Origin of the sequence: Dyella agri, from assembly GCF_044904705.1 — a bacterium.
In the GTDB taxonomy this organism is placed as follows: Bacteria; Pseudomonadota; Gammaproteobacteria; order Xanthomonadales; family Rhodanobacteraceae; genus Rhodanobacter_A; species Rhodanobacter_A agri.
On sequence record NZ_JADIKL010000007.1, the window covers coordinates 56858 to 114528 of the forward strand.

The 57671-nt window shown below is 66.2% G+C and carries 51 protein-coding genes (2 of these 51 running past the window's edge); 37 read left to right on the forward strand and 14 right to left on the reverse strand.

The genetic code is table 11. The annotated features are described in order from the left end of the window. Window positions 1-230, reverse strand: the 5' end (the start) of a protein-coding gene (locus ISP14_RS13040; RefSeq protein ID WP_404540631.1) for an MBL fold metallo-hydrolase. Its footprint begins 703 nt before the window's first position; the window shows 230 of its 933 coding nt (coding positions 1-230); it begins with the start codon at window positions 228-230; the stop codon falls past the left edge of the window. A gap of 189 nt (window positions 231-419) precedes the next feature. Between ISP14_RS13040 and ISP14_RS13045 the strand changes: the two genes are divergently transcribed. Then, window positions 420-1319: a sulfotransferase family protein gene (locus ISP14_RS13045; protein ID WP_404540634.1), complete on the forward strand. Its 900-nt coding sequence runs from the start codon at window positions 420-422 to the stop codon at window positions 1317-1319. 21 nt (window positions 1320-1340) lie between these two features. Here ISP14_RS13045 and ISP14_RS13050 read toward each other — a convergent pair whose 3' ends face one another. The 3 genes from ISP14_RS13050 to ISP14_RS13060 form a co-directional block, all read right to left on the reverse strand. Beyond that, a complete protein-coding gene (locus tag ISP14_RS13050; protein WP_404540635.1) occupies window positions 1341-2807 on the reverse strand; it encodes a DHA2 family efflux MFS transporter permease subunit in 1467 nt (488 codons plus the stop codon). Then, a complete protein-coding gene (locus ISP14_RS13055; RefSeq protein WP_404540639.1) occupies window positions 2804-3592 on the reverse strand; it encodes a DUF899 domain-containing protein in 789 nt (262 codons plus the stop codon). Before ISP14_RS13055 ends, ISP14_RS13050 begins: the two co-directional genes overlap by 4 nt. 106 nt (window positions 3593-3698) lie before the next feature. Beyond that, a complete protein-coding gene (locus tag ISP14_RS13060) occupies window positions 3699-4400 on the reverse strand; it encodes a pirin family protein (protein ID WP_404540643.1) in 702 nt (233 codons plus the stop codon). A 170-nt stretch (window positions 4401-4570) separates the two neighbouring features. On the opposite strand from ISP14_RS13060, the gene ISP14_RS13065 reads away from it, so the two are divergent. After that, window positions 4571-4834 (forward strand): DksA/TraR family C4-type zinc finger protein, encoded by a 264-nt coding sequence (locus ISP14_RS13065; RefSeq protein WP_404540646.1) that lies wholly within the window; start codon window positions 4571-4573, stop codon window positions 4832-4834. A 161-nt stretch (window positions 4835-4995) separates the two neighbouring features. Further along, window positions 4996-6135, forward strand: coding sequence for a hypothetical protein (locus ISP14_RS13070; protein ID WP_404540648.1), 1140 nt, complete (start codon window positions 4996-4998; stop codon window positions 6133-6135). A 142-nt stretch (window positions 6136-6277) separates the two neighbouring features. Here the strand turns inward: ISP14_RS13070 and ISP14_RS13075 are convergent, their stop codons facing one another. From ISP14_RS13075 to ISP14_RS13085, 3 genes are all read right to left on the reverse strand, one after another. After that, window positions 6278-7483: an acetyl-CoA C-acyltransferase gene (locus ISP14_RS13075; protein WP_404540650.1), complete on the reverse strand. Its 1206-nt coding sequence runs from the start codon at window positions 7481-7483 to the stop codon at window positions 6278-6280. A gap of 55 nt (window positions 7484-7538) precedes the next feature. Then, on the reverse strand, window positions 7539-9926 hold the full coding sequence (locus ISP14_RS13080; RefSeq protein ID WP_404540653.1) for a 3-hydroxyacyl-CoA dehydrogenase/enoyl-CoA hydratase family protein: 2388 nt from the start codon (window positions 9924-9926) through the stop codon (window positions 7539-7541). A gap of 87 nt (window positions 9927-10013) precedes the next feature. Next, window positions 10014-10682 carry a TetR/AcrR family transcriptional regulator gene (locus ISP14_RS13085; RefSeq protein WP_404540656.1) on the reverse strand — a complete coding sequence of 223 codons (669 nt, stop codon included), beginning with the start codon at window positions 10680-10682 and terminating at the stop codon, window positions 10014-10016. Window positions 10683-10856: 174 nt separating this feature from the next. On the opposite strand from ISP14_RS13085, the gene ndk reads away from it, so the two are divergent. The 8 genes from ndk (at window position 10857) to moeB (ending at window position 18900) form a co-directional block, all read left to right on the forward strand. After that, the gene (gene ndk, locus ISP14_RS13090) at window positions 10857-11282 is read left to right on the forward strand and encodes a nucleoside-diphosphate kinase (protein ID WP_192165606.1); all 426 of its coding nucleotides are present in this window, start codon (window positions 10857-10859) and stop codon (window positions 11280-11282) included. 6 nt (window positions 11283-11288) lie between these two features. After that, a complete protein-coding gene (gene rlmN, locus ISP14_RS13095) occupies window positions 11289-12440 on the forward strand; it encodes a 23S rRNA (adenine(2503)-C(2))-methyltransferase RlmN (protein ID WP_404540660.1) in 1152 nt (383 codons plus the stop codon). Between the two features lie 10 nt (window positions 12441-12450). Continuing rightward, window positions 12451-13221, forward strand: a complete 771-nt coding sequence (gene pilW / locus ISP14_RS13100) for a type IV pilus biogenesis/stability protein PilW (RefSeq protein WP_404540662.1) — start codon at window positions 12451-12453, stop codon at window positions 13219-13221. A gap of 5 nt (window positions 13222-13226) precedes the next feature. Beyond that, entirely contained in the window at window positions 13227-14222 is a 996-nt protein-coding gene (locus ISP14_RS13105) for a helix-turn-helix domain-containing protein (RefSeq protein WP_404540665.1), read from the forward strand. Window positions 14223-14376: 154 nt separating this feature from the next. Next, on the forward strand, window positions 14377-15027 hold the full coding sequence (locus tag ISP14_RS13110) for a YfgM family protein (protein WP_404540668.1): 651 nt from the start codon (window positions 14377-14379) through the stop codon (window positions 15025-15027). Then, window positions 15024-16238 (forward strand): outer membrane protein assembly factor BamB, encoded by a 1215-nt coding sequence (bamB, locus tag ISP14_RS13115; RefSeq protein WP_404540671.1) that lies wholly within the window; start codon window positions 15024-15026, stop codon window positions 16236-16238. Before ISP14_RS13110 ends, bamB begins: the two co-directional genes overlap by 4 nt. Window positions 16239-16260: 22 nt before the next feature. Further along, window positions 16261-17661 carry a ribosome biogenesis GTPase Der gene (gene der, locus ISP14_RS13120; RefSeq protein ID WP_404540674.1) on the forward strand — a complete coding sequence of 467 codons (1401 nt, stop codon included), beginning with the start codon at window positions 16261-16263 and terminating at the stop codon, window positions 17659-17661. Between the two features lie 69 nt (window positions 17662-17730). Continuing rightward, a complete protein-coding gene (gene moeB / locus ISP14_RS13125) occupies window positions 17731-18900 on the forward strand; it encodes a molybdopterin-synthase adenylyltransferase MoeB (protein ID WP_404540677.1) in 1170 nt (389 codons plus the stop codon). Here moeB and ISP14_RS13130 read toward each other — a convergent pair. Continuing rightward, window positions 18861-19463: a GNAT family N-acetyltransferase gene (locus tag ISP14_RS13130; protein ID WP_404540680.1), complete on the reverse strand. Its 603-nt coding sequence runs from the start codon at window positions 19461-19463 to the stop codon at window positions 18861-18863. The two genes, moeB and ISP14_RS13130, sit on opposite strands and share 40 nt — an antisense overlap. Window positions 19464-19528: 65 nt before the next feature. Between ISP14_RS13130 and folD the strand changes: the two genes are divergently transcribed. The 17 genes from folD (at window position 19529) to ISP14_RS13215 (ending at window position 34184) form a co-directional block, all read left to right on the forward strand. Then, the gene (gene folD, locus ISP14_RS13135; RefSeq protein ID WP_404540683.1) at window positions 19529-20386 is read left to right on the forward strand and encodes a bifunctional methylenetetrahydrofolate dehydrogenase/methenyltetrahydrofolate cyclohydrolase FolD; all 858 of its coding nucleotides are present in this window, start codon (window positions 19529-19531) and stop codon (window positions 20384-20386) included. Between the two features lie 71 nt (window positions 20387-20457). Continuing rightward, window positions 20458-21918, forward strand: coding sequence for an IMP dehydrogenase (gene guaB / locus ISP14_RS13140; protein WP_404540686.1), 1461 nt, complete (start codon window positions 20458-20460; stop codon window positions 21916-21918). A 118-nt stretch (window positions 21919-22036) separates the two neighbouring features. Then, entirely contained in the window at window positions 22037-23614 is a 1578-nt protein-coding gene (guaA, locus tag ISP14_RS13145) for a glutamine-hydrolyzing GMP synthase (RefSeq protein WP_404540689.1), read from the forward strand. A 220-nt stretch (window positions 23615-23834) separates the two neighbouring features. Continuing rightward, complete coding sequence (locus ISP14_RS13150; protein WP_404540692.1) at window positions 23835-24827, forward strand: tyrosine-type recombinase/integrase; 993 nt, start codon at window positions 23835-23837, stop codon at window positions 24825-24827. Window positions 24828-24830: 3 nt separating this feature from the next. Further along, the gene (locus tag ISP14_RS13155) at window positions 24831-25334 is read left to right on the forward strand and encodes a tyrosine-type recombinase/integrase (protein ID WP_404540695.1); all 504 of its coding nucleotides are present in this window, start codon (window positions 24831-24833) and stop codon (window positions 25332-25334) included. Between the two features lie 14 nt (window positions 25335-25348). After that, window positions 25349-25732 carry a hypothetical protein gene (locus ISP14_RS13160; protein WP_404540698.1) on the forward strand — a complete coding sequence of 128 codons (384 nt, stop codon included), beginning with the start codon at window positions 25349-25351 and terminating at the stop codon, window positions 25730-25732. Window positions 25733-25801: 69 nt separating this feature from the next. Next, window positions 25802-26065, forward strand: coding sequence for a helix-turn-helix transcriptional regulator (locus tag ISP14_RS13165; protein WP_404540701.1), 264 nt, complete (start codon window positions 25802-25804; stop codon window positions 26063-26065). Window positions 26066-26262: 197 nt separating this feature from the next. Then, window positions 26263-28650: an AAA family ATPase gene (locus tag ISP14_RS13170; protein ID WP_404540704.1), complete on the forward strand. Its 2388-nt coding sequence runs from the start codon at window positions 26263-26265 to the stop codon at window positions 28648-28650. Window positions 28651-28897: 247 nt separating this feature from the next. Further along, the gene (locus ISP14_RS13175; protein WP_404540707.1) at window positions 28898-29284 is read left to right on the forward strand and encodes a hypothetical protein; all 387 of its coding nucleotides are present in this window, start codon (window positions 28898-28900) and stop codon (window positions 29282-29284) included. Next, window positions 29284-29943, forward strand: coding sequence for a hypothetical protein (locus tag ISP14_RS13180; RefSeq protein ID WP_404540708.1), 660 nt, complete (start codon window positions 29284-29286; stop codon window positions 29941-29943). The genes ISP14_RS13175 and ISP14_RS13180 overlap by 1 nt, the downstream gene beginning before the upstream one ends. 131 nt (window positions 29944-30074) lie before the next feature. Then, window positions 30075-30737 (forward strand): hypothetical protein, encoded by a 663-nt coding sequence (locus tag ISP14_RS13185; RefSeq protein WP_404540710.1) that lies wholly within the window; start codon window positions 30075-30077, stop codon window positions 30735-30737. 248 nt (window positions 30738-30985) lie between these two features. Further along, window positions 30986-31519, forward strand: a complete 534-nt coding sequence (locus ISP14_RS13190; protein ID WP_404540711.1) for a hypothetical protein — start codon at window positions 30986-30988, stop codon at window positions 31517-31519. Window positions 31520-31532: 13 nt separating this feature from the next. Continuing rightward, window positions 31533-31700, forward strand: a complete 168-nt coding sequence (locus tag ISP14_RS13195) for a hypothetical protein (RefSeq protein ID WP_404540713.1) — start codon at window positions 31533-31535, stop codon at window positions 31698-31700. A gap of 12 nt (window positions 31701-31712) precedes the next feature. Next, entirely contained in the window at window positions 31713-31883 is a 171-nt protein-coding gene (locus ISP14_RS13200; RefSeq protein WP_404540715.1) for a hypothetical protein, read from the forward strand. Beyond that, on the forward strand, window positions 31880-32143 hold the full coding sequence (locus ISP14_RS13205; RefSeq protein ID WP_404540716.1) for a hypothetical protein: 264 nt from the start codon (window positions 31880-31882) through the stop codon (window positions 32141-32143). The genes ISP14_RS13200 and ISP14_RS13205 overlap by 4 nt, the downstream gene beginning before the upstream one ends. After that, window positions 32140-32637: a hypothetical protein gene (locus tag ISP14_RS13210; protein WP_404540717.1), complete on the forward strand. Its 498-nt coding sequence runs from the start codon at window positions 32140-32142 to the stop codon at window positions 32635-32637. The genes ISP14_RS13205 and ISP14_RS13210 overlap by 4 nt, the downstream gene beginning before the upstream one ends. Further along, on the forward strand, window positions 32634-34184 hold the full coding sequence (locus tag ISP14_RS13215) for a hypothetical protein (protein ID WP_404540718.1): 1551 nt from the start codon (window positions 32634-32636) through the stop codon (window positions 34182-34184). Before ISP14_RS13210 ends, ISP14_RS13215 begins: the two co-directional genes overlap by 4 nt. A gap of 139 nt (window positions 34185-34323) precedes the next feature. Here ISP14_RS13215 and ISP14_RS13220 read toward each other — a convergent pair whose 3' ends face one another. Then, a complete protein-coding gene (locus ISP14_RS13220; RefSeq protein WP_404540720.1) occupies window positions 34324-35316 on the reverse strand; it encodes a hypothetical protein in 993 nt (330 codons plus the stop codon). Window positions 35317-35752: 436 nt separating this feature from the next. Between ISP14_RS13220 and tadA the strand changes: the two genes are divergently transcribed. Then, on the forward strand, window positions 35753-36232 hold the full coding sequence (gene tadA / locus ISP14_RS13225; RefSeq protein WP_404540722.1) for a tRNA adenosine(34) deaminase TadA: 480 nt from the start codon (window positions 35753-35755) through the stop codon (window positions 36230-36232). Window positions 36233-36725: 493 nt separating this feature from the next. Then, complete coding sequence (locus tag ISP14_RS13230) at window positions 36726-37247, forward strand: DUF3291 domain-containing protein (RefSeq protein ID WP_404540724.1); 522 nt, start codon at window positions 36726-36728, stop codon at window positions 37245-37247. 127 nt (window positions 37248-37374) lie between these two features. Here ISP14_RS13230 and ISP14_RS13235 read toward each other — a convergent pair whose 3' ends face one another. From ISP14_RS13235 to ISP14_RS13245, 3 genes are read right to left on the reverse strand one after another with little or no spacing between them, the layout of a single operon-like run. Beyond that, window positions 37375-40482, reverse strand: a complete 3108-nt coding sequence (locus ISP14_RS13235; RefSeq protein ID WP_404540726.1) for an efflux RND transporter permease subunit — start codon at window positions 40480-40482, stop codon at window positions 37375-37377. Between the two features lie 8 nt (window positions 40483-40490). Next, window positions 40491-41657: an efflux RND transporter periplasmic adaptor subunit gene (locus tag ISP14_RS13240; protein ID WP_404540728.1), complete on the reverse strand. Its 1167-nt coding sequence runs from the start codon at window positions 41655-41657 to the stop codon at window positions 40491-40493. A gap of 2 nt (window positions 41658-41659) precedes the next feature. Then, a complete protein-coding gene (locus ISP14_RS13245; protein WP_449757834.1) occupies window positions 41660-43120 on the reverse strand; it encodes an efflux transporter outer membrane subunit in 1461 nt (486 codons plus the stop codon). 495 nt (window positions 43121-43615) lie between these two features. Here ISP14_RS13245 and ISP14_RS13250 point away from each other — a divergent pair, with 495 nt between their 5' ends. From ISP14_RS13250 to ISP14_RS13280, 7 genes are all read left to right on the forward strand, one after another. Next, window positions 43616-44077: an RNA polymerase sigma factor gene (locus tag ISP14_RS13250; protein WP_404540734.1), complete on the forward strand. Its 462-nt coding sequence runs from the start codon at window positions 43616-43618 to the stop codon at window positions 44075-44077. Beyond that, window positions 44074-45051 (forward strand): FecR family protein, encoded by a 978-nt coding sequence (locus tag ISP14_RS13255; protein ID WP_404540736.1) that lies wholly within the window; start codon window positions 44074-44076, stop codon window positions 45049-45051. Before ISP14_RS13250 ends, ISP14_RS13255 begins: the two co-directional genes overlap by 4 nt. Window positions 45052-45395: 344 nt before the next feature. Next, window positions 45396-48470 (forward strand): TonB-dependent receptor domain-containing protein, encoded by a 3075-nt coding sequence (locus ISP14_RS13260; RefSeq protein ID WP_404540738.1) that lies wholly within the window; start codon window positions 45396-45398, stop codon window positions 48468-48470. Window positions 48471-48500: 30 nt separating this feature from the next. Further along, window positions 48501-49976, forward strand: a complete 1476-nt coding sequence (locus ISP14_RS13265; protein WP_404540740.1) for a thioredoxin family protein — start codon at window positions 48501-48503, stop codon at window positions 49974-49976. A 107-nt stretch (window positions 49977-50083) separates the two neighbouring features. Then, on the forward strand, window positions 50084-52915 hold the full coding sequence (locus ISP14_RS13270; protein ID WP_404540742.1) for a M16 family metallopeptidase: 2832 nt from the start codon (window positions 50084-50086) through the stop codon (window positions 52913-52915). Between the two features lie 62 nt (window positions 52916-52977). After that, a complete protein-coding gene (locus tag ISP14_RS13275; protein WP_404540743.1) occupies window positions 52978-54663 on the forward strand; it encodes a redoxin family protein in 1686 nt (561 codons plus the stop codon). Next, a complete protein-coding gene (locus tag ISP14_RS13280; RefSeq protein WP_404540744.1) occupies window positions 54660-56423 on the forward strand; it encodes a protein-disulfide reductase DsbD family protein in 1764 nt (587 codons plus the stop codon). The genes ISP14_RS13275 and ISP14_RS13280 overlap by 4 nt, the downstream gene beginning before the upstream one ends. 33 nt (window positions 56424-56456) lie before the next feature. On the opposite strand, the gene ISP14_RS13285 is transcribed toward ISP14_RS13280, so the two are convergent. Further along, on the reverse strand, window positions 56457-57308 hold the full coding sequence (locus ISP14_RS13285; RefSeq protein WP_404540745.1) for a sulfotransferase family protein: 852 nt from the start codon (window positions 57306-57308) through the stop codon (window positions 56457-56459). 60 nt (window positions 57309-57368) lie between these two features. Beyond that, window positions 57369-57671, reverse strand: the final stretch of a protein-coding gene (locus ISP14_RS13290) for a LacI family DNA-binding transcriptional regulator (RefSeq protein WP_404540746.1). It continues 705 nt past the right edge of the window; only the last 303 of its 1008 coding nucleotides appear in the window; its start codon lies off the right edge, out of view; it ends in the stop codon at window positions 57369-57371.

Genomic DNA, 57671 nt, shown 5'->3' on the forward strand with positions numbered 1-57671 from the left:
AGCTCGCCCGCGCCGCCGGCGTGGTCCAGGTGCACATGGGTGAGGATCAGCCAGTCCACCTCCGCCGGCGTGAGGCCGGCATCGTCCAGCGCGGCCAGCATGCGTGGCACCGCATGGTTGGTGCCACAGTCGACGAAGGCACCACGACCGCGTTCCACGATGAGGTAGGCGGCGTCGAAGCGCGGCCGCACGAAGCCGGTGTCGATGGTGTGGATGCCTTGTGCCGTCATGCCCGCTTCCGTCGCAGTGAATGGTGCAGCGTAGCAAAAGCCCCCGTCGCGCTCCGTTGAACCTTGGTCGAACCGAGTCGTTTTCACGCGCTTGGCCTGGAGTCCGGCGAAGGTGTCAACCGCGCGTAAGTTCGTACGTTAGCGTTGAACCAGATCGTGCGACATCAGCACCAGCACAGGGCTCACCCCATGCAACGCATCTTCATCGTCGGCTGCCCGCGTTCCGGTACCACACTCGTGCAGGCGATGCTGGCGCGCCACCCGACCGTGCTGACCTTGCCGGAGACCGCGTTCTTCGAGCACCTGTGCGGGGACCTCAAGTGGCGCTGGGGCGATCGCGACGCCAGGCCGCAGCGGCGGCGCCTGCGGCAACGGCTGGGATTCGCGCACAAGCGGACGTATGAGGCGCTGGACAAGCTGCAGCGTCGCCTGTCGTGCGAGACCGCGCACCTGCCGAGGCCGCTGCGCACCGAAAGCTGCGTGCGCCGCTTCGTCGACCTGCTCGACGCGAGTGCGCAGGCCGAGGGACGTACGGCCTGGATCGAAAAAACGCCGTACCACCTGCTGTACATCCCGGAGATCGAACACCACGTGCCGGATGCGCGCTTCGTGCATGTGATCCGCCCGGGGGAGGATGTGCTGGCCTCGATCGCGGACGCCAACCTGCGCTACGAGAACAACAACGCCTTCGGCGGCGGCACCGTGCAATGGTCGCGGCGCTGGAACCGCGCCGCACAGATCCATCGCGAGCATGCACGGCAACCGCATCATCACTTCGTCTTCCTCGACGACCTGACCCGCGACATGCATCGCGAGTGGCGCCGCCTGTGCAGCTTCCTGCATCTCGATGGCGCAGCCGAGCTCGATGCCAGCTGCGATCAGTCGATCGCCGACCTGAGCAGCGAGCCGTGGAAGCGCGAAGCGCTCAGCGGCCAACCCAGCCAGACGCGGCGCAAGGTCGAAGGCTTGTTCGGGCCGAAGATGCGGGAGTGGCTGCACCAGCAGTTGACGCCCTACGAGGAGTTGCGCCGCAGTTGCCAGGGCGACGGACAGCGCACCGAGCGCAAGGTGCGCTACCTGTCGCGCTGAAGCGCATCCCGCCAGCGCGGCTCAGGGTTCTTCCGCGGCCTGGGATGGGGGCGCTTCATGCGATGAAGCCGGGTGCGGGCGGGGGCGCAACAGGCCGCCACCCAGCAGTGCCGCGGCCGCGGCGAACAGCGCGCCGACCAGGAAGGCCGACTGGTAGCCGCCCACCAGCGCATCGGCCTGGGCGACGCCCGCCGCCAGCAGATGCCCGCTGCGTGCCGCGGCAAGACTGGCCAGCACAGCCAGGCCTAGCGCGCCACCCATCATGAAAGCAGTGTTGACGATGCCCGAGGCCAGTCCGGATTCTTCCGGAGACACGTCGCCCATCGCCGCCAGCAACACCGGATTGAACGCGATGCCGGCGCCCAGGCCGAGCAGCAACATGCCAGGCAACACATCCAGCGCGAAATGGCCGCCCGCCGGCGCGCGCGCGAACAGAGCGAGCCCCAGCGCCGCCAGCAGCAGGCCCGCCGCCAATGGCAGGCGGATGCCAAAACGCATCACCATCTTCGCCGACAAGCCCAGCGAGAAGGCGGCCATGATCAGGTTGGCCGGCAGGAAGGCCAGCCCCACTTGCAACGGGCCGTAGCCAAGCACCAGCTGCAGGTACAGCGCGGAGAGAAAGAACCAGGCAAACATCGCCGCCGCCCACAGCACGCCGGTGATGTTGGCCACGGCGAGGTTGCGCAGGCGGAACAGACCCAGCGGCATCAATGGCGCGCGCACCCGCGCCTCGATGGCCAGGAAGGCAGCGAACAACACCACCGCTACGCCGAGCAGGCCCAGCGTGCGTAGCGACAGCCAGCCCGCCGCATTGCCGTTCACCACGGCATACACCGCCAGCAGCAGCGCGGTGGTGATGCTGACCGCCCCGGCCACATCCAGATGCCGGTGCGCCAACGCCACGCGCAGCGTCGGCAACAGGCGCAGCGAGAGCAGCAATACTGCTGCGCCGATCGGCAGGTTGATCAGGAACACCCAGTGCCAGCTCAGTGCACCGGTCAACGCACCGCCGAGCAACGCGCCGAGGCTGCCGCCGCCAGAGCAGACGAAACCGTACACGCCCATCGCCTTGGCGCGGTCGCCGGGTGTAGTGAACAGGTTCATGATCAGCGACAGCGCCACCGCGGTGACTACCGCACCACCCAGGCCTTGCACACCGCGTGCGACTACCAGCATCGCCTGCGTGGCGGACAGTCCGCAGGCCAGCGAGGCCAGCGTGAACAGGGCGATGCCGAGCAGGAACAGCCGTCGATGGCCATACAGGTCACCCAACCGGCCGCCCAGCAGCAGGAAGCCGCCGAAGGTGAGCATGTAGGCGTTCACTACCCAGGCCAGGTCGGCCTCGGTGAAATGCAGATCGGTGCGGATCGACGGCAGCGCCACGTTCACCACGGTGGTGTCCAGCACGATCATCAGCACGCCAAGGCACAGCACGGCGAGCGCCAGCCAACGGCGGTCGTGCGGCGTGGTGGAAGCGGTTGCGTTCAAGGGGTATCTCCGCAGCAGGAATGGACCGCCGGGGCGGGCATTTGCCCATCATCGTAGCGATCGTGCAGGCGCAGCCAGTTCATGCCCTTGCCATCGAGGTCGGGCATGCCGTCCCAACCCTCGCCACGGCCGAATGGCGTCAGGTCGAGGTAATGGTGGGTGGTCAGCAGCATGTCCAGCCCACGGGCGTAGCTGGAATAACTGTGGAAGACGCGCTCGCCATCGCGCAGGAACACGCTGACGCCGGGCAGTTCGCCCGCGAGGTTGCCGGTTTCGCCGCGAGCGAGCATCTCGACCTTGTCGCGGTAGTTGTATTCCACCGGCGCTACCGATTCGTCCTGACTGACATGGAAGTCGTAGTTGAAGTCGCTGCCCCAGGACGAATACCACGGCAGCGTCCAGCCCATGCGCGCCTTGAAGCGTTCGAGTTCTTCCAGCGGCGCGCGCGAAACCAGCGCCAGCGTGGTGCCGCGCTCGTGCAGATGCGCGAGGTGGCCGATGTTGTCCGTCAGAAAAGAGCAGCCGGGGCAGCCTTCGCCGCGATCGCGGTGGAACATGAAGTGATACACGATCAGCTGGTGCCGGCCTTCAAACAGACCGAGCAAAGTGGCTTCGCCGTCCGGCGTGTCGAACAGGTAGGGCTTTTCCACCGGCACCATCGGCAAGGCGCGCCGTTGCGCATTCAGCCGGTCCAACATGCGGGTGGCCTCCTTCTCGGCGGCCAGCAGCTGCTTGCGGGCGGCCAGCCAGGCGTCACGGCTGGCGATAGGGGGAAGTGGCAGCATCGTTCGTCTCCAGGCTTGGGGGTTCCTGGAGACGACGAAGCAGGGAGGTCGGTATCGACAATCCCCGCGATCTGCCCGGCTGCCGCCACGGAAGCCGGGCGCCGATTCAGGCGGCCGCGTCCACCAGTACCAGTTCGGCATCCTCCAGCGCGGTGACGCGCAACGTGGGTTCGTCGCGGATCGCCGCGCCGTCGCGGGCTTCCAGCTTCACACCGTTCAGCTCCACCGAACCGCGTGCCGGCACGAGATAGCCATAGCGGCCCGGGGCCATGGCGTATTCCGCTGTCTCACCGGCTTTCAGCGTGGCGCCCAGCACGCGCGCATCGGTGCGCAGGGGCAGGGCGTCGGTGTCGTCCGGGAAGCCGCTGGCCAGCGCCACGAAACGCCCGGCGCGCTCGCCCTGAGGGAACGGCCGGGTGCCCCAGGACGGCGGCTGGCCGTGCGTGTCGGGGATGATCCAGATCTGGAAGATGCGCGTGGTCGTGTCTTCCAGGTTGTACTCGGCATGGGTGATGCCGCTGCCCGCGCTCATCACCTGCACGTCGCCCGCCACGGTGCGACCCTTGTTGCCGAGGCTGTCCTGGTGGCTGACCGCGCCCTCGCGCACGTAGGTGATGATCTCCATGTCCGCATGCGGATGCGGCGGGAAGCCGGTGTGCGGCGCGATGGTGTCGTCGTTCCACACGCGCAGCGCGCCCCAGCCCATGCGCGCCTGCTCGTTGTAGCCGGCGAACGAGAAATGGTGCTTCGCGTTGAGCCAGCCGTGGTCGGCGCCGCCGAGGCGGTCGAAAGGCCTGCGTTCGATCATGGGAATGCCCTCATGGATGGATGCGCAAAGCATGGAACGCGGCGCGATCGAGGGGAACAGGCTTGCAGGGAACGGACTGTTGCCGCCACGCGACCAGTCCCGCCGTGCTGGAAATCCCGTCCATGCGGCCGCATATTCCCGTGACAGCCATCGTGCATGCGGAGGTTCCCATGGCTACCGGATGGGCCGGCGACGGCGCCGTACAGGATCAGATCGACGCCACCGTGGCCGACGCGGTGCAGCGCGCCCGCGACCAGTTGAAGCGCGGCCCGGGCCTTGCCCGTTGCGAGGAATGCGACGCGCCGATTCCCGCCGCGCGTCGCAAGGCCGTGCCCGGCGTGCGCCTGTGCGTGGCCTGCCAGGAGGCGCAGGACGCCGAACGCGGCGCCAACCTGTACAACCGCCGCGGCAGCAAGGACAGCCAGCTGCGCTGAGGTTCCGGAATCGCGCGGGTGCATCGCATTCCGCCGCCGGGACGGCACGCGTTCATGCACTGCCCAGCCTGCCTGGGCGACACTTCGCCTCTTTGTCCGACACGAGGCGTGTGACATTGCCTGACAGGTTCATCCCCCGCCGAGCGGGACATAGGCTGCTGGTGGCCGGCGTGTTGCTGGCTGGCAGCGTCGCGGCCATGCCGGGCCATGCAGCGGGCAAGCGGCACGACGCTGCGCCGGCACCGGTCTCCGTCCATATCCGCGGCGACCGCATGACGTTGCGCGTGGCCAAGGCGCCGCAGGTCTATCTCGCGGGTACCTTCAACGCCGCGGCCGTGCAGCAGGTGCAGCAGCTGCTGCAGTCAGGCAAGGTGTCGCCCGGGGCGGACGTCTACCTGGATTCGTCCAGCGGCGATGTCGCCGCCGGCATGGAACTGGGCAAGCTGTTCCGCGCTGCCCGCCTCAACACCCATCTCGGGACATGGCACACCGGGACGGCGCCGGCGCTGCCGGCCACCTGTCTGGATGCCTGCGCCTACGCATGGCTCGGCGGCGTGTATCGCTGGTCGCCCAGCGGCGCCGACCGCATTGGCCTGCACGAGGCATCGTTGCCGGGGGCGGATCCCGCCACGCCTGGGGCGCCGTCGCCGCAGGATCCGCGCAACTACCTGGAGTCGATGGACGTGCACCCGGCGGATTTCGCCCAGGTGCTGGCCCCGGCGGTCGGCGGCATTGTCTGGTGGAACACAGAGAAGCTGGTGCCTGCGCAGGTGGCCAACAACGGCCGGCTGCCGCTGGCGGCGTCTTACCAGAAGACGCCTGGTGACGCTCCGCAACTGGTGCTGACGCAGACGGTGCGTGGCAACCAGAATCAGGTCACCTTGCAGTGCGCGCCTGGCCAGATCAGCGTGAGTGCGCGTTACGCCGTGGGCGACGAGCGCGCGCAGCTGCTTGCCGCGCGCGCGATGGACGCCAACTTCGTGGTGGGCGAGCAGGCCTGGCAAGCGCACCAGGGCGAGCGTCCTCATGCGGAAGGCGACGCGCTGGTGTTCACGCGCCAGCTGCCGTTCGCGCAACTCGCGTCCGTGCTGCAGACGGTATCGCTGGGTGTCTGGGTCGAGATCACCGGCAGTCCGGTGCGGCTGGGCTTCTGGATCGCACCGTCGCAGGTCGAAAAACTCACGCAACCGTTCTATGCGGACTGCCAGTCACTGCAGCCGGGCTACGTGCCGCCGAAGGCGCCGGCCGGGCAGGGCAAGCCGTCGTTCTGGAAGAAGATCTTCGGTCGCAAGCAGCAGTAAATATCGCAAGGTGGGCGTTGCAGACCCGCGCTTCCGCCGGGCATGACGATGCTTCGCGCGCGTGACCAAAAAACGACAACGGCGCCGCATGGCTGCGGCGCCGTTGTTGTCTTGCAGCATCCGGGGCTGATGCGGCGCCGGGTCAGAGCGCCTCGAAAATCCCTGCCGCGCCCATGCCGGTGCCGATGCACATGGTCACCATGCCGTACTTCTGCTTCCTGCGGCGCATGCCATGCACCAGCGTGGCGATGCGCACCGCGCCGGTGGCGCCGAGCGGGTGGCCGAGCGCGATGGCGCCGCCGAGCGGGTTGACCTTGCTCGGGTCGAGTTTCAGGTCGCCCATCACGGCCAGCGCCTGTGCGGCGAAGGCCTCGTTGAGCTCGATCCAGTCGAGCTGATCCTGGCTGATGCCGGTCTGCTTGAGCGCCTTCGGGATCGCTTCCTTGGGGCCGATGCCCATGATCTCAGGGCGCACGCCGGCGACGGAGAAACCGACGAAGCGGGCTAGCGGTTGCAGGTTATGTTCCTTGATGGCCTTTTCGCTGGCCAGCAGCACGGCGCCGGCGCCGTCGGACATCTGGCTGGAGTTGCCGGCGGTGACGGTGCCGCCGAACTGGCCGTTGCGGAACACGGTCTTGAGCTTGGCCAGTACGTCCATCGTGGTGCCGGCGCGTGGGCCTTCGTCGTCGCCGATGATGCGGCTGTCGGTCTTGATGCCGCGCGTGGCGAGGTCGGGGTAGCGGTCGTCGAGCTGGAACGGGGTGATCTCGTCCTTGAATTCGCCTGCGGCCTGGGCGGCGAGGGCGCGGCGGTGGCTTTCCACCGAGAACGCATCCTGCGCCTCGCGGCTGACCTTCCACTGCTTGGCCACGTTCTCGGCGGTGATGCCCATGCCGTAGGCGATGCCGATGTGTTCGTTGCTGAAGATCGCAGGATTCATCGCGATCTTGTGGCCCATCATCGGCACCATGCTCATGCTCTCGGTACCGCCGGCCAGCATCAGGTCGGCCTCGCCGAGGCGGATGCGATCGGCGGCCATCGCCACCGACTGCAGGCCGGAGGAGCAGAAGCGGTTGATGGTGACGCCCGGCACGGTGTCAGGCAGGCCGGCCAGCAGCACGCCGATGCGCGCCACGTTCATGCCTTGCTCGGCCTCGGGCATGGCGCAGCCGATGATGGCATCGCCGATCTGGTGCGGGTCGATGCCGGGAGCCTGCGCCATCACGGCCTTGATGACGTGGGCCAGCATGTCGTCGGGACGGGTGTTGCGGAACACACCGCGCGGCGCCTTGCCGACCGGCGTGCGGGTGGCGGCGACGATGTAGGCGTCTTGCACTTGCTTGGTCATGTCTTGTGTCCTCGTGAGGAATTCGGAGAGCGGAAGGGATGCGATCCGAGTTCCGTCAATTCCGCAGCGGCTTGCCGGTGGTCATGGTGTGCGCGATGCGCGCCTGGGTCTTTTCGGTCTTGGCCAGCTCCACAAAATGCCTGCGTTCCAGCTCCAGCAGCCAGGCTTCGTCGACCAGCGAGCCGCGCTCCACGTTGCCGCCGCACAAGCAGTCGGCGATGCGCGTGGCGATGGCGATGTCGTGCTCGGAGGCGAAATAGCCCGCCTGCAGGTTGGCGAGCGAGGCCTTGAAGGTGGCGGTGCCCACGTCGCCGGCGACCGGGATGGCGCGCTGGTACAGCGGCGGGCGCCAGCCGGACTCGGCCAGCGACAGCGCGACCTTCTTCGCCACGTAGAGCAGTTCGTAGGCGTTGAACACCACCACGTCGCTGTCGCGCAGCAAGCCCATGTTCTTGGCTTCGATGGCGCTGGGCGAGACCTTGGCCATCGCTACCGTCTCGAACACCTTCTTCAGCGATTCGAACGGATCGGCCGGGTTGGCCTTGGCCGCGCGCACGGCCAGCTCGTGCAGGCCGCCGCCGGCAGGCAGCAAGCCCACGCCGGCTTCGACCAGGCCGATGTAGCTTTCGAGGGCAGCCACGGTGCGCGCCGAGTGCATCTGGAACTCGCAACCGCCGCCGAGGGCAAGGCCGCGCACGGCAGAGACCACCGGCACCAGCGCATGCTTGATGCGCATGCTGGTGCGCTGGAAGTTGGCGACCATGTGCTCGAAGTCGTCGAACTTGCCGGCTTGCAGCAAGCCCAGCGCGCCCTTGAGGTCGGCGCCGGCGGAGAACGGTTCGCCGTTCTGCCAGATCACCACCGCCTTGAGCTTCTGCTCTGCGACGCCGATCGCGTGCTGGATGCCGTCGAGCACCTGGTCGTTGACTGTGTGCATCTTGGTCTTGAACGAGATGATGCCCACGCCGTCGTCGCCCAGCGTCCACAGGCGGACGCCGTCGTTCTCCCACACGGTGCTGCCCTGGTCGAACTTCTCGCCCAGGATGGGATCGGGAAACAGCTGGCGGGCGTAGACCGGGTGCGTGGAACGCGGCTTGTCGGCATTGGCGCTGGCCGAATAGGAACCGGCCTTGCCGTGCACGCCGTTGCGGCCGTCCAGCACCCACGCGGGCAACGGCGCCTTGCTCATCGCCTTGCCGGCGGCGATGTCTTCCTGCACCCAGGTCGCCACCTGCTGCCAGCCAGCGGCCTGCCAGGTCTCGAACGGACCGAGCTTCCAGCCGTAACCCCAGCGTATCGCGAAATCCACGTCGCGTGCGGTGTCGGCGATGTCCGCGAGGTGGTAGGCGGTGTAGTGGAACAGGTCGCGGAAGGTGGCCCACAGGAACTGTGCCTGCTTGTCCTGCGAGGCGCGCAGCTTGGCGAACTTTTCGGCGGGGTCCTTGATCGCCAGGATGGCGGCGACTTCGTCCGAGGCCTTCTGCTCGGAGGCGCGGTAATCCTGCTTCGCGACGTCGAGCACCACGATGTCCTTGCCGGCCTTGCGGTAGAAGCCGGCGCCGTTCTTCTGGCCCAGCGCTCCCTTCTCGATCAGCGCCGAGAGCCACACGGGCGCCTTGAAGTAGGCATGCCACGGGTCGTCCGGCAAGGTGTCGGCCATGGTCTTGATGACATGCGCCATGGTGTCCAGGCCGACCACGTCGGCGGTGCGGTAGGTGGCGCTCTTGGGGCGGCCCACGGCGGGGCCGGTGAGCGCGTCGACCACGTCGAAGCCCAGGCCGAACTGCTCGGTGTGGTGCATGGTGGCCAGCATCGAGAACACGCCGATGCGGTTGCCGATGAAGTTGGGCGTGTCGCGGGCGATCACCACGCCCTTGCCGACGGTGGTGACGAGGAAGGCTTCGAGGCCTTCGACCACCGACGGGTCGGTGAGGCGGGTCGGGATCACTTCGACCAGGTGCATGTAGCGCGGCGGGTTGAAGAAGTGCACGCCGCAGAAGCGGTGGCGCATCTGCTCCGGCAGCGCCTCGGCGAGGCCGTTGATCGACAGGCCCGAGGTATTCGACGCCAGCACGGCGGTGGGCGAAACGTAGGGGGCGATCTTGCGGTAGAGGTCCAGCTTCCAGTCCATCCGCTCGGCGATCGCTTCGATCACCAGGTCGACGTCCTTGAGGTGTTCCATGTCCTCGTCGTAGTTCGCCGGGATGATCGCGCTGGCGAGATCCTTGTCGGCCAGCGGCGCGGGCGACAGCTTGGCCAGGTTGGCGATGGCCTTGAGCGCGATGCCGCTCTTCGGACCTTCCTTGGCGGGCAGGTCGAACAGCACGGTTTCGACGCCGGCATTGGTCAGGTGCGCGGCGATCTGCGCGCCCATGACGCCGGCGCCCAGCACGGCGGCCTTGCGGATGCGCAGCGTCGGGGTGGAGGTGGATGGAGCGGTCATCGGGATTCTCCGGTCAAGACTGCAGGGAATGCGGAACGAAAGCCGTTCAAGATGAGCGCACGGCCGTGGCCGCGCGGTGAAAAGGGGTCAGGAGGCGTTGAGGCCGGCGGCGGCGAAGCGGACCAGGTGCTGCACGGTCTGTTCGCGGTGGGCGCGTTCGCTGACGTCGCTCTTGCGCTGGATCATGCCGAAGCCGGACATCGCATGCGTCAGCGCGCCGGTCACCAGGTCGATGCGCCAGTAGAGTTCCTCCTTGCTCAGCCGCGGCAGCAGCCGGGCGAATTCGGCGGTGAACTGGCGCATCACGTGGCCGTAGTTCTCGGACAGGAACTTGCGCAGGCCGTCGTCATGTTCGGCGAAGGCGCGCGCCAGCACGCGCATGAACAGCGAGCCGCCATCCTCGTGCGACAGCTCCAGGGCCGGGCGGATAAAGGCGTCGAGCACGTCCTCCAGCTGCGTATCGGGCTGGTTGGCGACCTTGGCCAGTGCGGCCAGTCGCTGGGCGTTCAGCGCATCCAAGCGGCGGCGGAACACCTGCTCGACCAGTTTTTCCTTGGAGCCGAAGTGGTAGTTGACCGCGGCGAGGTTGACCCCGGCCGCGCTGGTCAGCTGGCGCAACGAAGCGCCGTCGAAGCCGCGTTGGGCGAACAGGGTCTCGGCGGCGCCGAGTATGCGTTCCTTGGTGGAGCCGGTGCGGTTCACGGGGCGGGTTTTCCCACAAGGCCAGGGAGGGTGTTCAAACGATCGTTTGAGCATACGCGGACGGCTTCTCCGTCGTCAAACCGAGAGCCAGGTCGCCCCGTCGTCGGCTTGCGAATGGGGTAGAATCTGTCAAACTTCGCGGGCTAAACCCGCATTCCAAGTCGGTTTTGGCCGATTTGCGGCACGATGCCGACCCATCACACCCATCCTGTTTCCCGGAGCACACCCATGGCGCTGGAGCGCACCCTTTCCATCATCAAGCCCGACGCCGTCGCCAAGAATGTGATCGGCGAGATCTACGCCCGTTTCGAAAAGGCCGGCCTCAAGGTCGTCGCCGCCAAGCAGAAGCAGCTGTCGCGCGCCGAAGCCGAAGGCTTCTACGCCGTGCATAAGGAACGCCCGTTCTTCAAGGCGCTGGTGGATTTCATGATCTCCGGCCCGGTGATGATCCAGGTGCTGCAGGGCGAGAACGCCGTGCTCAAGCACCGCGACCTGATGGGCGCCACCAACCCGAAGGAAGCCGCGCCGGGCACGATCCGCGCCGACTTCGCCGACTCCATCGATGCGAACGCCGTCCACGGTTCCGATGCCGCCGAGACGGCTGCGGTCGAGATCGCCTATTTCTTTGCTTCCACTGAAGTACATAGCCGGTAAATAGTTGTGACCGAGGTAGCTGCCATTTCATCCGACCAGCCCGGCACCGCCGGCAAGGTCAACCTGCTCGACTTCGATCGTCAGGGGCTGCGCGATTTCTTCGCGCAGCTCGGCGAGAAGCCGTATCGCGCCGAGCAGGTGATGAAGTGGATCTACCACCACCTCGAGTCCGACTTCGCCAACATGACCGACGTGGGCAAGGCGCTGCGCGCCAAGCTCGAGGCGAGCTGCCACGTCGGTCCGCCGAAAACCCTGGTGGACAAGGCCGCCGCCGACGGCACGCACAAGTGGCTGCTGGGCATGGACGGTCGCAATGCGGTGGAAGCGGTATACATTCCCGAACCCACCCGCGGCACGCTGTGCGTGTCTTCGCAGATCGGCTGCGCGCTGAACTGCCAGTTCTGCTCCACCGGTGCGCAGGGCTTCAACCGCAACCTCGCCACCGCCGAGATCATCGGCCAGATGTGGGTGGCGGCGAAGCAGCTGGGCAACGTCACCCACCAGAACCGCCGCATCACCAATGTGGTGATGATGGGCATGGGCGAGCCGCTGGCGAACTTCGACAACGTGGTGCGGGCGATGAGCCTGATGCGCGACGACCTGGGCTTCGGCCTGGCCTCCAAGCGCGTCACGCTGTCCACCGCCGGCATGGTGTCGATGATCGACAAGCTGTCGGAAGTCATCGATGTGTCGCTGGCAGTGTCGCTGCACGCGGCCAACGATGAGCTGCGTACCGAGCTGGTGCCGCTCAACAAGCGCTATCCGCTGGCCGAACTCACCGCAGCCTGCCAGCGCTGGATCGCGCGCAAGCCGCGCACCTCGATCACCTTCGAATACACCTTGATGAAGGGTGTGAACGACCAGCCCGAGCATGCGAAGCAGCTGATCCGCTTCATGCGCAAGCTGCCGACCTGCAAGGTCAACCTGATTCCGTTCAACCCCTTCCCGGGTACGCGCTTCGAGCGCTCGGACGCCGAGACCATCCGTGCGTTCCAGACCCAGTTGCTGAACGCCGGCATCCTGACCATGCTGCGCCGCACCCGCGGCGACGACATCGATGCCGCCTGCGGCCAGCTGGCCGGGCAGGTGAGCGACCGCACCCGGCGCAGCGCCGAGATCCGCAAACGCGTGGACACTGAGGTGACGCATGCACTGTAAGCCGCTGCTGATGTTCGGGCTGTCGCTGGCACTGGCCGGCTGCGTTACCTCAGGCGGCAGCAACGGGCAGGGCGCCAGCAACCTGGCGAAGGCCAGCAAGGCCGACCAGCGCCAGGATGCGGCGCGCGTCCACACCGACCTGGCCCAGCACTACCTGGCCAGCGGCGACCTGGAAAATGCACTGGCCAAGCTGCAGCTGGCGCTGAAGTTCGATCCGGACTACGCGCCCGCCCACACCGTGATCGCGCTGGTCTACGAGAAGATCAACAACCAGCCCGAGGCCGAGCTCCATTACCGCAAGGCGGTCGAGCTGGAGCCGATCAAGGGCGGCCCGAACAACAACCTCGGCCAGTTCCTGTGCCGTACCGGCAAAGCGCAGGAGTCGATCGGCTATTTCCGCAAAGCCGTGGCCGATCCGTTCTACACGACCCCGGACGTGGCCCTCACCAACGCCGGCATCTGCCAGATGCAGACGAACGACATGAGCGGCGCAGAAGCGAGTTTTCGTGACGCAATCGCGCGAAATCCCAGCAACGGCGATGCACTTTTCCATCTTGCCGAAGTACTCTACCGGCAGGGGGATGCGTTTCGTGCTCGGGCTTTCATCCAGCGCTTCGATGCGCTGGGCAATGCCAATGCGGCCGCTCTCAAGCTTGGTTACGATATCGAGTCGCGCTTGGGCAATACGGACGCAGCCCAGACCTATCTCAGGCGTTTGCAGAGCCAGTTCCCGGACTCGGAGCAGGCTCGCGCCCTGAAAACTACCGCCAGCAGTCAATGACCACGATGCAGCCTTCCAAGCCCGGCCAGGACCAGGCCGCGCACGACCTGTTCGCCGACCGACCGGACACCACGGAAGCATCCGCCGCCAGCCATGCGTACGTCGATCCCGATGTCGCCTTCGGCAGCCGCCTGCGTGCGGCGCGCGAGGCGCGCGGGCTGGACCTGGAAGCCTGTGCGCACGCGTTGAAACTGCCGCTGCGCATCCTGCGCAAGCTGGAGCGGGGCGAGCACGACGGCATCGATTCGCGGGTCTACCTGGCCAGCTACATCGGCAAGTACGGCCAGCATCTGGGCCTGGACGACGCGACGATCCAGTCCGAACTGGCGCGCATCCGCCAGGTCGAGCCGCCGCTGGTGGCCACGGGCGGCATCTCGCATTCGCGCTTCCTGTTCGACCGCTACGCCACCGCTGCCACTTATGTGGTGCTGACCCTGGTCATCGCGGTGCCGACAGTCTGGTTCGGCGTGCGCAGCACGCTGGATCGCGATCTCAGCCATCTCACTCCGCTGGATGCCTCGCCGGTAGCGCAGCAGGACGCGCAGGCCGCGGCACCGGGCAAGCCGGACGCGCAGTCGGCGGCGCCGGCAGCGAAGACGGCAGCCGCACAGCCGGCGCAGGACCAGCAACCACTGCTGGCTTCGATGGCGCCGTTCCCGAGCCTCGGCGACGATGCTCCGCAGCCGCCCAAGGTTGCCGCACCTGCCACGGTCGCGGCGGACGCCGCCGGCGGTCACAGCCTCACTCTCAGCCTCGACGCCGCCAGCTGGGTCGAGGTGGTCGGGCAAGACGGCACGCGGCTGGAGTACGGCTTGTTGCCGGCGGGCACCAGCAAGACCTGGCACAGCGAGCAGGCGCTGGACGTGCGCATCGGCAATGTCGTCGGCGCGCAGGTGAGCATCGATGGCCAGTCGGTGGCACTCGATGGTTTCCGCCACGCCAACGTGGCGCATTTCCGCGTACAGATCGCGGACGGCAAGGCGGCTGCGGCCAGCCTCTGAGCCCGATGCCGCACGCGCCGGCGGCGCCTGCGGATCATCCATTTCGGTTATGCTTGCCCATTCTTCGCTCCTGACCGGGCGAAGAGTGTCGGCGAGCATTTCCGTCCGCCTGCACACGGCGCGCGGCACGCACGTTTTCCACGAACGGTGAAGCATGGCATTTGACGCATACGACGACTACGAACAAAGCGAACGTGTCCAGAAATGGCTGCGCGAGAACGGCCTTTCCATCGCGGTAGGCATCGCCATCGGCCTGGTCGGCATCTTCGGCCTGCAGCAGTGGCGCAAGCACCAGGCGAACAACGAGGCGGCCGCTGCCACGCTGTACCAGCAGGCCCAGGTGGCGCTGGCCGGCGGCAAGCCGACCGCCGCGACTGCTTTCGTCGATGAGCTGATGAAGGACTACGCCAAGTCGCCGTACGCGCTGTTCGCGGTCAGCGACCAGGCGAAGCAGCAAGTGCAGGACAAGCAGCTGGACAAGGCCATCGCCTCGCTGCAATGGGCCGAGTCGCATGCCACCGATCCGGCGCTGAAGGCGCTGGTGGAACTGCGCCTGGCGAGCGTGCAGCTGGCCAAGGGCGACAGCCAGGCCGCGCTGACCACGCTCGAAGCCATGCCGGCCGGCCAGTACACCGGCCTGAACCAGGAACTCCGCGGCGACGCGCTGGTCAAGCTGGGACGCGCCGACGACGCACGCAAGGCCTACCAGGCGGCGATGACGGCATTGGGTGAGGACGCGCCGCAGCATGCCGTCCTGCAGATGAAAATCGACGATCTGGCCGTGGCCGGAAAGCAGGGTGCATGAAAGTCGTGGTGAAGAAGAGCGTATGGCTGGTCGCCTTGGGTTCGCTGGTGCTGCTGGCCGGTTGCAACTCGTTCAAGAAGAAGAACCTCGAGCCGCCGACCCCGCTGGAAAAGCATTTCACGGCCACGGCGCAGGTCAGCAAGGTATGGACCGCGCGCATCGGTGACGGCGCTGGCATCAGCGGCGTGCACCTGCGCCCGACGGTGGTGGACGGCGTGCTGTATGCCGACAGCACCGACGGCAAAGTCGCCGCGTTCGACGCCGCTACCGGCAAGAAGCTGTGGGACAAGACCACGCGCAGCAGCAAGAGCTGGTTCGGCCTCGGCCACCGCAAGGGCACCGACGCCACGTATGCGGGCGGCCCGGCGGTGGCCGGCGACCTGCTGGCCGTGGGCACGCTCGACGGCCATGTCTATGCGATGGGCGCGAAAGACGGCAGCCCGCGCTGGGATGCCGAGCTGAATTCCGAAGTGATCGCCGCGCCGGCGATCAGCGGCGACCTGGTGATCGTTCGCACGCAGGATGGCCGCGTGTACGGCCTCGACGCTGCCACCGGCAAGCGTCGTTGGGCCTACGACCAGGGCACGGTGCCGCTGCTCAGCCTGCGCGGCAACAGCACGCCGCTCGCCGCGAACGGCGTGGTGTTCATCGGCAGCGACGACGGCAAGCTGGTCGCGCTGCGCCAGGACAACGGCGAGAAGCTGTGGGAGCAGCGGCTCGCCACGGGCGAGGGGCGTACCGATATCGAGCGTCTCGACGACGCCGATGGTGCCATCCTGCTCGACGGCAGCACGCTGTACGGTGCCGCTTACCACGGCAACCTCACCGCGATCGACGGCCCCAGCGGCCGCCCGCTGTGGAGCCGCGCATTCTCCACCTACACCTCGCTCGCCCTCGGCGCCAATGCCGTCTATGGCGTCAACGACCAGGGCGAAGTGTGGGCGTTCGACCGCAGCGGCGGCGCCGACATGTGGAAGAACGACAAGCTGAAGTACCGCTGGCTCACCGGTCCTGCCGCACAGGGCAATTACCTGGTGGTGGCCGATGCCTACGGCTACGTGCACTGGCTGCAGGCCAGCGACGGTGCATTGGCCGCGCGCGTGCGCCTGTCGAAGAAGGCGATCCAGGCCCAGCCGCTTGTGGTGGGCGACACCGTGTACGTCGAGGACGTGAAGGGCCATATCGGCGCCTACCGTCTCGCCGCGCACTGATCGCCAGGAACCGTGCCCCAACATGCTGCCCGTCGTCGCCCTGGTCGGTCGCCCCAACGTCGGTAAATCGACCCTGTTCAATGTGCTGACGCGCAGCCGCGACGCCCTGGTGGCCGACCTGCCAGGCGTCACCCGCGACCGCCATTACGGTGTCTGCCATCTCGGCGAGCGGCCGTTCGTGGTCGTCGATACCGGTGGCCTGTCCGGTGTGGACGAGGGCCTCGATGCGCTCACCGCGCAGCAGGTGCGCCTGGCCATCGATGAGGCGCAGGCGCTGGTATTCGTGCTCGACGCGCGCGACGGCTTGCTGCCGCAGGACCGCAGCATCCTCGACGAGCTGCGCCGCAGCGGCAAGCCGATCATCGCCGCGGTCAACAAGACCGATGGCCTCGACGAGCAGGCCGCGCTGGCCGAGTTCGCCGCCTTCGGTATCGCCGCCACGCTGCCGCTGGCGGCGGCGCACAATCGCGGCACCGACCGCCTGTTCGCCGCGCTGCTGCCGCTGCTGCCGGAAGACGCCCACGAGGAACTCGCGCCAGACGAGAACGACAGCATCCGCGTCGCCATCGTCGGCCGGCCGAACGCGGGCAAGTCCACCCTGGTCAACCGTCTGCTCGGCGAGGACCGGCTGATCGTCTCCGACGTGGCCGGCACCACCCGCGACCCGATCCGCGTGCCGCTAGAACGCGACGGCCGCAAGTACACCTTGATCGACACCGCCGGCGTGCGGCGCAAGGCGCGTGTCGAGGAGGCGGTGGAGAAGTTCAGCGTCATCAAGACCCTGCAGTCTATGGCCGCCGCACAAGTCGTGGTGCTGATGGTCGACGCGCGCGAGAACCTCGCCGACCAGGACCTTACCTTGATCGGCCACGCGCTGGACGAGGGCAGAGCGCTGGTGATCGCGGTCAACAAGTGGGATGGCCTGGACGCCTACCAGCGCGAGCAGTGCCAGCGCGCGTTGGAGCGCCGGCTGCAATTCGTGGACTGGGCGAAGAACGTGTTCATCTCCGCGCTGCACGGCTCCGGCTTGCGCGAGTTGATGCGCGCGGTGGTGCGCGCGCACGCCTCGGCTACCAAGGAGCTCGGCTCTTCCGACCTCACCCGCACACTGGAAAAGGCCTACCAGAGCTACCAGCCACCGCTGGTGCGCGGGCATGCGCCCAAACTGCGCTTTGCCCATCCTGGCGGCAGCAATCCGCCCACCGTCGTGATCCACGGCAGCCGCACCAAGCACATCGCGCCGGCCTACCAGCGCTATCTCGAAAACTTCTTCCGCAAACGCTACAAGCTCGAAGGCACGCCGATCCGCATCGTGTTCCGCGAGGGCGAAAACCCGTATGCCGGCAAGAAGAACGTGCTTACCGAAGGCCAGATGCGCAAGCGCCAGCGCATGATCCGCGAGATGAAGAAGCGCAAGAAGTAAGCGACCTTCCCGGCTCTCCGCAGAACAGGGGGAGGGCTGGAACAGGCTCGGCGCCGTTACACTGTCGGCATGCCTTCGCCCACTCAACGCGACACCTTGCTGGCCGAATTGCGCGGTCGCATTCCCGAAATATCCCCGGCCGATGCGCTTGCGCGTCAGGCGCAGGGCGCCTTGCTGATCGACGTGCGCGAGGACGGCGAACGCGCCGCCGGCATGCCGGCGGGGGCGTTGGGTTTGTCGCGCGGCTTCCTCGAACTGCGCATCGAACAGGCGGAACCGGATCGCGCACGATCCATCATCGCCTTGTGCGGCAGCGGTATGCGCTCGCTGCTGGCAGCCGATGCCTTGCAGCGCATGGGCTATCGCGACGTGCATTCCGTGGCCGGCGGGTTCGAACGCTGGAAGGGCGAGGGCTTGCCCGTCGTCACCGGCGCGCTGGATGCCGACGCTGCCGAACGCTACGCGCGCCAGCTGCGCCTGCCGCAGGTGGGCGAGGCGGGGCAGGCGAAGCTCGCGGCGGCGAAGGTCGTATTGCTTGGTGCCGGTGGCCTTGGCGCGCCGGCGGCGTTGTATCTCGCCGCAGCGGGCGTCGGCCAGCTCAGCTTGATCGACGACGATCGCGTGGAGCGCTCCAACCTGCATCGCCAGGTGATCCATGCCGACGCGCGCGTCGGCATGGCGAAAACCGAATCGGCGCGCCTCGCGCTCAACGCGCTGAATCCGCGTGTGCGCATCGAGACACGCGAGGAACGCCTGCGCGCCGACAACGTCGAGCGCCTGCTCGACGGCCACGACCTGGTGATCGACGGCGCCGACAACTTTCCCGCACGCTACCTGCTTGCCGCGGCGACGCGGCGCCTGCGCCTGCCGATGGTCTACGGCGCGGTGGAACGCTTCACCGGGCAAGTCAGCGTGTTCGATCCGCGCCGCGACGACGCGCCGTGCTACCGCTGCCTGTTCCCGGAACCGCCCTCGGCCGCCGAGGCGCCGAACTGCAGCGAAGCCGGCGTGCTTGGCGTGCTGCCCGGCATCGTGGGCCTGCTGCAGGCCACCGAGGCGCTGAAGCTGATCCTCGGCATCGGCGAACCGTTGGTTGGACGGCTGCTGTCGTTCGATGCGCTGTGCATGCATTTCCGCGAGACGCGCCTGCCGCGCGATCCGGCCTGTCCGGGCTGCGGTGCGGCCGCACGGTTTACCGGCTACGAGGATATCGCTGCGCTTTGCGCGGCGGCCGGTTGATCGAGGTCGGCGGGTATCAGCGCGTACACCGCCGCGTCGTGGGCGCGGTCCCAGGCCCACAGTCGCTGCCGCGCCATGCCTTCGAACGTGGCGCCCAGTTTTGCGGCGACGCGGCGGCTGGCCTGGTTGTCGGGCAAGGTGATGACCTCGATCCGGATCAGACCCAGTTCGGCGAAGCCGAAGCGTGCCACCAGCCTTGCGGCTGCGGCGGCGACACCCTGGCCTTGGCGCGAGGCGCGCACCCAGTAACCCAGGTTGGCGCTGCGATGCATGGCGTTGATCTGGTTGAGCCCGCAGCCGCCCAGCAGTTCATCGCTGGCCGCATCGCGCACGGCAAACGCGAACTGCTCGCCAGTGCGCCAGTGGTCCTGGCACTGTGCCACCCAGGCCTCGGCACGCTCTAGTCCGTAATCCGCATTGCACCACGGCAACCAGCGTCCCACGCTGGCGACCGATTCGCGCACGGCATCATGCAGCTCGGCGGCATCCGCACTGCGCCACGGCCGCAACAGCAGGCGGCCGTCGGCGAGCGCTGGCGTGACATGGGTGATGGCATCGATCATGGCTTGGTGTTTGTGCACCGCGGTTGGAGCTTGGATAATGGCGCGTCTTTCGGCCTGGCACCAACATGAGCGCTCGCATCCTTGACGGCAAACGCATCGCGCAGGAACTGCTGGAACGGATCGGTCGGCGCGTCGCCGAACGCAAGGCGCATGGCCAGTCCGCGCCCGGTCTGGCGGTGGTGCTGGTAGGCGACGATGCCGCCTCGTCGGTGTACGTGCGCAACAAGCGCAAGGCCTGCCACCAGGTCGGCTTCCGCTCCTTCGATTTCGACCTGCCGGCGAGCACCACGCAGGATGAACTGTTTGCGCTGATCGACCGGCTCAACGCCGATCCGGAGGTGCACGGCATCCTGGTGCAGTCGCCGTTGCCGGAGCACATCGACGAAGACGCGCTGGTCGACCGCATCGACCCGGGCAAGGACGTGGACGGCTTCCAGGCCGTGAACGTGGGGCGCCTCGCGCTGCGTCGCTTCGGCCTGCGCCCATGCACGCCCAAGGGCGTGATGACCCTGCTTGGCCACACCGATCGTCCGGTACGCGGCCAGCACGCGGTGGTGGTGGGCGTGTCCAACCACGTAGGCCGGCCGTTGGCGCTGGAGTTGCTGATCGCCGGTTGCACCACCACGTGCTGCCACAAGTTCACCCGCGACCTGGAAGGCCATGTGCGCCAGGCCGACATCGTGATCGTCGCGGTCGGCCGTCCGGGCCTGGTGAAGGGCGAATGGATCAAGCCCGGCGCCGTGGTGGTCGACGTCGGTATCAACCGTCTCGACGATGGCCGGCTGGTAGGCGACGTGGAATTCGCTCCCGCTGCCGAGCGCGCCAGCTGGATCACGCCGGTGCCGGGCGGCGTGGGGCCGATGACCGTCGCCACGCTGATGGAAAACACGCTGGAAGCCGCGGAAGCACGCGGCGGCAAGTAGTCGATTCAGCCTCCGCGCTAGCGGCATGCTGCGGTGCCGCGTATAATCCTCTCTTTGCCGCGGGGCATACCATGCGCATTCTCGCCGAGGCTCTCACCTACGACGACGTTTACCTCGTTCCAGGCCATTCCGTCGTGCTGCCGCGCGACGTCGACACCTCCACCCGGTTCACCCTCGGCCTGCGCCTGAACATCCCCATCGTGTCCGCCGCGATGGACACCGTGACCGAAGCGCGCCTCGCCATCACCATGGCGCAGCAAGGCGGCATCGGCATCATCCACAAGAACATGACGTTCGAACAGCAGGCCGCCGAAGTGCGCCTGGTGAAGAAGTTCGAGGCCGGCGTGATCCGCAACCCGTTCAGCGTGAGCCCGGACACCTCGATCAGCGAAGTGCTCAAGCTCACCCGCGCGCACAACATCTCCGGCGTGCCGGTGGTGGAAGGCGAGAAGCTGGTCGGCATCGTCACCAGCCGCGACATGCGCTTCGAGCGCAAGCCCAACGACCCGGTGCGCAACATCATGACCCGCCAGGAGCGCCTGGTGACGGTGAAGGAAGGCGCCAGCCAGGACGAAGTGCTGCAGCTGCTGCACAAGCACCGCATCGAGAAGGTGCTGGTGGTCAACGACGACTTCCAGCTGCGCGGCCTGATCACGGTGAAGGACATCCAGAAGGCGCGCGACAACCCCAGTTCGGTCAAGGACCGCAACGAAGCGCTGCTGGTCGGCGCCGCCGTGGGCGTGGGCGGCGACACCGAGCGTCGCGTGGAGGCGTTGGCCGAAGCCGGCGTGGACGTGCTGGTGGTGGATACCGCGCACGGCCATTCGCAGGGCGTGATCGACCGCGTGGCCTGGGTGAAGAAGCACTTCCCGCAGGTGCAGGTGGTCGCCGGCAACATCGTCACCGGCGAGGCCGCGCTGATGCTGCGCGACGCCGGCGCCGACGCGGTGAAGGTGGGCGTGGGTCCCGGTTCGATCTGCACCACCCGCGTGGTGGCTGGCGTGGGCGTGCCGCAGATCACCGCGATCGACATGGTCGCCACCGCGCTGAAGGATTCCATTCCGCTGATCGCCGACGGCGGCATCCGCTACTCCGGCGACATCCCCAAGGCGCTGGCCGCCGGCGCGTCCACCGTGATGCTGGGCTCGATGTTCGCCGGCACCGAGGAATCGCCGGGCGAGGTCGAGCTGTTCCAGGGGCGCTCGTACAAGAGCTACCGCGGCATGGGCTCGATCGGCGCGATGCAGCTCGGCTCCAAGGACCGCTACTTCCAGGACAACGAAGCCGACGCCGACAAGCTGGTGCCCGAAGGCATCGAAGGCCGCGTGCCGTACCGCGGCCCGCTGCGCAACATCATCCACCAGCTGATCGGTGGCCTGCGCGCCTCGATGGGTTACCTCGGCGCGGCCACCATCGACGACGTGCGCAACAAGGCGCAGTTCGTCAAGGTGACCAGCGCCGGTGTCACCGAAGCGCATCCGCACGACATCCAGATCACCAAGGAAGCGCCGAACTACCGGCTCAACTCGTGACGCGGAACCGGGCCGGCGCGCTGTACCCGGCCCGGTTTCCAAGCACCCCATGGGTACCCATTCCGCGTTCGCGGAGTGACGCCGACCGTTCCGGACGCCATCCAAAGAGCCTCGTTCGATGCAGAACCTCCATAGCGACAAGATCCTCATCCTCGACTTCGGTGCGCAATACACCCAGCTGATCGCGCGCCGCGTGCGCGAACTCGGCGTGTACTGCGAGATCTGGGCCTGGGATCACGAACCGGCCGAGATCGCCGCGTTCGGCGCCAAGGGCATCATCCTTTCCGGCGGTCCCGAGTCGACCACGTTGCCGGGCGCGCCGAAGGCGCCGCAGGAGGTGTTCGATTCCGGCCTGCCTATCCTCGGCATCTGCTACGGCTTGCAGACGCTGGCCGCGCAATTGGGCGGCGCCACCGAGGCGGCCGATGCGCGCGAGTTCGGCCATGCCACGGTCGACATCGTGGCGAAGAGCCGGCTGTTCGACGGCCTCAGCGATCACGCCGGCAGCCACAAGCTCGACGTGTGGATGAGCCATGGCGACCACGTCGCCAAGGCACCGCCGGGCTTCGTGGTCACCGGCACCACCGATCGCATTCCCGTCGCGGTGATGGAGAACGAGGACAAGCGCTGGTACGGCGTGCAGTTCCATCCCGAGGTGACGCACACCAAGCAGGGCAGTGCGCTGCTCAAGCGCTTCGTCACCGAGATCTGCGGCTGCGCCACGCTGTGGACGGCGGCCAACATCATCGAAGACCAGATCGAGCGCGTGCGTGCGCAGGTCGGCGACGACCACGTACTGCTCGGCCTCTCCGGTGGCGTGGATTCCTCCGTGGTGGCCGCGCTGTTGCACAAGGCCATCGGCGAACGCCTCACCTGCGTGTTCGTGGACACCGGCCTGTTGCGCTGGAAGGAAGGCGACCAGGTGATGGCCACGATGGCCGAACACATGGGCGTCAAGGTGATTCGCGTCAACGCCGCCGAGCGCTACTTCAGGGCGTTGGAAGGCGTGGCCGACCCGGAAGCCAAGCGCAAAATCATCGGCCGCCTGTTCGTGGAGATCTTCGACGAGGAGTCGGAAAAGCTCATCGCCGCGGGCGGCAAGGTGAAGTGGCTGGCTCAGGGCACGATCTACCCCGACGTGATCGAGTCGGCCGGCAGCAAGACCGGCAAGGCCCACGTCATCAAGAGCCACCACAACGTGGGCGGCCTGCCCGAGCACATGAAGCTCAAGCTGGTCGAGCCGCTGCGCGAGCTGTTCAAGGACGAGGTACGCCGCATCGGCGTCGAACTCGGCCTGCCGCGTGAGATGGTCTACCGCCATCCGTTCCCCGGCCCGGGTCTGGGCGTGCGCATCCTGGGCGAGGTGAAGCCGGAATACGCCGAACTGCTGGCTCGCGCCGATGCGATCTTCATCGAAGAACTGCGCAAGGCCGACTTGTACGACAAGACTAGCCAGGCCTTCGCCGTGTTCCTGCCGGTGAAGTCGGTGGGCGTGGTGGGCGACGCGCGTGCCTACGAGTGGGTGATCGCGCTGCGCGCGGTGGAAACCATCGACTTCATGACTGCGCATTGGGCACACCTGCCGTACGAGTTCCTTGGCAGGGTTTCCAATAGGATCATCAATGAGTTGCGTGGCGTTTCTCGTGTCGTTTATGACATCAGCGGCAAGCCACCGGCGACCATCGAGTGGGAATAATTCTAAGGTCGGTTCGCACCGTTCAACGACGAGCAGTGAACCGGCCTTTTCCCTTGTTGGACATCGAGTTATCGTCCCTTGACGATCCGCATCGTTCAACCAAGAACAGTGGGCAATGACGGTATTTCTGGCGGTAGTTTTTCGGTGCCTCAAAAATCCGTCCGCGATACCGTCAGGGTGGGCCTGACAGTACGGGCGACGGTATCAAGGACACCGCGCCATGACCTTCGAAAGCCCCGCCGCGCCTAGCTCTGCCGACGTTCCTGTCGATCCCGCCGTCGCCGGCATGCCGCCTGCGCAAGCCCCGCGCTCCCGCCAGAAAGCTGCGCCGCTCACCGATACCGCCCTCAAGGCGCTCAAGCCGCGGGACAAGGCCTACAAGGTCACCGACGCCGCCGGCCTGTACGTGGTCGTCTCGCCTACAGGCGTCAAGTCCTTCCGCTACGACTACCGGCACGGCGTGGCGGACAGCAATCCGTCGAAGCCCGGGCGCTGGACGCTGACCATCGGCCGGTACGAGCCGGGCACGCCGAACCGCAGCGACGTCGACCTGCAGGCGCTGGAGTACGGCGCGACGTTGTCGCTCAAGGATGCCCGCGCGCTGCGCGATCGTGCATCGCGCCAGGTGGCGGCGGGCGAGAACCCGTCCAAGGTGAAGGCGGTCAAGCGCGCCACCGATGCAGAGGCCGGCACGTTCGGCGCCTGGGCGGCCCGCTACATCGCGTTCAAGACCGACCCCAAGTCAGGCGAGGAGCAGTGGGCCGAGTCCACGGCCGGTTATCGCATCTCGACTTACGAGCGTTTGCTGAAACCCGTGCTCGCGGCGCGGCGCATGGGCGACATCACGCGCCGGGAGCTGGCGGAGCTGTTCGACCAGATCAAGGCGAGGAACGGTCCGGCTCCGGCTGTGCTGGCACGCGAGCTTGTGCTGGTGGTCTTTCGCTACGCGATGGGGCGCGACGAGGCGATCGCAGTGAACCCGGTGGAGGCCATCCGCCGCAACAGCATCGCCACCTTTGCACCGCGCATGCGCAACCTCACCCGGCACGAACTGAAAACGTTCTTCGATGCGCTACAGCGCACGCAGGCTTCGGCCACGCTGCGGCTGGCGCTGCGGTTCGTCCTGCTGACGATGGTGCGCAAGGGCGAGTTCATCGGAGCCACCTGGAAGGAGATCAACTGGGAGCGTGCCACCTGGACCATTCCGGCATAGCGCATGAAGGCGGGCAGGGATCACGTGGTGCCGCTGTCCGGTCAGGCGCTCGACATCCTGACCACATTGCGCGCGTGCTTTCCCGCCAGCACGTACCTGCATCCCGGTCGGTACGAGGCTGACATTCCGATCAGCGATCCCGCGCTTAACCGCGTGGTCGACATCACCGTTCGGCAGATCAACAAGGAAGTCGAGCAGGGAGCCGATGACTTCGAAGCGTTCAGCGTGCACGACCTGCGCCGCACCGCCAGCACGCGGCTCAACGAGGCGGGGTTTCCCAAGGATCTGATCGAGCTGTGTCTGGCACACGTGAACAAGGATCAGGTCGCGGCGGCCTACGACCACAGCAAACGGCTCGCCGCGCGCAGGGCCCTTATGCAGGGATGGGCGGACATGGTCGATTGCTGGCTGCGCGGCGAGAGCGCACGGGACGTCATCACGTCCACCAAGACACGGATCGCTGCCGTGGCGCATGATGATGCCGAGCTTGGGGAGGCGGACCTGTGAATCGAAGCGAGAGCTTGAAGCGTTGGCAGCGCATCGCCGCTGGCTCCCTTGAGGATCCAGAGGGCTTCGAATTCGACGTGCTGCATGCCTGGATCCGCGAGATTGCAGCCAAGGTCGTTGCCGCGGACAGCCGCCCGGCGGCAGACCGATCGGGCGCGCTGGTGAGCGCCGTCGGCCTCAGCGGCAAGGCGGCCGCCTTGGAGCCGCTTCGGGAGCAGATGGAAGTAATCGATGAATTCTCGTTCCTCGACGAACACGGCAGGGAGCGGCCACCCCGGCGTGGCGAGCGCATGGAGGGGTTAATGAAGGTGGCGAAGGCTTCCGGCCTTGTGGACGATGATCCAACGGACGAGCAACTACGCCACCGCATCAAACGGCTACTTGGGCGCGATCTCTAGAGCAAACGTCCTTACATAGATCGCTCCGTGATATCAAATGACGGTCGTCTTCAACACAGGACGACCACCATGCAAGCCCATCAATTCCTCCGCCGCGAGCAAGTTCTCCAAAAGCTCGGGATCTCCCGAACGACCCTTTACAACCTCGAAAAAGCCGGTCGTTTTCCCCAGCATTTCATGGTGACGCCCCGTTGCGCCGCGTGGCGCGCCGACGAGGTCGACGCCTGGATGCAGCAGCGTGCCGGCGTCTCAGTGCCTTCCGCGCCCGCACCGGACGTCAGGCAGCGCCGACATGCGCCGGGGCGCGGCAAGCGCCAGCAGGCGGCCGCATGAACCGGCCGGGACGGCGCGCCAATTGGGGCCCGTCGCACCACAAGGCAAGGCTCAGCACCGCCCAGGTGGACGCACTGCGCGATGCCTACGAACGCGGGGAGGGCGGATATCGGCGCCTTGGCCATCGGTTCGATATCCCGTGGGCGTCGGTGCGCTCCATCTGCCAATACCGCAACCGGTGCAGGGGGTGAGATGGCATGACCCACTGGCACTACACCCCAGGTTGTCCGCGACCGCCTGAGCAGTTCGTGGTTTTCGGTGCGCATGCGTTCGTGCCGGCGGCCGAGCTTGCGACGCGGCGTGCGGAGTGGGATCGCCGACAGACGGAACAGCTGCGGCCGCCTGACCCCGGAAATGAAAAGCCCCTGCTGCTGGCGGGCATGCAGGGGCTGGATATACCTAACGACACTTCAACGAGCGAGCAAAGTATGGACCTCCACCATGGCGTCATCAACTGCTACGACGGAGAGCCGGACTTTTCTCCGGCAGATCCCAGCGAGTTCGACCTGATCGATGTCGCCTCTGTGCAGCAAAAGCATGCCGAGGCGCGGCGCCTGCTGGCGGACGGCTTCAAGCTCTGCGAGCTGCAGGCGCTCAGCAAGCGACCCGTAGGCAAGGAGTGGCAACGCCATCCGGTTACCGCGGTCAGGGACGGTGCCGGCGGTTACGGCCTCGTTCTCGGGCTTAATGGCATGTGCAGCGTCGACCCCGATAACGTGGAACTGGCACGCGTGGGCTTGGAACGCTGCGGTTTTTCGCTGGAGGAGATCATGGAGGCCGGCGTCCGCACCTCCTCCACCCGTCCCGGAAGTGGTGGGCGGTCCGCATTCAAGGCGCCCGCCGGCCTGACTCGGGTGTGTTTCGCTTCGAAGAAGCACGGCACGATTCTTGAGCTTCGGGCTGGCCAGTCCAACTTGCAGGACTGCCTGCCTGGCACGCGCTACCGGACAGCAGAAGGCGGCGAGGTCTACGAGCAGGCTTATGCGAACGGCAAGAAGCTGGACGAGGCCCCCGAATTGCCTTCCAGATTCCTTGCGTGGTGGCAGCGCCTTAACGCAGATACGGACTTTCTCCACGAGCAGCAACGTCTGCTGTGCGGCGAGGGCGCACAGCTTGCTGTCTCTGCCGGCGAAGGCAAAGGAGTAAGGCTTGCCTACCACTCCGCCCTGCGCCGCGAGTACAACGACACGCACAGCGTCGAGGACATCTTGGCCCGGCATGGCTACGCCTGCCACGGCGAGCGGTGGGCGCCGCCGACGGCAACCGGCGTGCCAGGCGTTCGATTGATTCCTGGGCGTGATGGGCTCTGGCAGTCGGATCACGCCAGCGATCCGTTGTTCGGTACCTTCGATGCCTGGTCTGCGTTTGTCGCCCTCGATTGCGAGGGCGATGTCGATCGAGCCAACGGCGCGTATCTTCCCAAGTATCACGCGATGGTTGAGTCGGAGTTCCCGGTGGTGGCGCCAGCAGCGACTGAGCTGAGGCAGCGCCATCCGGTCTGCCTCGACTGGGATCAACTACCGATTGATCCGCCCGAACCTCGTTTCGTCATTCCTGGCTGGATGCCTGATGGCGTGGTGACATTGTTTGCCGCGCACGGTGGCACGGGTAAGAGCTTCCTGTCGCTGTATATCGCCCTCTGCATTGCGACGGGTAGGCACCCGTTCAACGATGGTGTAGAGATCGAGCGCGCCAAGGTGCTGCTCTACAGCGCCGAAGACGACATGACCGTCATGCACGGCCGCCTGCGCCGGTACATGCACCTGCTGGGCATTTGCGAAGGCGAGCTCAAGGGTTGGCTGACCGTGTTCGACGCCACCGAGGCCGACAACGTACTGTTTGCAGGCGACGAGAAGGTCAACGGGCGCACCACCGCGCGGTACGCGTGGCTCGCCGAGAAGATCCGCTGCCTCGGCGCGCGGGTGCTGATCTTCGACAACGCCTCCGACGCGATCGACGCCAACGAAAACGACCGGGCCAAGGTCAGGCAGTTCATGTCGTGCCTCAAGCAACTGGCATCGGCTGTGTTGTTGCTGGCGCATGTCGATGCCGTCAGCAGCATGGCCGACCCTGGCGAAGCGAAGGGCTATTCGGGCAGCACGGCCTGGCACAACAGTGCCCGGTCGCGCTGGTTCATGTCCCGCGGCAAGGACACCGACGACGTGGTGTTGGCGCAACCCAAGGTGAACTATGCCCGCTCCGGATCGGAGGTAGTGATCCGGTGGAGTGACGAGCACAAGGTCTTCCAGGTGGTCACCACACGGCAGGGGCGGGTGAAGGCGGCCGACTGCCGCGTGGAGCTCCTGCGGTTACTTCGCGACGCCACGGACAGTGGCGCACGCGTCAGCCCAAGCAAACGGGCAGGGAATAGCGTGCTCAACACTATCAAAGAGCTCGACGGCTGCCCGTACGGGCTGAAGCCAGCCGATGTGGATCGCGAGGTGAATCGCTGGCGGCTGGAAGGACTTGTCCGCGTTGAAAGCTACCGGAAGGCCAACCGGGGAGAGGCCGAACAACTGGTACTGACCGATGAAGGTCGGGCGTTGTGCGATGTGAACGGCGCCGATGCAGGAGACTTCGCATGAACGTCGCGGACCGGGTGCGCGCTTCCGGCAGCGCTGCACCACCTCCTTCCTACTACCTACACAACCGGGTGCGTGCACGCACACGCACCCAGTGCGCTGGGTTGCACCCGGTCTGCACCTGGTTAACCGGGTGCACCGGGTGCAGGTTGAACGTGCAGAAATTTGCGGATTGGGCAGAGCGCGCTGGATTCGAACTCGGATGGCCGCAGGACCGATCTTGCAACGTAGTACATCACGAGCGGAGTCGGTGAAAATGGTTATGGTCATTGAGGTAGAGACCAACGCGCGGGGCATACGCGCCGGTGCTAGCCACAGATGGACCCGCTGGCCCCGCGATGTGGTCGACCAGGCCATCGCCATGCGTGCGGCCGGCATGCAGCTCAAGGCGATCAGCGAAGCCTTGGGCGGGCCGGCGCTCAGCACCGTGCATTACTGGGCGACCAGACAACGGCGACAGCTGCCGGCCCGAGTGGTGGTGAAGCGCATCAAAGAGTGCGATTCATTCGGCATGAATCATCAACGCACCATGCCGGAAAACGTCGTTCAACCTGAAAAACAAGGGCCGGCCGATGAAGATGCGGCGGTGCTCTCCATCCCAATACCGCCAAGCCTACCGACACCGGAGATCGACTGATGCCGCGCGCAACCGCCAACGCCGCCGTTTGCCGTCCCGTCTCAGCATCCATCCGGCTGACGCGGGATAGCGCCACCAGGCTGCGCACATTGCTTGGTGTTCGGTCACTGCCTGAAGGTTTCCACCAGCGCCTAGAGACTCTGGTCAACGTCTGCCGGCAACACGCCTTGCGCCAGCCACCCACGGACGCACAGGCGGCACTGGCCCTGAAGCAGATCGCTGAGCATGCGCAGGCCTTGGTGCACCTGCTGGGCGGGCAAGGTGATGCCGTAGCAGGCGCGCTTGCCCGGCTGCGCCGGGAGGTTCCCGGCGGCTTGGATAGTGTTCGCCAGATGCAGGGCGGCATCGAGTGGTTGATGTGGGGCGCGCAACGGGCACGGAATACACCACCGGCCTACGACCTCAATATGTCGCCCCGATCCGCCAAAGTGTCCATGGCGGCAGGTATCGCCGAGCTTCTAGACGACTACGGCATACCACAAACGACGACTACCGAGCCGAAGTTGTCGATATACATGGCTGTCGTCAAAGAGGCCTTGAGCTACGTCGGTAGCGGTGACCTGCGCGACATCCCCCGTGAAGGCTTGCAGGCGTGGCGCGACCAGGTGCGCGGGGCGGTGCTGTGGCTGCTATTGGTCAAGGAACGGTTTTGTTCCTAACCGACATGCGCATGGGCGGGATCAATCGGTGAGCATGCGGGCTAGCAACCACGAGGCCCACCAGCATGAAACGCCCGTCCGTAGTATCTCCCAGCGCCGAGTTATCTCCCAGCGTCGAATTGCGCTCCAGGATGGCGACCACCGAGCAGCACATCGAAGCGTGCCGCCAGCAGGAAAACGACGCGCTGACTCAATGCAACACCCTGCAGGCGCAGCTGGACGAACTGCTTCGCACCGCCGATCCCGCGCACCTGAGCACCATCGCCAAAGCCACCAGCAAGCTCCGCGCCGAGCTGCACGAGGCACAGAACGGGCTAGCCAATGCCCGCGCAATTTCCGAGCGACTGGAAGCCGATGCAGCAACACTGCGCCTTGAGCTGCAGGACGCCGACACGATCGAGGAACGGAAACAGGCCGCGCAGGTAGTCGCTGACCTTGTCGGTCACGCTGCGCACGTGGAACGCGCTGCTGCCGACCTGATCGCAGCCCTCATGCACCTGCGCAACGAGGGCGCCAAGGCGCGCGTGCTGGTCGAAGGCGCAGCGCATGCCTTGGGCCTCAGCCCGATGGTGTTGGAGGACTGGCGCCAGATCGTATTCACGCGCGCCGGCGGCACCGGCCCGGAAGTTGGCGCTGCCGTCGCCGCCATCCTTTACGCCGTTGCGGAAGTCTCAGGCGCGCAGCTTGGTGGGCACGTCGCCTTCAACGAGTTCAACCGAGGAGCCGGCACGCTGGCGTCAGCGCTCACGGCCGGCGCCGAGTACGTGGCCAATCGCCTTGGGGTGCAGCCATGAACGGCGACCTCGCGCAGACTCTGTACGGGACGCCTACGGCAACCAGCGTGCCGCCTGCGCCAGCGTCGTCACCCGCGGCGCCCCATGCCACCGCAGCGGACGTGCTGTATTCCAGGCCTGCACCCGTGCAAGTGACACCGCTGGCTCCAACACCGGCTCCAACACCGGCCACAGCGTCCGCACCCGCACCAGCGACACCGACACCGACAGTGCAGCCAGCGCCGGCAGCAGCGCCCGTAGCACAACCGGTGCAAGCCGATGCAGACGACGCGCATGCAGTCGACGCCGCGGTTATCAAAGCGCTGACCCCGGACGCAGTGCGCGCCGCCATCCCTGAAAGCATCGCTCAGGCGCGCGTCGCCGATTCAAGCCGCCGTCTGTACGGCGATCAGGACCGCGATGCGATCGCCGCCAGCATCCCCCTGGACGACATGCAGGGGCAGGGCATGACCGGCGAGACCGCGGCGGCAATTCGCACCGAGCTGGCCAACATGGCCCTGGATGCCGGTGCGACGCGTGCGGACGTCGACGTAATGCGTAGCGCAATGGCCGATGCACACACGACTCCGTTGACGGACGAAACCCGCATGGCGGCCCGTAACGAATGTGTCGCCGCATTCAACAGCGCGTTTGGGCAGGAAGCCTTCAAGACGCTGGAAATCACGCGCGCGTGGATTCAACAGGACCCGCGCCGGAACGCGATGTTCGCCCAGGTGGGCGACAACCCGAAGGTCGCGCTGCTCGCGGCGCGCCTGGCCCTGGCGGCTCAACGCCGCCGCTAACTGGAGCTGAGACATGACCGACGACACGAACGAAACCACGAGCAAGGTGCCTTCGCCGCGCGCACCGGAGGCAGAGGGAGCACCTGTCACCGTGGACAGCCTGATCCCGCCGAACGCCGTACGCCCGCAGAACAGCTTCAACGCCCTGCTGGGCGAGATGCCGGCTCAACCCATCTTGTGAGGAGAAGCAGCGATGAAATTCAAAGCACTGCAAGTCGCTTATTTCGACAGTCAGCTTGTGCAACCGGGCGATATCGTCGAATCGGATGCCGACCTTTCCACCGCGCAATCGCCCGTCGACATCGCGAACCCGGCTGAGCTGGCGCCTATCTATGCACGGATCGACGAAGACATTGCGTCGTGAACGTCATCGAGTTCACGCCGACAGGTCGGCCAGCACAGCGGGGAATTGAAGTTCCCCGTGATCTGGTTGTGCAGTTCGGGAAGCGCAAAGGCCTTTCTGTCTCCTGGATCGCCGAGAACGACCTTTCCTATGCGCTGTGGTTGATGTCCCAGGGCTTCATGCGCAGAACGCAACCGCAGCTCTGGCTGTGCCTGCGCCGGCACGTCGTCCGCGTGCTCAGCGACCAGGAAGCCGACCACGACGCGAGGCGGCTCGCATGACCGACGCGAACGACAATCCGCTGGCCGAGCGCACGGCCGATGGCAGGCTCCTTCCTGGCCATTCCGTGCGCAGTCACGGCATGTCGCACGGCGCGAGCCGCGCGGAACGCGTGGCTGCGTACGTCGAGCCTCACATCAAGGACGTGCTGGACAAGGCGATCGACCTTGCGAAGAAGGGCGACCCGCAAAGCATGCGCCTGGTCCTTGAACGCTTCTCGCCGTTGGCCAAGCAGGACGCTGAGCGCGTAGCCATTCCCGGCTTTGCCGAGGCCAAGACGCTGCAGGAAAAGGCGGACGCGGTGATCGCCGCCGCCGCGACCGGGCACTGTACTGCCGAGGCCGCGGCTCGCCTGCTGGCGGTCCTGCGCGACTACGCGCAGACCATCACGGCCAGCGACCACGAGCGCCGCCTGCAGGCCATCGAGGAAGGTAGGGCAGCGCGTGTGATTGAAGGCAGCGCCACCACCGATGATGATCCGGAGTCGGTCGCATGAACGGCACCATTGGCAGGCGCATCGAGCGCGCCGAGCGCAACGCGCCAACTGGAACGGATAAGCCGATCTGGACGCCTTTGCCTGGCCCGCAGTCGATGGCCTACGAGTCCACAGCCGATGTCGTGGGATTCGGCGGCGCAGCAGGAGGTTCAAAAACCGATTTGGCCATCGGTAAGGCGCTGACGCAGCACAAGCGCGTGGCGATCTTCCGGAGGCACTCCACCGAAACGCTGTCCATCATCGATCGTATTGCCGAGGTCGTTGGGCATCGTGATGGGCTCAACACGGTGAATGGCATCTGGCGCATGGGCGAGCGCGTGATCGAGTTCGGTTCCGTCCCCAACCTGGGCGATGAGCGCAAATACCAGGGCAGGGCGAAGGATTTCCTGGCGGTGGACGAGGCTGCCAATCTCTTGGAAAGCCAGGTGCGCTTCCTGATGGGCTGGGTGCGCACGACCGACCCCCACCAGCGTTGCCAGACGCTCCTTTGCTTCAATCCGCCGACCTCGGCAGAGGGCCGCTGGATCGTCCAATATTTCGCGCCCTGGCTGGACAAGAAGCACCCCAATCCGGCGGTGCCGGGCGAACTGCGCTGGTTCGCCATGGTCGACGGCAAGGAGGTCGAGGTCGAGGACGGCGAGATGTTCGTGCACGATGGCGACGTGGTGTTGCCGCAGTCGCGCACCTTCGTTCCGTCGCGCGTGACCGACAATCCGTACCTGATGGGAACCAACTACATGGCAACCCTGCAGGCGCTGCCCGAACCCCTCCGCAGTCAGATGCTCAACGGCGATTTCGAGGCCGGCATGGAGGACGACGCCGCGCAGGTCATCCCCACGGCCTGGGTCGAGGTGGCGATGGCGCGCTGGCAAGAGCCGTCGCCCAAGCCGCCCATGGACAGCATCGGCGTCGACGTGGCGCGAGGCGGCAAGGACAACACGATCATTGCGCGCCGCCATGGCATGTGGTTCGACAAGCTGCTGGCGTACCCCGGCATGCAGACGCCCGACGGGCCGACGGCGGCCGGACTGGTGGTCGCGGCCGGGCGTGACTATGCGGTGGTGAACGTCGATGTGATCGGCGTCGGCGCCTCGGTGTACGACTTCCTGGTGGACGCCAAGCAGGACGCTTACGGCATCAACGTGGCCGAGGCGTCCGCCCGGAAGGACCAGAGCGGCCGGCTGGGCTTCTTCAACCTGAGGTCCGAGCTCGTGTGGCGCATGCGGGAGGCGCTCGACCCCACCAACAACACCGGCATTGCGTTGCCACCCGACACGCGTCTGCTGGCCGACCTTTGCGCCTTCACCTGGAGACTACAGGGCAATGGCCTGATTCGGGTCGAGAGCCGCGACGAGGTCATCAAGCGCATTGGGCGATCGCCCGACTACGCCAGCGCGGCACTGCTGGCGCTGATCGACACGCCGAAGTCCGGCACGCTGCTGGGCGAGAGCAGGCCCAGGAGTTCGATGGACTATGACCCGCTGGAGCAGATGAGGCGCGAGATGGGGCGCCAGCATGGCCGCGAGCACGGCCCTTTCGCACGCTGACGTCAGGCGGCCGCTGACTCGGTACGTCGAGGAGGTCTAGCGTCGGGGCTACGTCCCCCGCACAACGCACCAGTTGCTGGAGGATGCCCACCGGCTAGCCGACCACCAGCGGGAGAAGCTGCGCATAGAGCAGCGATGGTCAGCCGACAAATCCTCGCTGAACCCACCGAAGCAAATTTCGAAATCCATGCCACAACGCGGTCAGCGCAGTAACTGAGACAGCCACGCCAACGGTCGGCAAGAGCAGTAACCATTCAAGCCAAACCCAGTCTGGCGGTTCTGGAGCAGGGTCAGGGGCATTGGTCGCTGCCATGTTCGGCACGTCGTCGTGCAGCATGCGCGTGTTGTCGAGGCTGGCGAGGATCTTCGCCGTCTCCGGGTACTTGCTGGCGATGTCATCGGCCGGAAACTGCTGCAGCGCCGCCTGCGTCTTGATGGCGTCCGGCTGCGCCCGTACCGTATCGGTGGGCACGCCCACCGCAGCGCCGAGGTGCTTGTACGACGCCTCCTTGTCCGGCTGCGCGTTGACCGAAAACTGCATGTTGTTGCGCAGGGTCGCCGCCGATGTTGCGCCGGTAACGTCGCGTACGGCGTCTTCTAGGGTATAGGGGGCCGGTGCGGCCACCTGAGCGGAGTTCGTAGGCGCGGGTGCTGGTGCCGGCGTGGCGTAACGGGCTGCTGCTTCGTGGCGCAGCGCCTCGTAATCGAACTGGTAACGCCACGCGTATCGAATGCGCTGCAACCCTCCTACTGCGAGGACATAGACGCTCCAACCGAGCGTGAGAAGAACCCAGATCCTCAGCAGCCCTCTGCGGTAGTTGATGCGGTCAGAAGTACCGACTCGCGACTTGGCGCTGCGGGCCCAGCTGTAGAAGAAAAGGACAGTCAGCGAAACGAGAGCGGGGATGATCACGAGCACCGGAATGTCCGAGATGGGGTCGTTCTTGGGCACTCCTACAAGCAACGTCGTCACGACCTGGGCGCCGAAGTAGGCAGCCCAAATGCGCCGCGCTCCGCTAAACGGCGGGAGGTCGAAAAGCCTCTTGGCTGCGATGTAGGTCAGAGGGAAAATCGTGAGCGATGAGCCCACCGCTGAGCCCAGCGCAGCAGCTACCACGCCTGCGGTGCTCACGCCGGCGGCCGCCGTGCAGCTGCTGCCATCGTACTCATGGAATACCCCCTGTGTGTGAGCTTCCTCGGCCCGTGCTTCCGACGCTATACCGTCAGCACCCGGGGCAGTACCGTCAAGCGCCGAGGGATGCGCTCGGAAAATACCGTCAGACTCCCCCTGCTGTCACCGTTTCGGTTGAATCGTCGTCGAGGGGTCTCGTTTCGCCATCAACGATTCGGCCGGCCAGTCCCGAAAATTGCCGGTATCGGGTACAGTAGGCGGATGATAAAAGCTCACGCCCAGGCAGCGCAGAAACACTTAATTTTCAGGTGTTTTGCGGTTGCACCCGCTCTACGGGTTGACATCGAGTGGGAATGAGTAGAATCAACCGCTTGTGCGTCACCTCGAAAGCCGGCGTCCTGCCGGCTTTCTCATGAAGCCAGTTCAATACACTGAAATGACTGAAGAAAACAGCCAACTGTTCACGCCGGAGGATACGGCTTATATGCGCCGTGCCCTGCAGCTGGCTGCGCATGCCCGCGATGCCGAGAACGAGGTGCCGGTGGGCGCGGTGCTGGTGCTGGGCGGTGAGATCGTGGGGTTGGGCTGGAACCGCAACATCACCTTGCACGACCCCACCGCCCACGCCGAGGTGATGGCGCTGCGCGCGGCAGGAGAAAAACTCACAAATCATCGGGTCGTAGGCGCCACCTTGTACGTGACCCTGGAACCTTGCTCGATGTGTGCGATGGCCTTGATCCACGCCCGCATCGGCCGCGTGGTGTATGCGGCGACCGACCCCAAGACCGGCGCGGCCGGCAGCGTGTTCGACACCTTGACCGATCCCCGCCACAACCATCGCCTGGAAGTGCAGGGCGGTCTGCTGGCCGAGGAATCGTCCACCATGCTGCGCGAATTCTTCCGAGCCCGGCGCTGAGGCATGGTCGCAGGGCCGGGCGGCCGCTGGGCCAGTGCGCGTACCTGAACATGCCGGCCGCTTACCCTGTCAAAGGTATCCAGGTGCCCTCGGATGCATGAATCCACTTGCAGGCCGCCTGTGACAGGAGGATGCTCCGGCGCCTGTGCTGCCTGATTCCGGCAGTCATTGGAGCTCAAACGGGGGAGAGCTCGTGCGCACTCGACGCGTCTCGATCTGGGGATTGATCGGCTTCTTCGCCTGGGAATGTCCAGTCGCAGCCGCACCCCCTTGGTAGCCGGCTTCAGGACGGCAGTCGATGACGCATCAGGAAAGGTCGCGGCGCTTCAGGTAGCACAGGCACTGGTTGCCACCCCCTGTATCAAAGGCGATTTCCGGCAGCGCTGCTCCCGTACCAGGCATCGGCAAAAATCTGTGTAGCGTCGGGTGCCACTGCAACAAATGGATCCCTGCTTACATTGCTTGGCTTGTAATACACGGGAGGTGTTGTCGTATGCACATCAATCCCCGAATTGCCTTCTTCACGTTTGGCGTCTTGAAGGCGCCCGTCGGCGATCCCGTTGTTCAAGGCTTCGTCGACCGCATCGGCGATGTCTATGCTGCCGCCGAAGGCAGTGAAGGTTTCTTTGACCGATCGATCAGAGATGTGGAGACATGGGAGCACTCGTGGGGGCCGATCATCGCGCCCGCCTGTGCCCCGGCCGGACTCGCGATGACTCGATTCGCAATGACGCTTTCGTTGTGGCGTGACCTCGAATCGGTCGCCGCATTCGCGTATCACGGTGCGCATCGCGAGGCGCTGTCCAAGCGTGAGGATTGGGCCGAAAAAGGCCCATGGCCGACGTATGCGGCATGGTGGGTCGATGGACAGCACAAGCCTAACTGGAGCGAAGCCGTGGAACGGATCGATCACCTCCATGTCCATGGCCCGACGCCGCATGCTTTCTCCTTTCGGAAGCCCTTCGACGCCATGGGGCTGCCCGTCAGAATGAAGGCGCCACGCCCTGCGTCGTGATGGATGCGAGGTCCACGACCGGCACTACGGCCAAACCGATGGAGCCTGGACCATCCAGGCCTTGTGGGCGACGCAGGGGCACGACTGATCGCCGATCCCGCAGTGTGCCCCTACGGCCCGCGCGGATTCACACCTGCAGGCGATCGTCCCTGCGCGCCACGAGGCTGTACAGCACCGGCATCAGGAAGATGCTGATCGCCAGTCGCGTGAACAGGCCGCTGACGATCACCAGCGCGAACGGCTTCTGCGTGTCGGTGCCGACGCCGACCGCGATGGCGGCCGGCAGCAGGCCCAGCGCGGCTACGAGCGCAGTCATCATGATCGGGCGCAGGCGCAGGATCGCGCCCTCCCGGATGGCTTTGTCGATCGGCGTGCCGCCCAGGCGCAACTCGTTGACGTAGGAGATGTAGACCACGGCGGTCTGCACCGATACGCCGAACAGCGCCAGGAAGCCGATGCCTGAGGAAACGGAGAACGGTGTGTGGGTGATCCACAAGGCGACGATGCCGCCGACCGGCGCCGACAGCAGCACGCCGAGCACGGTGATCAAGGGGAACTTGAAGTTGCCGTACAGCGCGAACAGCAGCAGGAAGATGACCGCCATGGTGAGCGGCAGCACGATGTTCAGCTGTCTGTGCGAGGTGGTGTATTCCTTGTACTCGCCGCCCCAGTCGAGGCGATAGCCTTGCGGCAGTTTCACCTGTTTTGTGACCTGCGTCATCGCATCCTCGACCGCGCCGGCGAGGTCGCGGCCCTGCACCGAGAACTGCACGCCGATGTAGCGCGAATCATTTTCGCGATAGATGAAGGACGCACCGTTCTCTTCCGTGATGCTGGCGAATTCCTTCAGCGGGATCTGCTGGCCGCCTGGCGTCGCGACCGGTATGTCGCCGATCTGTTGCGGGTTGTCGCGGTACTGCGGCAGCAGGCGGACCACCAGGTCGAACTGCTTCTCGCCCTGTACCACCTGGGTCGCGACGCTGCCGCCGACCGCGGCTTCGATCAGGTTGTTGATGTCGTCGGCGTTGATGCCGTAGCGCGCGGTCTTGGCGCGGTCGATCTTGATCGCGAGATTGGGCTGGCCCAGCTCGTGCACTAGGGTCACGTCGGTGATGCCGCGCACCTTCTCGATCGCGGTCTTGATCTGCTTGCCCTTGTTCTGCAGCGTCCGCAGGTCCGAGCCGTAGACCTTCACCGCCAGCGCGCTCTTCAGGCCCGTCTCGGCCTCGTCCACCGCATCCTCGGCGGGCTGGGTGTAGTTGAACTGGATGCCGGGAAACTTCTGCAGCTTGGCGTCGATCGCAGCAATCAACGCCTGCTTGTCGCGGTAGGCACCGTGCCATTCCGAATACGGCTTCAGCCCCACGAAGAATTCGTCGTTGAAGAAGCCCGTGGAATCGGTGCCATCGTCGGGGCGGCCCAGTTCCGATCCCACCGTGGTGACGACCGGGAACGAACGCAGGACTTCGCGAATCTGCGGGGAGATCTTCGCGGCCTCGTCGAACGAGATCGTGTACGGCATCGTCGCGCGCACCCACAAGGCGCCTTCATCCAGCTGCGGCATGAATTCCGCACCCATGAAAGGCACCAGCAGCAGCGACAGGCCGAGCAGCACGACCGAGGCCACCGTGAGCCGGCGCGGATGCGCCAGGCAACTGTCCAGCCACTTCGCGTAACGCGCCTTGACCGCCTCGAAGATCGCGTTGCGGCGCTCGCGCACGCCCTTGCGCATGAACCATGCGCACAGCACCGGCAGCAAGGTCAGCGTGACGACCAGCGAGCCGACCAGCGCGAAGATCATGGTGTCGGCCATCGGCTTGAACAGCGTGCCGGACGGGCCGCTCAGCACGTAGATCGGCAGGAAGCCGGCCACGATGACGCCCACCGCGTAGAACAGCGGGCGATCGACCTCGGCGGCCGCGTCGCGGATGACGGCGTTGATGTCCAGCGGGGTGCCCTCGCGGGCGGCGAGCTGGCGGTAGATGTTCTCCACCATCACCACGGCGGCGTCCACCAGGATGCCGAAGTCCACCGCGCCGATCGAGAGCAGGTTCGCCGAGGCGTTCTGCAGGTGCAGCCCGCAGAACGCGAACATCAAGGCTAGCGGGATGGTGACCGCGACGATCAGGCCGGCGCGCAGGTCGTACAGGAAGAACACCAGCACCGCGATCACCAGCAGCATCCCGACCAGCAGGTTGTGCCGCACCACCTCCTTGGTCTGCTGGATCAGGTTGGTGAGATCGTAGAACGGGTGGATCTTGACGTCTTTCGGCAGGATCTGCTCGTTGAGTTCCCGGGTCTTGGCCTCGACGCGTTGCAGCACGTTCTGGGTCTTCGACCCGGTCAGCGCCAGGATCACGCCCTCGACCGCATCGTCACGGTCCATGTAACCGAACTCGCCCAGGCGCGGCGCGATGCCGATCTTCACCGCGCCGACGTCCTTTACCAGCACCGGCGTGCCGTTGTGCACCGCCAGCACCACGTTGCCGATGTCCTCCGGCGTTACCAGCCGCCCGAGTCCGCGCACGTAGAAGAACTGGCCGCCTTGCTGGTAGAAGCCGCCGCCGGCGTTGCTGTTGTTCGCGCCCAGCGAGGTCTGGATCTGCGCCAGGCTCAGGCCGGCCGCCGCGACCTTCACCGGATCGAGCAGTACCTGGTACTGCATGTTGCCGCCGCCGAACGCGGAGTCGTCGGCCACGCCCGGCACCGAGCGGTACTGCGGCGCGATCACCCAATCCTCCAGCGTCTTCAGCTCCATCGGCGAGCGGTCGGAGCTCTGCAGCACGTAGCGATAGACCAGGCCGGACGGCGGCGACATCGGCGAGAGCGAGGGCGCGACGCCGCTGGGCAAGGTGATGCCGGGCAGCCGGTTGTACACCTGCTGCTGCGCGAAATAATTATCGGTGCCGTTGGCGTAGGTGAGGGTGACGTCCGACAGCCCGTACAGCGAGATGGAACGCTTGGTCTCCAGACCCGGGATCGCGTTCATCCCGAGCTCTACCGGCACCGTGATCAGGCGCTCGACTTCCTCCGCCGAGTGGCCGGGCCACTGGGTGATGATCTCCGCCATCGGTGGCGACAGATCGGGATACGCATCCATCGGCAGCGCGTTGTAGGCCCAGATGCCGGCGACGGTGAGCGCGCACGACAGCAGCACGACGAGCAGCCGCTGCTCCAGCGCGAACGCCACGATGCGGTTGATGATGGAGGCCGGACGCGCTCCGGGGGGCGGCATCGGCTCGCTCATTGGGTCTGGATGAAACGCACGAAGATGCCGCCCTCGGTCACCACCTTGTCGCCGGCCTGCAGGCCGGCGGCGATCAGGTAGCGATCGCCGGTGCGGACGCCCAGCGTCACCGGACGTTGCGCGTAGCTGCCATCCGCCTCCTGCACGTACACGAAGGGCAGGTTCTCGTCGTCGCGCAGCACCGCCGCCACCGGCACCAGCAAGCCTTGCTGCGTTTTGGCGGAGCTGATCCGCACGTGCACATACATCTGCTTTTTCAGCAGGTCGCCCGGGTTGTCCACCACCACGCGCGCCGTCGCCGAGCGGGTATCCGGGTCGACTTCCGGGGATACGTTGGTCACCTTGCCGGGCAGCGCCGCCGCCCCGGTGCCGGTTTCCACCGCGGCGCTGTCGCCGACCTGCACGGCGGCGAGGTCACCGTCGAACACCTGGGCCAGTACCCACACCTTCGACACGTCGGCCACGGTGAAGCAAGCCGTGTTGCCGGCCTGCAGCAACTGGCCGGGCGTGATCGAACGCTGCACCACGGTGCCGGCCATCGGCGCGCGGATCACGCCCTCGATGTTCGCCACCGGTCGGCCTTGTTCGATGGCCTTCACCACCTGCGGATCGACGGGCAGGGCCAGCAGCGCCTGCCGTGCGGCGTTGCTGTCGGATTCGGCGCCGGTCGCGTCGGACTGCGCCTGCGCATTCTCGCGTTCCGAGATCGCATGGTGGGCGTACAGATCCTTGTCGTTGGCGGCTACCTGCGCTACCGCGCGCGCGGCAGCCAGCGCCTTGCGGTAACCGTCGACGGCAGCGGCAAAGTCGGGCGAAACCACGGTCGCCAGCGGCTGCCCCTGCTTCACCGATTCGCCCAGGCTGACCAGCACCTTGGTCACCGGGCCGGAGAATGGCGCCAGCACCGCCGTGGAGCGGTTCTGGTCGTAGTCGACCACGCCGGTGGTGCTGGTCACGGTCTGGTAGGACGAGGACGCGACCGTGTAGAGCTGGATGCTCTGTTGTTGCACTTGGGTCAGGGTGACGTTGTGCGGCTTCGCGGCCGGGGATGCCGGCGCGCCCGTATCGGACGAGCAGGCCGCAAGCGCCATCGTCGCAAGCAGGGCCAGTAGCGCGACGCCATGGCGGACGGAGGCGGGAAAGGGCGGGGCAGGCTTGTTCATCGTCACTGCTTGCTCAGATCGGGGTGGTGCCACCAGCCGCCGCCCAGTGCCTGGTACAGCGCAGCCGTGTCGGCGAAGCGGTTGGCCTGGGCTTGCACGAGGGCAAGCTTTGCCTGCTGGTAGGACTGTTCGGCGTTCAGCAGCTGCAGGTTGCTGGTATAGCCATCCTTGAACTGGCGCTGCGCGAGATCGAGTGTCAGCCTGGCGGCCTGCTCGGTTTTCGCCGTGGCCTGCAAGGCCTTCGCATCCTGGTCCAGGGCGGTCAAGGTGTCGGCCACGTTCTGGAAGGCCGCCAGCACCGTGCTGCGGTACTGCTCGGAGGCTTCGACGTACGCTGCTTTCGCCGCGCGCTGCTGGTGCAGCAAGGTGCCGCCCTCGAAGATCGGCGCGGTGATGCCTGCCGCCACATCCCAGAAGCCGGTGCCGCCGGTGAACAGCTTGGAGAACTCCAGCGCCGTGCTGCCCGTGTCTGCGCTGAGGGTGATGTTCGGCAGCCGCGCCGCGGTGGCGACGCCGATCTCGGCGCTGGCAGCGTGCAGGTTGGCCTGTGCCTGGCGCACGTCCGGCCGTTGCTGCACCAGGGCCGAGGGCAGCGAGAGCGGCAGCGCTTCAGGCAAGTGCAAGCTGTCCAGCTTGATCGGGTCGCCACCTGCCTGCGACGGGAAACGGCCTGTCAGCACTGCCAGCTGGTCGCGTTGCTGGGCCAGCTGTTTCTCCAGCGGCGGCAGCGTGGCCTGGGTCTGCGCCAGCTGCGATTCCTGCGCCGCCAGGTCGACCCGGCTCGCATAACCCTTCTCATATTGGTAGCGCAGGATGTCCAGCATCTTGGTGTTTGCGTCCACCAGTTGCCGGGTGGCGTCGACCTGCGCCTGCAGCGAGGCCAGCTGGATCGCCGCCACCGCCACGTTGGAGGCCAGCGTGTTCCAGGTCGCGATCATCTGGAAGCGCGCGGCCTGCTCTTGCGCCGCGAGCGACTCGGCCGCGCGCCGGGTTCCGCCGAACACGTCGGGCGTGTAGGAAATCGTGAGCTGCGGGGTGTACAGGTTGTACATGAAGGCGTTGGAGTTCGGCACCGGCGCCAGCGAGCCGGCCTGGCGCTGGCGGCTGGCCGACAGGTTCGCCGACACGCTGGGCAGGAACGCGCCGCGCTGGGCCAGCATGGTCTCGTGGGCTACGCGCAGGGCGGCTTGCGCCGCCTTCAGGTCATGGTTTTGCTTGAGCGCCGCGTCGATCAAGGCATCGAGCGGTGCGCTGTGGAACAGCGTCCACCAGTCGCCAGGGATGTCCGCGCCGCTCTCGAAATGCTGGGCCGGGCCACCGGCCACGTCCGGCGTGGCTGCCGTCGTTGCGGCGGGTTGGGGCACATAGCCGCTGACGGCAGGCGGGGCAGGTGCCTTGAAGTCAGGCCCCACCGCGCAAGCAGCGAGCAGCACCGACGCGGCCACCAGCAGGGGCGCGCGCACGGACAACGGGGCGGATAAGCGGACAAGCGGCGAAACAGGCATTGCGGAATCGATTTCCTCGCGGTGTTTCGGCAAGCGGCCCAGGTCGCCCAACCCACGGCGAGTGATTCCCCTGCATCGCCGGCCAAGGTCCGTTCCGGCTGTGTTGCCGCCGCACGTACATCGCGATCGATGCAAGGCGGCAACCCTGCAGGTGTGTTGCGGCCATTTCCCGGTGCCTCGGATGGGCACCAGCTGCCGAAGATATCTCCATGCGGATGGGACCGGCAAGGACGGTTTTCTTGCGCCAAGGACGTGCGAACCAGGCGTCGAGGCAGTCGACAGGCGGGGTCGCGAAACTCCGCGGGCGGCCGATCGGGCGAGGCGCAGCCTCGGGGCGGCGATCCCGGTTTCCACATCCGGGCCGGCGATGTCCGGATTTCGCCGCCGAAACGTCTATAGGATGGAAGCGGTGGAATAACGGGGCGGCGGAATGGCGTGAGCAGTCTTTCGATCATGTTGCGCAAGGTGCGGGCCGTGCTCCTGCGCAGTGGTGTGGCTGCCCAGGATGCCGACGACCTGGTGCACGAGGCGTTCGTGCGCCTGGAGTCGTACGCGCGCAAGCAGGAGATACGCTCGCAGGAGGCCTTTCTGGTGACGACCGCGATGAACCTGGGGCGCGACCAGGCGCGGCACCGGGCACGCGTGCCGGTCGACAGCGAGGAGTTTGACATCCTCAGCCTCGCCGACGCGGCGCCGTTGCCCGAGGAGCAGTTGCTTTCGCAGGAACGCCTGCGCCGCGTGGGTACGGGCCTGGACCGGCTCGATCCGCAGACGCGCCGCTGCCTGCTGGCCAAGCGGCTCGATGGCTTGACCGCCGTACAGATCGCGGAACGCGAAGGGCTGAGCGTGGCCGCCGTGGAAAAGCGCGTGGCCCGCGCGCTGTTGTTTTTGGCCCAATGGATGGGGGAATCATGAAACCGACGACATCCGACCTCATCAATGAATTGACCCTGGCCGAGGCCTCTGCCTGGCTCACGCGCCTGCAGGAATCCGAGCGGACCGCGGCGACCGAGGCGGCGTTCAAGGAATGGCTGGCCGCGAGTCCGGCGCATGCGCGTGCCTTCACGCGGGTCAACGATATCTGGGAACTGCTCCCCGGGGCGGTCGCACCGGCGCGGCCGCTGCAACCGGTGCACTCGCGCCGCCGCCAGCGTGCGCGCAAACGGCGCACCCCGTGGCTGGCCGTGGCGGCCTGCGCCCTGCTGCTGCTCGTGGCGGCAGGCACCGTCCGTGTGCTGCTTCCGACCGAGCAGGTGTATCAGACCGCCATCGGCGAGCAGCGCACTATCGTGCTTGGCGACCAGACCCGCGTCACGCTCAACACCGACACCCGGGTCGCCGTCGAATACCGCCGTAGCGAGCGCCGCATCTTGCTCGAACGCGGCGAGGCCTTGTTCCATGTGGCAAAGAATCCGCGTCGGCCCTTCGTGGTGCAGACCGGGGACGAGCAGGTGGTCGCCCTAGGCACCGTGTTCGACGTGCGGCGGGATCCGCAGCGCGTGGATGTGACCTTGCTCGAAGGCAAGGTATGGGTGGGCGTGCAACCCGCATCGCCGGGCCAGGCTGCGCTCTCGACCGTGCTGGCGCCCGGCGAACGGCTCATCGCGCGTGCCGACGGCTCGCATATGCTGGACCGGCCGGACGCAAATGCGACCCTGGCCTGGCAGCGCGGCCAGGTGTATTTCGACGACGCCACGCTGGCGGACGCGGTGGCCGAACTCAACCGTTACGGCGGCACGCGCATCCGCATCGCGGATCCGGCCTTGGCATCACTGCGTGTCTCTGGCGTGTTCTCGGTGCACGACCCGATCAAGTTCGCCACGGCCGTGGCGAGCCTGCACGACTTGCGGACCGCCCGCGACGACGGAAGCATCGTGCTGGCACGCTGAAGAAAGCCGGCCCGGGTTTTCCGCACAGCCCACGCTACCTCTGCATCGCCGCCAGACCCTCGTCTGGCGGCGATGCTTGCCGGTCAAGAAATCAAAGCCCGCATCTACCGAGCCGCTGGTGCCGGCTTGGCGGTATGTCATGTGCGCTCTCAGTCGAAGCGGGCAGGTGACATCTGCCCGGCATCGATGCGCGAGACGACGGACGTCACGCGCGACGGTCTTCGCGGCTCGGGTTTTCTCCGGTTCTGGAAATGATGACATTTCGATGTCCGGATCGGTCGCACCGTTCGTCTATTCGGAAGGGGCAACGTTGCCGATGGGCGATCTTGAAGGGGAGAGTGTGTATGGCATCAATCAAGCCGATCTACGCCGGGCTGTTGTTGGCCGCGCTTGCCGCACCGGTCGCGGTGCACGCGCAGGTCACGCATGCGTTTGACCTGCCTGCACAGGCCTTGTCGAGCGCGTTGCGGGAGTTGGGCAGCCAGGCGCAGGTCAACGTGATTTTCGATCCCGCCGTGATCGGCGCGCGCCGGGCGCCGGCGCTCAAGGGACATTACGAACTGAAGCAGGCGTTGGCGAAGCTGCTTGACGGCAGCGGTTTCAAGGCGGAATTCACCGATGCGAGCACGGTGGTGATCAAGCCGCAGCCGCTGCCGCCGGGATCCTCACGCAGTCAGCCCGGCAAACCCGTCGGCAAATCCGCGCAGGCGGTGCAGCAACCCGGCACGGTTACGCTCAAGGCGGTCACCGTGCTCGGTTCGCTGATCCCGCGATCGCAGATCGAAACCGCCAGTCCGCTGATCGTGATCACCTCGGACGACATCAAGAGCCGCGGCTTTTCCAGCGTCGCGGACGCGTTGCAGAACGCCAGCGTCAACACCGGCTCGGTCAACAACACCGCGATCAATACCGGCGACATCTGGGCCGCCAAGACCGTCAGCCTGTTCGGCCTCGATCCCAGCTACACCAAGTTCCTGATCGACGGCCGGCCGATGCCGGTATTCTCGCAAGTGGCGTCGGGCAAGAATGTCGATCAGCTCTACACCAACCTGGCCGGCATTCCGATCGACCTGGTCGACCGCATCGAGATCCTGCCGGGCGGGCAATCTTCGCTGTATGGCTCCGACGCCATCGCGGGTGTCGTCAACATCGTGCTGAAGAAGCACGTCAACGTCGGCACGCTCGACGCGCGCATCGGCTGGTATTCGGATGGCGGCGGCCGCGAGCGATCGGTGAGCGCCTCGGATAGCTTCAGCATCGGCAAGCTGAGCCTGATGCTGGGCGCCCAGGTAAACGACCAGCAGCCGATGTGGGCATTCCAGCGCAGCGTCACCGCGCAGAACTTCGCGGGCGGCATCAACCCGCAGCAGGCGTCCGTCAACGCCGTGGTGAACAGCATCCTGTACGGCAACTCGTATTTCCCGGCACAACCGTCGGATTGCAACAAGCTGGGCGGATTGTGGGGCGGCAGCGAGGGGTATCAGGTGGGCAGCCTCGGCGCGTTCTGCGGCTCGACCCGATCCGGCGGCTACAGCACCCTGATGAACAAGAGCCGGTCCGGCACCTTGAGTGCGCATGCCACCTATGCGCTCACCGACAGCGTGCAGTTGTACGGCGATTTCTTCGATGTCTACCAGGAGCAGGCGCACCGGGTGGACGATATCTACGCCAGCGTGGTCGGCGACGCCAACCTGATGGACGACGTGGTGATCATCCGCGAGTTCGCGCCGGAAGAGATGGCCAACAGCCTCAATGGCCTGCTGAGCCAGAAGAACTACGAGAACACCTATACGGTCACCCTCGGCGGCAAGGTCGATTTCGGTTCGGGGTGGAACCTCGACACCGCCCTGACGCACAGCCAGGAGAACTCCAACGACCGCCAGATCGCAATGTGGGGGAACAACGTCCCAGGCTCGTACGGCAATACATTGCTCGGGCCCCAGCTGGGCACCGACTGGCTGGGCTTTCCCGTCTATGCGCCGAACTACAACTTGCTGACCACGCCGATCACGCCGGCGCAGTTCGCCAGTTACCTCGGTGCCGCCTCGATCGCGAGTTCGAACCGTACCGACCAGCTGCGCACGCAGTTGACGCAGACCTCGCTGTTCGCGCTGCCCGGCGGCGACGCGGGCCTGGCCGTGGTCGCCGAGCAAGGCTACGAATCGTGGAGTTACCAGCCCTCGCCCTTGCTGTCGTCGGGCCAGTTGCTGGCTGCCAGCTGGAATCCCAGCGGCGGCCACCGCGACCGCTATGCCGTCGCCACGGAATTGAACCTGCCGTTGCTCAAGATGCTCACCGCCGACCTGTCGGCCCGCTACGACAGCTACGACGCCCAGGGCGCCCGCTTCAGCCATCCCACCTACAGCGTGGGCCTGGAATTCCGCCCGGTCGACAGCGTGCTGCTACGCGCCAAGTACAGCACCTCGTTCAAGGCGCCGTCGCTGATCGACGAGTTCGAGGGGGGCAGCAGCGGGCTGGGTTCCGTCACCGACTGGGTGAATTGCGGCCGCCTCGGCTACACCGGCGGCAACATCCTGAGCTGCCCCTACCAGTACTACTCGGTGCCGGCCACGGTCGTGGAAACCAGCAATCCGGACCTGCAGCCACTGACCGCCAGGAACTTCTCCTACGGCGTGGTCTGGTCGCCGACCGCCGGCCTGTCGGTGAGCCTGGACTACCAGCACATCTCAATCCGCAACGAGGTGCTGAAGGAAAGCTCGGATTACGTCATGCAGACCCAGCTGTACTGCACGAACGGCACGCTGGATCCGCAGTCGCCGACCTGCCAGGCGATCGACGCGCAGATCACGCGCGCACCGGCCGCGCCGGGCTCGCCACTGCTGGGTCAGATCCTGCAGGTGGTGACCAAGAAGATCAATGTCGCGCGCGAGGTGAATAACGCCCTCAACGCCAGCCTCAAGTACCGCACCAATCCCCACGCCTGGGGCTGGCTCGACTTCGACCTGGGCTACACGCGCGTGCTGGCGCATCGCCAGGAAACCTTCCCGGGCGATCCCACGATCGATTACCTCCGGAATCCGGGGTTCAGCACCGAATTCCAGACCAAGGCGAATGCCGCGCTGACCTGGACCTTCGACCAGGGCAAGTGGAGCGCGACGCTGTACGGGACGTACTACGGCCCCACGCCGAACTATATCGCCAACCTCAACGACAGCTACGACGTGCCCCATGCCGGCAAGGTCGCGCCATGGCGCATCTACAACGCCAGCATCAATTACGCGCCGACGCGCGCCTGGCGCCTCTCGTTGCGCGTCAACAACCTCAGGAATTCCATGCCGCCGATCGACGTCACCTACCGCAGCGACGTCAACGAGCCGTTCGCCGCAGGCAACTACAACCCCTACGGCCGGGAAATCTTTCTCGAGGCGCAATACCAGTTCGGCGGCGGCAGGCGCTGACACCTTTTCTCCATTGAGGCAGGCACCGACATGAAACGCGATTTCTTCCGCACCGCACTGGCCTGCGGGCTGCTGGCGCTTGGAAGCACCACGCAGGCGCAAACGGCACTGACCGACATCGACCAGGCGGTCAAGGCCGCACAGGCGAAACAGCTGCCGGTATTCATCGATTTCTCGGCGATCTGGTGCCACTCCTGCCACGAGATGGACGCCAAGGTGCTGAATGGCACCGACTGGGACCAGCGGCAGAGCCGTTTCGTGCTGGTGCGCAGCGATGCCGATTCGGTGAACGGCAGTACCTGGATGAAGAAACTCAGCGTGCCGGCATTGCCGACCTATGTGGTGCTCAATCCGGACGGCAGCGAACGCGGCCGCCTGACCGGCGAGTTCACGCGGGCGAAGTTCTATCCCGCGCTGGACCGCCTGCTCAGCGGCGCGGACTCGCTGTCCAAGCTCAAGGCGGATGCGCTGCACGGTTCCACCGAGGCGGTCGCCAAGGTGCTGCGCGCGTACCGGGATCGCAACCAGCAGCAAGAGGGCCTGCGCTGGTATGCGAGCCTGCCGGTGGCGACGCGCAACGCCGTCAAGGCCGATCCGGACGCATCGACGCGACTCGCGGCCATCGAAGCCCACGCCGAGATGACCGCGATGATCGAAGGCGGAAGGCGCGACATGATCGATGCGGAGCTGCGCAAGGAAACCGACCCGGCGAAGCGCAAAGCGATGCGCGAGCTGATCGGCCCGCTGCCGGCGTCGATGCCCGTGAGCCGGCGTGCCGCCCTGGCGAAGGATTGCCGTGTCCATGCCCAGCAGGCTTTGAATGGCCCGATGGAGCTCGAACAGCATTTCGATATCGCCGGCACGCTGCTCGAATGCACCGGCACGTTGCCGAAGCCCGAGCAGAAAGCCCTGGTCTCGGCGCAGCTGCCGGCGCTGAAGGCGCTTTACGACACGAAGATTCCCACGGCGGGTTCGGGAGCGTTGCGCGGGGCGACGTACACGCTGGCGAGTTACTACCGGGCGCTGGGCGACAGTGCCGGCGAGCAGGCGACCTACCAGCGCGCCATCGCCATCGGCCGCAAGGCGCTGGGCGACGGCCACGGTGGCTTCGACGTCAAGCGCGACCAGGCGATGGCCGAAGTGTTTGGCGAGTTCCTGAGCCGCTATGGCTCTCCCAGCGACAAGAACGAGGATCTCGCCTTGCAGAAGGCGATGGTCGAGGCCTATCCCGACAATGCCTTCTATCAGACGGAGTATGGCGGCAGCCTGCTCAGGCAAGGCCATGCGGCCGCGGCGCTGCCTTATCTGCAGCGCGCTGCGGATAACGCCAGCGCGCAGAACAAGCTCGGATACACCCATTCGCTGGCCAAGGCGCTGATCGCACTGAACCGCCGTCCCGAAGCGGAGAAGCTGTTCAACGCGGCGTTGCAGACGGCCGAGAAACAGTTTCCGACGGAAACCAAGATGGAAATGACCGTGTGGAAACAATCCGGGGGCGTGCTTTGAACGTCACGCGCTTTACCGGGCGTGCGCATTTGTCCGCACCGATCCATTCGCGCCCGGCCATCGGGCGCGCTCCGAAATCCGATGCCATTCACGGGAAATGCTTTCCGATGCACACGCTGCGTTCCAGCCTGTTCGCGCTGCTGTTCACCTGCACGCCACTGTTCGCCGTTGCGGCGCCCGCGACCGACACGGTCGACCTGAAATACGAGAAATTCCAGCTCCCCAACGGCCTCACCGTGGTGGTGCACGAAGACCACAAGGCGCCGGTGGTGGCGGTGAGCATCTGGTACCACATAGGTTCGGCCGACGAGCCGCAGGGCAAGACCGGCTTCGCCCACCTGTTCGAGCACCTGATGTTCTCGGGTTCGGAGCATCACAAGGGCTCGTACCTGGAGGCGTTCGACCCTATCGGCGCGACCGACATGAACGGTACCACCTGGTTCGACCGCACCAACTACTTTGAGACCGTGCCGACCACCGCCGTCGACCTTGCGCTGTGGATGGAATCCGACCGCATGGGCCACCTGCTCGGCGCGATCGGCCAGAAGGAGCTCGACACCCAGCGTGGCGTGGTGCAGAACGAAAAGCGCCAGGGCGAGAACCGGCCCTACGGTCGCGTCAGCGAGCTCTACCTGAAGAACATCTTCCCGACGAACCACCCCTACCAGCACGACACCATCGGCTCGATGGCGGATCTCGACGCGGCTTCGCTGGCGGACGTGAAAGCCTGGTTCCGCTGCAATTACGGCGCGGCCAACACCACCCTGGTGCTGGCCGGCGACATCACGCCGGCGATCGCCCGCGCGAAGGTGATGAAGTACTTCGGCGATATCCCCGCCGGTCCGGCGGTGGCGCACCAGCAGCCGTGGATCACCCCGCTCGGCCATCGCGTCGACGGCGTGCAGCACGACCATGTGGCGCAGACGCGCATCTATCGCACCTGGGTGGTGCCGCAGGACGGCAGCGACGACGCGCTGAATCTCGACCTCGCCACCACCATACTCGGCGGCGGCAAGAGCTCGCGCCTGTACCAGCGGCTGGTCTACCGCGACAAGCTTGTCGACGACGTGTCGGTCAGCCTGTCACCGTTCGCGCTGGCGAGCATGCTGGAAATCCAGGCCGACCTGAAGGACGGCGTCGACCTGGCCAAGGTCGACGCGGCGATCGACGAGGAGCTCAAGCGCTTCCGTGCCGAAGGCCCCAGCGCGGATGAGCTGGCGCGCGCCCAGGTGCGCTATCGCGGCGAGTTCGTGCGCAACGTCGAAAGCGTCAGCGACCAGGCTCGCGTGCTGGCGGAAGGCCAGGTCTATCGCGACGATCCGGGCGCGTTCCGCAAGGATCTGTCGCGCATCGCCGCTGCGACCGTGGCAGGTGTAAGGAAAGCCGCCGACACCTGGCTGTCCAGGGGCGACTACCACCTGAAGGTGCTTCCTGCAGGCAAGGATTTCGATCCGGCGGCCGAGGATGCGAAGGTCGCAAGCCGCGCCGCCATGCCGGGTCGGCCGGCGACCGTGCTGCCGCCGGCGCGCCGCTACAGCGTCGCTCAAAGCGGAGTCGACCGCAGCGAAGGCGTGCCCAAGGTCGCCAGCTTCCCCACGCTGCAGTTCCCCGCGCTGCAACGGGCACGACTGAAGAATGGCATCGAAGTCGTGCTGGCCGAGCGCCATGCGGTTCCGGTCACCCAGGTCGAGCTGATGTTCGATGCCGGTTATGCCGCCGACCACGGCCGTCGGCCGGGTACCGCCGCCTTCGCCACCAGCCTGCTCGAGGAAAGCACCAAGACGCTGGATTCGACCGAGGTCGCCATCCGCAAGGAGCGCCTGGGCGCGAGGATCGGCGCCGCATGCGGGCTGGACAGCTGTATCGCCTCACTCAATGCGCTGGAAGATCGGCTGGTGCCGTCGCTCGCGTTGTTCGCCGACACGGTGCGCAACCCCGCGTTCAAGGCGTCGGACATTGCGCGGCTGCGCGAGCAGCACCTGGCCGAGATTGCGCAGAGCAAGTCCAGCCCGATGGGCGTGGCGCAGCGCATCCTGCCGCCGCTGCTTTACGGCAAGGAGCATGCCTACGGCATTCCGTTCGACGGCCTCGGCAGTGTCGCCGACGTCAAGGCGATGACGGCCGCGGACTTCACGGCGTTCCAGCGCGACTATCTGCGTCCGGACAACCTGAAGATCCTCGTCGTCGGCGACACGACGCTGGCCGGCATTCTGCCGCAGCTCGATGCAGCCTTCGGCGACTGGCAGGCGCCGGCGACGCCGCGGCCACGGAAGAACCTGGCCAGCGTGGCCGTACCGGCCAAGCCGAGGCTGTTCCTGATCGACCGCCCGGACGCCCCGCAGTCGTTGATCCTCGCCGGCCTGCTCGTGCCATCGGCCAAGGCGCCGGACTACCTGACGCTGCGGCTCGCCAACGACGCGCTCGGCGGCAGCTTCAGCTCGCGCCTCAACATGAACCTGCGCGAGGACAAGCATTGGGCTTACGGCGCGCACACCATGATGAGCGACACGAGCGGCCAGGGCCCGATGTTCTTCTACGCGCCGGTGCAGACCGACAAGACGGCGCCGTCCATCGCCGAGACGCTGAAGGAGGCCCGTGCCATCGTCGGCGACAAGCCAGTGACCGAAGCCGAGATCGGGAATATCCGCGACATGCGCGTACGCGCCTTGCCGGGTGCCTACGAAACCAGCGACGCGGTGCTCGGCACGGTGACGAAGATCGTCAAGTTCGGCTGGCCGGACGACTACGTGCAGACGCTGAAGACCCGCATCGAAGGTGTGACGCCCGCCACCGCCGAAACCGCGCTGAAGGAAGTGGTGAAGCCGGAGGCGATGACCTGGGTGATCGTCGGCGACCTGCGCAAGATCGAGCAGCCGGTGCGCGCGCTCGGCATCGGCGACGTCGAAGTGCTCGATGCCGACGGCCACACCGTGCATTGATGCCGCCCCGGAACGGCAAGTCCAAGACCGAAACAGCGACAAGGCTCGAACGGAGTAAAGAAGTGGACAAGGTGAAGGCGACAAGAAAAATCCTGTTCTGCGTGCTTGTGTGCGCGCTGCTGCCATGCGCCGCCCATGCGGCACACGTCCCGCCCGCCACGGCCAAGACTGCGTTCGAGCATGCAACGGCGCTGGACAAGAAGCAGAAATTCGCCGATGCCGTCACGGCCCTGGTGCAGGCGATCGATATCGATCCGGAATTCATGGTCGCGCATCAGCGGCTGCAGTTCGTGTCGTGGGAGTTGAAAGGCGCCGCTTACGACGACAAGAAGCTGGAGCCGCAATCCAAGGCGGTCGAAAAGCTCATCGACGACAAGTATGCCGCGTGGCAGAAACGCTACCCGGATTCCGTGGGAATCACGTTTGGCCTGGGCAATCGGCTGGCTTCGCAAGAGAGCCCCAAGGCCAGAGACTACCTGCTGAAAGTGACCCGGCTGGACCCCGGCAATGCCGAGGCCTACTCGCTGCTGTCGCAGGATGCCCAGCGTCGGGGCGACCAGAAGGCCGCGCTGGCCTACCTGCAAAAAGCAGCATCCGTGGAGCCGCATAACTCGGATTACGCCTTTTACTACGCCAGCGAGCTCAAGAACGTCGATCGCGCCCGATGGGAGGCGGCCTCCCTCGATGTCGCCAAGCGCTTTCCCACCAGCGAGCGCGGCGCACAGGCCTTGTACTGGCTGGGCATGGGCAGCGAGAGCGTCGCCAAGCGCATCGCCCTGTGGGAGCAGTTGCGGGCGACATTTCCGCCAGAGAAGTTCCAGTGGTCGGCCAATGCGATGGGCCCGTTGTTCGAAGCCTATCTTGGAACCCATCCCGCGAAGGCGGCGGCTTTTGCCAGGCAGATGAAAGCCGGAGCCGCCAAGGGAGCGAAAGATCAGGCCGAGCGATCCGTCAAGGAGTGGGACAAGCGCATCGCACTGGCGGATACCGTGGTGACCGTGAACCGGGATCTTTCCCAGGGCAAGCCGGACCAGGCGATGGCGATGCTGGACAAACTCGCCACCGAGCGGATGTCGTCGAACGCCGCGATGATCGTCCGGCTGAAAGCCAAGGTCATGGCATCGGCCGGGAAAAAGAAGGAGGCCTATGAAAGCCTGCTCAAGCAACAGGCGAAAGCGCCGGACGGCGATACGCACGCAGCGTTGCAGCAGTACGGCAAGCAGATCGGCAAGACGAACACGCAGACCGAAGCGGACCTGAACGCTCTGCTGGACGCGGGATCGAAGCCGGCCACTCCGTTTAACTTGCACACGTATACGTCGAACGAAACGGTTTCGCTGGACAAGCTGCGAGGGAAGGTGGTCTTCATATCCTTCTGGTTTCCCGGCTGCGGCCCTTGCCGCGCGGAATTCCCGCATCTCGAAGAAGCGGTGGCGCCGTTCCGGAACAGCAAGGATTTCGTGTATCTGGGGATCAACATCGATCGCGACCAGGATGACTACGTCGACTCCTTCATGCAGCAGACGAAGTACAGCTTTACGCCGCTGAAAGGCGAGAAGCCGGTCATCGATGCGTACGACAAGATGGGGCTTGCTCCCTACAACCTGCTGATCGACCGCAGCGGCCGCATCGTCTACAGCAGCTTCATGGCTACCGATGCGGATGCAGGGCAGATGGTGCAACGCATGATCGGCTCGCTGATGGCCAGGAAGGCATCGGTCGCCGCTTCAGGCGAGGTGAAGCCATGAAGGCATGCACGCGAATCGCCTGGGTGTTGTTGCTGTGCTTCGTCGCCACCCTGATCCACGCGCAAGACCTGGAAGGCCTGCTGCCGATCGGCGAGGCCTACAAGCTCAGCGCGGACACCGGCACCCCCGGCGTGGTGAAGCTGCACTGGAAGATCGCGCCCGACTACTACCTCTACCGCGGGCAGATGAAGTTCACCGGCGGCGACGGCGTCACGCTTGGCGAGGCGACGCTGCCGGACGGCAAGAAGTACCACGACGAATACCTGGGCGACGTCGAGACCTACCACGACCACATCGACGCCAGCATTCCCTACACGCTGGCACCGGGCGCGCAGCGCATCAAACTCGCGGTGCGCTACCAGGGTTGCCACGAGGTCGACCCGAAGATCTGCTATCCGCCGTATGTCGAGAACCTCGACCTGCCGCTGCCAGGCACGGCGAATGCGGCGGCTGGTCAGGGCGATACGAGGGTAGCCGGCGCCGCGGCCTCGGTAGCGGCTGCGACGCCTGTCGATGCCGCATCTGCCAATCCGGCCTCCACCGGATGGCTGGGCGCGCTGCTGCTCGCCTTCGCGGGCGGCCTGGTCCTGAACCTGATGCCGTGCGTGTTGCCGGTGCTGTCGATCAAGGCGGTCGGCCTGCTGGAAAGCGGCGAAGACGCGGCGAAGGCGCGCCGGCACGCGCTCACCTACACGGCCGGCGTGCTGTGCGCGTTCGCCGCGATCGGTCTCGCCATCGCGGCGCTGCGTTCGGCCGGGCATGCGCTGGGCTGGGGCGCGCAGCTGCAGCAGCCGCTGGTGGTGGGCGCGCTGGTCTGCGTGATGGTCGCGGTGGGCTTGTCGATGTCGGGCGTGGTGCAGTTCGGCACCTCGTTCGGCAACCTGGGGCAGGGCGTGGCATCGCGTTCCGGCTGGGCCGGCGACTTCTTCACCGGCGTACTCGCGGTAGCGGTGGCGAGCCCCTGCGTGGCGCCGTTCATGGGCACGGCGCTGGCCTATGCGTTCGTCGCGCCGACGTTCGCGGCGCTGCTGGTTTTCCTCGCGCTTGGCCTCGGCCTGGCGTCTCCATTCCTGCTGGTCGGTTTCGTGCCGGCGCTCGGCCGCCTGCTGCCGCGGCCCGGCGCGTGGATGGAAACGTTGAAACAGGTGCTGGCGTTTCCTATGTACCTCACCGCGGTGTGGCTGATCTGGGTGCTGGCGCACCAGCGCGGCGCCGATGCGGTGGGACTGGTCCTTTCGGCGGCGGTGCTGCTGGCGATGACGCTGTGGTGGTTCGAGCGCAGTCGTCACCGCCGCATGCCGGCGCGCCTGCTCGCGGTGCTGCTCGCCTTGCTCGCGGTCGCGCCGCTGTACCTTCTGGCGCGCTTGCCGCCGGTATCCGTGGCGGGTGGGGAAGAGCAGGGCGTCGTCGCCTTCTCGCCGGCGAAACTGGCCGAACTGCGCAAAGCCGGCACGCCCGTGCTCGTCGACATGACGGCGGACTGGTGCATCACCTGCAAGGCGAACGAACACGCCGTGCTCGACACACCCGCGTTCCACGACCTGCTCGCGCGCACCGGCGCCGTCTACATGAAGGGCGACTGGACTAATGTCGATCCGACGATCAGCGCCTTCCTGCAGGAATACCACTCGCCCGGCGTGCCGCTGTACGTCGTCTTTCCCAAGGGCGGCGGTTCCGGCAAGGTGTTGCCGTCCGTGCTCACGCTCTCGTTGATGCAGCGTACGCTGACCCAGGCAGCGGCCGGCGGCCAGGAACGCTGACCGCGGCGATGGCAGCGCAGCCGGAACCCGCATTTACACAATAGGTATCTGGCTGGCGTTGTTCTTCGGGTCCATCCAGAACGCTTCGTTGACGAAGCGGCCGAAGATTTCGCGCGGCAGGATGGAGGTGCGCTCGATGGGCTCGACCCTCGGGCGCACGGTGTGCAGGCCGGGCATGCCGACGCGGGCGTCGAATTCGTCCGCGTGGTAGGCGATGTGGTCGAAGTCGTGCTCGAACCAGGGTTCGCCGATGAACTGGTAGACCGCGCGCAGGGCCGCCGCGGGATTGCGCACCAGGCTTTCGTAGGTCAGCAGCAGCAGATGGCCCGGCGCATATTGGCCGTAGAACGCATCCTTGGTGGCCTGGAACGCGAAACCCACCATGCCGCGCGGATCGGTCAATGCCTCGACGCGCGAGTACACCGTGGTGTTGGTGTCGAAGCGGAACACCTTGCTGACGCCGACCGGCTGCCGGCGTACCAGCCGCTCCATGCTGTCCAGCACCCAGGACAACTGGCGCACGCAGGCGATGACCTTCGCCTCCGGGAACAACATGTCGAGCAACGGCATGCGGCTGCACCACAGTCGGCTGGTGTCGAACACCACGCCGGCATCGCCGCCCGCGTGCCCCGCGTAGAAGTTCTCGACCAGGCCGCGCAGCATGGCGACGCGTTGTTCGTCGGAGACATCGAACGAAAAGTCGTTCTTGCTGCTCGCTTCGGCGATCACCACGCCCATGATGTCGGCGAGCGGGCTGGTCATGCCGGCGCGGAAGCGCGGGTTCTGGTTGAGGATGGCGGCAAGCAGCGTGCTGCCCGCGCGCGGCAGCCCGGAGATGAAGTGGAATTTCCGGGTCGGCTTCGCGGCAGCGGGCGAGGCGGGCATGTGGCGCTCTCCTGGGGTCGGTGCGATGGATGTAGTGTCCGGCGAAATATACGCGGCTTGCTAGGCCGGGGCCGCGGTCGAGGCGCGGATACACATTTCGTAGCCGACCTCGACCATCCTGGCGTCCCCCTTGCCGAGCACGCGCAGCAACAGTTCTTCGGTGGCACGCCGGCCCATCTCGCGCACGGGCTGGTGGATGGTGGTCAAGGGCGGCCACACCTGCGTCGCGATCGTGGTGTCGTCGAATCCGCAGATCGACACCTCACCGGGCACCGACACCCCGGCCTCGGCGGCTGCCCAGATGGCGCCAACGGCCATGTCATCGTCGGCGGCGAAGACGGCCGTCGGCCGCTGTGGCAACGC

What these genes read in the sequence shown, in the direction of transcription:
- guaA (WP_404540689.1), top strand. Translation starts at nt 22,037, where the DNA reads ATGCAGAACCTCCATAGCGACAAGATCCTCATCCTCGACTTCGGTGCG.
- ndk (WP_192165606.1), top strand. Translation starts at nt 10,857, where the DNA reads ATGGCGCTGGAGCGCACCCTTTCCATCATCAAGCCCGACGCCGTCGCC.
- bamB (WP_404540671.1), top strand. Translation starts at nt 15,024, where the DNA reads ATGAAAGTCGTGGTGAAGAAGAGCGTATGGCTGGTCGCCTTGGGTTCG.
- ISP14_RS13255 (WP_404540736.1), top strand. Translation starts at nt 44,074, where the DNA reads ATGAAACCGACGACATCCGACCTCATCAATGAATTGACCCTGGCCGAG.
- ISP14_RS13060 (WP_404540643.1), bottom strand. Translation starts at nt 4,400, where the DNA reads ATGATCGAACGCAGGCCTTTCGACCGCCTCGGCGGCGCCGACCACGGC.
- ISP14_RS13075 (WP_404540650.1), bottom strand. Translation starts at nt 7,483, where the DNA reads ATGACCAAGCAAGTGCAAGACGCCTACATCGTCGCCGCCACCCGCACG.
- pilW (WP_404540662.1), top strand. Translation starts at nt 12,451, where the DNA reads ATGTTCGGGCTGTCGCTGGCACTGGCCGGCTGCGTTACCTCAGGCGGC.
- ISP14_RS13215 (WP_404540718.1), top strand. Translation starts at nt 32,634, where the DNA reads ATGAACGGCACCATTGGCAGGCGCATCGAGCGCGCCGAGCGCAACGCG.
- ISP14_RS13235 (WP_404540726.1), bottom strand. Translation starts at nt 40,482, where the DNA reads ATGCCGCCCCCCGGAGCGCGTCCGGCCTCCATCATCAACCGCATCGTG.
- ISP14_RS13130 (WP_404540680.1), bottom strand. Translation starts at nt 19,463, where the DNA reads ATGATCGATGCCATCACCCATGTCACGCCAGCGCTCGCCGACGGCCGC.
- ISP14_RS13240 (WP_404540728.1), bottom strand. Translation starts at nt 41,657, where the DNA reads ATGAACAAGCCTGCCCCGCCCTTTCCCGCCTCCGTCCGCCATGGCGTC.
- ISP14_RS13280 (WP_404540744.1), top strand. Translation starts at nt 54,660, where the DNA reads ATGAAGGCATGCACGCGAATCGCCTGGGTGTTGTTGCTGTGCTTCGTC.
- ISP14_RS13045 (WP_404540634.1), top strand. Translation starts at nt 420, where the DNA reads ATGCAACGCATCTTCATCGTCGGCTGCCCGCGTTCCGGTACCACACTC.
- ISP14_RS13065 (WP_404540646.1), top strand. Translation starts at nt 4,571, where the DNA reads ATGGCTACCGGATGGGCCGGCGACGGCGCCGTACAGGATCAGATCGAC.
- guaB (WP_404540686.1), top strand. Translation starts at nt 20,458, where the DNA reads ATGCGCATTCTCGCCGAGGCTCTCACCTACGACGACGTTTACCTCGTT.
- ISP14_RS13185 (WP_404540710.1), top strand. Translation starts at nt 30,075, where the DNA reads ATGGCGACCACCGAGCAGCACATCGAAGCGTGCCGCCAGCAGGAAAAC.
- ISP14_RS13270 (WP_404540742.1), top strand. Translation starts at nt 50,084, where the DNA reads ATGCACACGCTGCGTTCCAGCCTGTTCGCGCTGCTGTTCACCTGCACG.
- ISP14_RS13105 (WP_404540665.1), top strand. Translation starts at nt 13,227, where the DNA reads ATGCAGCCTTCCAAGCCCGGCCAGGACCAGGCCGCGCACGACCTGTTC.
- ISP14_RS13170 (WP_404540704.1), top strand. Translation starts at nt 26,263, where the DNA reads ATGACCCACTGGCACTACACCCCAGGTTGTCCGCGACCGCCTGAGCAG.
- ISP14_RS13165 (WP_404540701.1), top strand. Translation starts at nt 25,802, where the DNA reads ATGCAAGCCCATCAATTCCTCCGCCGCGAGCAAGTTCTCCAAAAGCTC.
- ISP14_RS13080 (WP_404540653.1), bottom strand. Translation starts at nt 9,926, where the DNA reads ATGACCGCTCCATCCACCTCCACCCCGACGCTGCGCATCCGCAAGGCC.
- ISP14_RS13110 (WP_404540668.1), top strand. Translation starts at nt 14,377, where the DNA reads ATGGCATTTGACGCATACGACGACTACGAACAAAGCGAACGTGTCCAG.
- folD (WP_404540683.1), top strand. Translation starts at nt 19,529, where the DNA reads ATGAGCGCTCGCATCCTTGACGGCAAACGCATCGCGCAGGAACTGCTG.
- ISP14_RS13155 (WP_404540695.1), top strand. Translation starts at nt 24,831, where the DNA reads ATGAAGGCGGGCAGGGATCACGTGGTGCCGCTGTCCGGTCAGGCGCTC.
- ISP14_RS13230 (WP_404540724.1), top strand. Translation starts at nt 36,726, where the DNA reads ATGCACATCAATCCCCGAATTGCCTTCTTCACGTTTGGCGTCTTGAAG.
- ISP14_RS13200 (WP_404540715.1), top strand. Translation starts at nt 31,713, where the DNA reads ATGAAATTCAAAGCACTGCAAGTCGCTTATTTCGACAGTCAGCTTGTG.
- ISP14_RS13265 (WP_404540740.1), top strand. Translation starts at nt 48,501, where the DNA reads ATGAAACGCGATTTCTTCCGCACCGCACTGGCCTGCGGGCTGCTGGCG.
- ISP14_RS13150 (WP_404540692.1), top strand. Translation starts at nt 23,835, where the DNA reads ATGACCTTCGAAAGCCCCGCCGCGCCTAGCTCTGCCGACGTTCCTGTC.
- ISP14_RS13055 (WP_404540639.1), bottom strand. Translation starts at nt 3,592, where the DNA reads ATGCTGCCACTTCCCCCTATCGCCAGCCGTGACGCCTGGCTGGCCGCC.
- ISP14_RS13180 (WP_404540708.1), top strand. Translation starts at nt 29,284, where the DNA reads ATGCCGCGCGCAACCGCCAACGCCGCCGTTTGCCGTCCCGTCTCAGCA.
- ISP14_RS13195 (WP_404540713.1), top strand. Translation starts at nt 31,533, where the DNA reads ATGACCGACGACACGAACGAAACCACGAGCAAGGTGCCTTCGCCGCGC.
- moeB (WP_404540677.1), top strand. Translation starts at nt 17,731, where the DNA reads ATGCCTTCGCCCACTCAACGCGACACCTTGCTGGCCGAATTGCGCGGT.
- ISP14_RS13085 (WP_404540656.1), bottom strand. Translation starts at nt 10,682, where the DNA reads ATGCTCAAACGATCGTTTGAACACCCTCCCTGGCCTTGTGGGAAAACC.
- tadA (WP_404540722.1), top strand. Translation starts at nt 35,753, where the DNA reads ATGACTGAAGAAAACAGCCAACTGTTCACGCCGGAGGATACGGCTTAT.
- ISP14_RS13260 (WP_404540738.1), top strand. Translation starts at nt 45,396, where the DNA reads ATGGCATCAATCAAGCCGATCTACGCCGGGCTGTTGTTGGCCGCGCTT.
- der (WP_404540674.1), top strand. Translation starts at nt 16,261, where the DNA reads ATGCTGCCCGTCGTCGCCCTGGTCGGTCGCCCCAACGTCGGTAAATCG.
- ISP14_RS13250 (WP_404540734.1), top strand. Translation starts at nt 43,616, where the DNA reads ATGTTGCGCAAGGTGCGGGCCGTGCTCCTGCGCAGTGGTGTGGCTGCC.
- ISP14_RS13285 (WP_404540745.1), bottom strand. Translation starts at nt 57,308, where the DNA reads ATGCCCGCCTCGCCCGCTGCCGCGAAGCCGACCCGGAAATTCCACTTC.
- ISP14_RS13210 (WP_404540717.1), top strand. Translation starts at nt 32,140, where the DNA reads ATGACCGACGCGAACGACAATCCGCTGGCCGAGCGCACGGCCGATGGC.